Raw genomic sequence first — 57,671 nt, forward strand, 5'->3', positions numbered from 1 at the left:
ATCCTGACGGCTGCTTACTTTGTTCTCTGGGAAAAAACACCTTACTTATTAAGTAGCCAGAACAAGGCAATTGAAGAACAACGAAGATTAAAAAGAATACAACGGTTAGAAAGACAATTAGCAGATTTAAAAAGCGTCTATCGAAATTAAAAGGTCGTGGGTTTTTTGGTGATTAAATCCCGTAGAAAAAACTGACATCAGACGCTAAGAACCAACAGTTGTTGCCATTGTGAGCACGTAGAAAAAATTATAATTCTTTTATAACCGAACTATATTTTGGTGAGTGACTTTCAGAAAAAAGTCATCCCGAACTCGTTCCGGAATCTGCGACCTGAAAGGAACAGATCCCGGAATAAATTCGGGATGACGGTATCGAACGGGTAATAGCCTATTTGAATTTCTTCAGAATATCTTTTACAGCGTCTTTATGGATGGTGAAGCCCATCATTTTCAACTTCACATAGTCGTGGCTAAAGAAATAGTAGCCAAACTCGGGGGCTTCAGGATCGTTATTGCGCGAGCCCGAGCTGGAGTCCTTAATCAGGTACCAGTCTTTGCCGTCGTTGTTATAGTTCTCCAGGTAGCCAACCAGGTGCATGCCGTGGTCGTCGGTTGTGGTTTCGTTATCGAAACGGAATGCCCGCGCATCTTCGTTAATGTAGGCTGCGGGAATGTCGAAATCGGGGATCATGGCACATTGCGTATCGCGCAGGAAGCCGGCTTCCGACACATCGCCGCCAATGCTCATGGTATAACCCTCGCGGATAGCCTTACGGATGATATCCATATAAACATCCAGCGGAACATTGTAATAGTCGGCATTGTGCCACCAGTTGTCGGGCACGGTGTATTCAACCTGTTGCCAATAGGGCTTCTGCTTGTACGAAAGAATTTCAACAAAATCGTTCGGATCCAGTTTCAGGTAATCGGTCATGTAGCTCATGGGCGTATATTCGTTGCCGTCCACCGTAAACGAAGTCGGAGGAACACCCATATAATGGTTCATAATCGAAGCAATGGTTTCGAGCGCCTGATCGGTATTCCAGGCATTCGATGTCTTCAGTGAATTTAAGTAGCCGCTCATTTCTGCCATCATCTGGCTGTGGTCGTGGTATTTTCGGCCGTCGATCAGACCGGTGTATTCGCTTGCGGGCACAAGTCCGCAGGCCAGGGCCACGCGGGCTACCGCATTTCCCTCCGAGCCTTCGTCGAACAGCGAATTGCCGCGTTGGTCGATAAAGCGTTTTGCTTTGGCCAGGTATTCGTTGTAGGCGATGTACATTTCCGACAGTTTCACCTTCTTCCCCGTTGTGCGGAAAATTTCCGATTCGTAGAAGGAGAGGGTTGAAAAGTCCCAGCAGGTACCGGTGTTTCCCTGCGAGAGAACCGGGTTGGCCCATTGCCGCGTATAAAGATTGACTTTGTTCGGCAACTCATAGGTCGATTGGTCCATGGTTAAGCGAGATGCCGGAGCCTCGGCTTGCAACGAGTCGGTTACATGACTGATGTCCTTCAGAATGGTTTCGTAATAAAAACCTTTTCCCTTGGGGTAGCTTTCAATTTTGGCTTCGTCCTTATTTTGAGCAAACAGGTTAACTGTCAGCAAAAGGGCGATAAGGCCTGCCAATGTTTGTCTCATAATTTCAATTTATTGTTATAATATAGAATGCTTTTTGTCCGGCGCACTTGCACATAGCCCCAACGAATGAAATTCAGCATCGCGGACTGTTTGTGTGCCGGTTGGCCGCATCAATTACTTTCGATAACCTGTCCTTGCTCGCGGTACAGATCTACTTTTCCTTTCAGTAAAACAGCAATTACGGTTACTTCCGGATCGAGCACCGTTTCGGGCACATCGATATAAACAATTCCGGGAACAGCACTCCAGTATTGTTTACCAACCACTTGCCAGTTTAGCTTGGTACCTTCGCCAACAACCCAGATGCGGTTAATCTCATTTTTCAACCCTTTAATCATTAGCGGGCCGTTGGGTTTATAGGGAAGGTACAGATACAGAATGCTGCTGTCCTTGCTCAAGGCAGTAGGGCCGTAGAAGTGCTCATGAGGGATGCCGGCGCGTGTTCCGCAGATGGCCTCTTCGTGTTTGTTGGTCCAGCGTCCCAATTCTTTCAAAATGTTGACTTGCTGATCCGGGATCGATCCGTCGGCTTTGGGGCCAATGTCGAGCAAGAGGTTGCCGCCCATGCTGATGCAGTCGACCAGGATGCGGATGATTTGGTTGGGCGTTTTGTAGGCATGGTCGTTGTGCTGGTATCCCCACGAGTTGTTCATGGTCATACACAGTTCCCACCAGCGCGAGTTGGGGCGGGTAACCGGCAATCCTTGCTCGGGTGTTTCGTAATCGCCATAGCCCTGGATGCGCGAATTGAGGATGATGCCCTTATTCCATTTGTGCAGGCTTTCGCTCAGTTCGCGGGCATGCCATGCTTCGGCCGACTGCTCCCAGTCGCCGTCGAACCAATACAGGTCGGGTTTAAATGTTTTGGACAGCTCTTCGAGTTGGCAAAAGTTAAATTTCACAAAGCGATTCCAGCGCTCCGGATCGTCGGTGTAGCGCTTTTCAGTTCGGGTTTTGTTCGGGTAGTCGGGGTTCGACCAGTCGAGCAAGGAATAATAGAGGCCTACTTTTATTTTTTCGCGTTGCAATTCTTTCACAAACGGGGCAATGACGTCTTTGCCGGCGGGCGATTTTTGGGGAATGCTCAGGTCTGAACAGTGGGTATCCCAAAGTGCCACACCATCGTGATGCTTGGTGGTGATGACCGCATAGCGTGCTCCGGCACCTTTAATTAGATTAACCCATTGTTGGGGATCGTAATTTTTAGCCGTGAACCCGTTAAGTTGGTTCATGTAATCGTCGTAGGAGATGTAATTGTTGAAAAACGACCAGCTTTCGTCGATACCGTTTACCGAGTAAATTCCCCAGTGGATGAAAATTCCCAGTTTCGCATCTTCGAACCATTGCATACGATCAATTTTTTGCTGCTCAGTCTCTTGTGCATTTAGTCGGATGCCAACGCACAGCATCAGAATCAGATAGAAATATTTAAAATTCATAGATAAAATGATTTAGGATGCCCAAAGATAAAATTTATCCATCAGTCAGCCTATTTCTGTTGTTGCTTTGCGTGCTTATTCGACTAGGTAGCTGGCATTATCCTTCACGGCCTCGGTGGCGGGAAAGATATCCCTGGCCTGTCGCAGGATTTCGGCGGGAGTTTTGTAACGGGCCGAAAAATGACCGATCAAGAGTTTTTTCGCTTCGGCAGCCTTGGCAATTTGAGCCGCCTGCACGCCGGTTGAATGGAAGGTGGCAGCAGCCAAGGCCGTATCTTGCTGCGCAAAAGTTGCTTCGTGGTACAGCAGATCAACTCCACGAATGGTATCTATCATGGCCTCGTTGTAGGCCGTGTCCGAGCAGTAGGCATAAGAGCGGGGCTTCGGAGCCGGAATGGTTAGCTCGGCATTGGGAATAACTTGCCCGTTTTCAGTAATGAACTCGGCTCCTGCCTTTATGTTTTTGATTTCGCGGATGGGAATATTATACTGTGCTATTTTTTCTTTGATGATGTTGGCTTCGCGCGGAAGTTCTTCAAAGAGAAAACCACAGCAGGCAATGCGGTGCTTTAACGGGAACGAGCTCACCCGTAGTTTCTTGTTTTCGACAATAACCTGTGGCCTTTTAAAGTTCAGCGGGTGAAAAATAAGGGGAAAAGCTGTTTGGTCGAGCTGCAAAAAATCGAGTTGAAACTTGATGTAGCGTTGCAGTTCCGAATGGGCATAGATATGTAGTGCGCTACGTCGTCCCTGTAAAATGAAGGTCGAAATCAATCCGATCAATCCAAAAAAATGATCACCGTGAAGGTGGGAGATACAGATATGATCAATTTTACTGTAATTAATCCGGTTACGGCGTAATTGCTGCTGAGTGCCTTCGCCGCAATCAATTAAAAAAAACCGCCCAAGTACATTGAGCACTTGAGCGGTTGGGTATCTTTCGGAAGTAGGCGTTGCCGAACTACTTCCCAGAATTGTTAATTTGAATGGAACCTGCATGAAAGAGAAACCTTAAAGTTTTTCTTTTTTAGCCAGCAACTCTTCAGCTTCTTCTACTGTTTTTGTAATCAGCAGAACGGTATGAAGCATTGACAGGCGAATCAGATGTTCCACATCAGGTTGCAATCCGCAGAGGATAAATGTACCAATTGCATCTTCGCATAAGCGGTTGGCAACTAAAATGGAACTTAATCCCGATGAGTCGATGTAGGAACAAGCGCTGACATCGAGGATTATATTTTTCACATTTTCGTTACCCAATACCACCAATTCCGATTTCAAATCAGGAGCATTGTTGGTATCCAGCTTAGAGCTCAGTACTTTAATGACTGACAGATTGTCCTTGTTTATTACTTGAAATTCCATGAATGGAAATTTACGAAATTCTGTAGAACAATGTGTAAGTAATTCTTACTTTTCTTTGTTTTCTTCAGCTTCCATTTGAGATTTCAAGGCAGCCAACTCGCTGATGTCACCCAAAGTTGTTTTCTCCAGGTTATCTTTTACAGTTTTCACTGCTTTTTTAGTTTGCTTAGCTGCAGCTTTCTTCTCTGCTGTATCAGTCGATTTTTTCTCATCTTCGAATACACGAGAGTGAGACAAAATGATGCGTTTTGCAGATTTCGAGAACTCGATTACTTTGAAGTCCAGTTTTTCTTCCAAAGCAGCTTGAGAACCGTCTTCTTTTACCAGGTGGCGAGGAGTTGCGAATCCTTCAACACCGTAAGGAAGAGCGATTGTAGCACCTTTGTCGAACAACTCAACAACAGTACCTTCATGGATAGAATCTACGGAGAAGATTGTTTCGAATACATCCCATGGGTTTTCTTCCAATTGTTTGTGGCCTAAGCTCAAACGACGGTTTTCTTTGTCGATGTCCAGAACAACAACTTCGATATCAGCACCGATTGAAGTGAATTCAGAAGGGTGTTTGATTTTCTTGGTCCAGCTCAGGTCAGAGATGTGGATTAAGCCGTCAACACCTTCTTCGATTTCAACAAATACACCGAAGTTGGTGAAGTTGCGAACTGTTGCCGTGTGTTGAGATCCTACGCCGAAACGAGTGTCGATATCTTGCCAAGGGTCTTGACGCAGTTGTTTGATACCCAATGACATTTTGCGCTCGTCGCGGTCCAGAGTCAGGATTTGAGCTTCGATTTCGTCGCCTACTTTCAGGAAGTCTTGTGCTGAACGCAAGTGTTGTGACCAGCTCATTTCTGAAACGTGGATCAAACCTTCTACGCCCGGAGCGATTTCAACGAATGCACCGTAGTCAGCCATAACAACAACTTTACCTTTCACCGTGTCGCCAACTTTCAATTCAGCGTCTAGGTTATCCCATGGGTGAGGAGTCAATTGTTTCAGACCAAGAGCGATCCGTTTTTTGTCATCGTCGAAGTCCAGGATTACAACGTTCAGTTTCTGATCCAATTCAACGATTTCGTTCGGGTGCGAGATACGACCCCAGCTCAAGTCAGTGATGTGGATCAAGCCGTCAACGCCACCCAAGTCGATGAATACACCGTAAGAAGTGATGTTTTTAACGGTTCCTTCCAGAACTTGACCTTTTTCCAGTTTCGAGATGATCTCTTTTTTCTGTTGTTCAAGTTCTGCTTCGATCAATGCTTTATGTGATACAACTACGTTACGGAATTCCTGGTTGATTTTAACCACTTTGAATTCCATTGTTTTACCAACGTACATATCGTAGTCGCGGATTGGTTTCACGTCAATTTGTGAACCTGGCAAGAATGCTTCGATGCCGAATACGTCAACGATCATACCACCTTTTGTGCGGCATTTGATGTAACCTTTAATGATTTCGTCGTTGTCCAAAGCAGCGTTAACACGATCCCAAGAGCGCATTGCACGAGCTTTTTTGTGCGATAAAATCATCTGGCCTTTTTTGTCTTCCAGGCTTTCAATGTAAACTTCTACTGAGTCGCCTACTTTCAGATCCGGATTGTAACGGAATTCGTTTAACGAAACGATACCGTCTGATTTGTAACCGATGTCAACAACAACTTCGCGTTTGTTCATCGAGATTACAGTACCTTCCAACACTTCTTTTTCCTGAACAGTGTTCAGTGTGTTGTCGTACATTTTTTCAAATTCGTTTTCACCACGTTGACCGGCAAAACCTTCGTCTTCCGACTCCAGTGCAGCCCAATCAAAGTCTTCGTTGCTAGCAGCTGTAGCTACCTGCGCAACTTCTTCCTTGATCTCAAGGTTCTCTTTGTTTTCTACCATTTTAAATTTCAATTAATTAATAAGTTAGACATTATATTTTGCTAACGCGCGGCAAAAGTATGATTATTCCGACTGACTGCAAAGTGTTGGCAGCTTTTTTTTACCAATTTTACGGAAAAGCGGCCGAATGTTTTCTTTTATGCCGATTTTTGCGGGAAATACAGCCGTGTCACCCGAAAAGAGTTTAGTTTTGTGTAAGGTCTTCGCTGAAGGCAGTTACCGTACCTAAATTTATATATTGCATGAAAGGAATTATTCTGGCCGGAGGATCCGGAACCCGCTTATACCCGATAACACAAACCATTTCGAAACAACTTATTCCGGTTTACGACAAACCCATGATTTATTATCCGCTGTCGGTGCTCATGCTGGCTGGCATTCGCGAGATCCTGATTATTTCGACTCCGGAAGATTTGCCCAACTTCGAACGTCTGTTGGGCGACGGATCACAACTAGGGCTCGACTTACATTACAAAGTACAAGCTTCGCCCGACGGGCTGGCCCAAGCCTTTATAATAGGTGAGGAGTTTATTGGCAACGACCATGTGGCCATGATTTTGGGTGACAACATCTTTTATGGATATAATTTTAGTGCCTTGCTCGCCCAGGCTGCCTCGGTTGACGATGGTGCCGTTGTGTTTGGCTACTACGTGAACGACCCTGAACGCTATGGGGTTGTTGAGTTTGATGCTGATGGTAAAGTGCTGGGAATTGAGGAAAAGCCGGAACATCCCAAGTCGAATTACGCCGTTACCGGTTTGTACTTTTATTCGAATGATGTGGTGCAAAAAGCCAAATCGTTAAAGCCATCGAAGCGGGGCGAGCTGGAAATAACCGATCTGAACCGGCTGTACCTGGATGAAAACCGATTGCGTGTAAAACTGTTGGGGCGTGGTTTTGCCTGGTTGGATACCGGCACGCACGAAAGCCTGCTGCAGGCATCCAATTTTATTGCCACCATTGAGCAACGACAAGGCTTGAAAGTGTCGTGCGTTGAAGAGATTGCCTTCAAAAAGGGCTATATCACTGCCGATCAACTGCGCCAACTCGCCGAGCCACTTAAAAAGAATAAGTACGGGCAATATTTAATTCGGTTGGCCAATAACGAAGTTTCTTCATTTTAAATACCGATATTTAGACTATGCAGGTTGAAACAAGCCCCTTGGAGGGATTAGTGATTTTAACTCCTCGCGTTTTTGAAGATGAGCGAGGCTATTTTTTTGAAAGCTTTCATGCCCTGAAATACAAACAAGCAGGGATTGAAGCAGATTTTGTGCAGGATAACGAATCGCGTTCGTCGCAGGGGGTAATCCGTGGTTTGCACTATCAAACCGGCACGTCGGCACAGGCCAAGCTGGTGCGCGTTACCGAGGGGGTCGTTTGGGATGTTGCCGTTGATTTGCGGCCGCAATCGACTACATTCGGGCAGTGGTACGGGGTAGAGCTCAGTGCAGCCAACAAGAAGCAACTGTTTATTCCGCGTGGCTTTGCTCATGGTTTTGCGGTGTTAAGCCCTAAAGCAACATTGACTTACAAATGCGATAACTTTTATAATCCGCAGGCCGAGGGCGGTATCCGCTATGATGATCCGGACCTGAAGATTGACTGGCCAATAGACTGCCGCGAAGCGCTTTTGTCTGAAAAAGATATGAAAAATGGTTCGTTTCGCGAGCTTCAGCCAAATTGGTAGTGCATCTTTGTTAAATATCTGTTGGATTTTTATTTCTTTGAAAGATCACTGATAAATTACAGCTATTTTTGAAGTTCGGGGTAGGACGAAATCCCATCATCACATAAAACTGTTTGAATGAAAGTATTAATTACCGGTGCAAACGGACAATTGGGCTCTGAAATAAAAGCCAGATCGGAACAATTTCCCGGTATCGATTTTTTGTTGACCGACGTCGATGAACTGGATCTGACCGATTTTGAAGCCGTTCGTGCTTTTATTGAGGAACACAAACCTTCTTTTATTATTAATTGTGCTGCGTATACTGCTGTTGATGTGGCTGAAACAGATGTTGAACTAGCCAGCTTGATCAACACCAAAGTGCCGGCATTTTTAGGAAAGCTGGCCACAGCCATCGATGCCAAGGTTGTTCATGTTTCCACCGACTATGTGTTCGACGGCACAGCCTGTACGCCCTACGAGGAGGCCGACCTGGTTGATCCGGATTCGGTTTACGGAAAAACAAAGCTGAATGGCGAAATTGCCCTGGTGAAAGAGAACCCGAAGGCTATCATTATCCGTACATCCTGGTTGTATTCCAGCTATGGCAAAAATTTCGCTAAAACGATGATTAAGCTGGGCATTGAGCGGGATGAACTGAAGGTTGTAGTCGACCAGGTGGGCACACCCACTTATGCCGGCGATTTGGCCGATGCCATACTGATGATTATTGATAAGGCACTGGCAGATGCGGCCAGCTGGAAGGGCGGCATCTATCATTTTTCAAACGAAGGGGTTTGCAGTTGGTACGATTTTGCAAAAGCAATTCACGAGATTTACGGCATCGACTGTAATGTGCGCCCAATCAGCACCGACGAGTACCCAACACCGGCCAAACGACCGGCATACAGCGTACTATGTAAGAAAAAAATAAAGCGCAACTACGGAATTACAATTCCATATTGGCGCGATAGTCTGAAAGACTGCATTGCGCAGTTGAAAGCGCAACACTGAGCAATGTCACTGACGTGTGCCCTTAGATTATGAACAACATGAATACCAAACAAATCAAATAGAGTAGAGTATGACAACGAACAATGAAGTTTTGAGCGAAGTAGTAGCCAGAGCAAAGAACTGGCTAAGCGAAGTTTACGATGCGGAGACGAGAAAAGAGGTTCAGCGTATGTTGGATCAGGAAGATAAAACTGAATTAATTGATTCATTTTATAAAGATCTGGAATTTGGAACCGGAGGCCTTCGCGGGATCATGGGGGCCGGATCGAACCGGATGAATATTTACACGGTAGGTGCAGCAACTCAGGGTTTGAGTAACTACCTGAAGAAGGAGTTTGCCAACCAGGAGATTAAGGTGGCCATAGGTTACGATTGCCGAAATAACAGTCGCTTGTTCGCCGAAAAAAGTGCTGATATTTTCTCGGCAAACGGCATCAAGGTGTATCTATTCGAAGATTTGCGCCCAACGCCGGAGTTGTCGTTTGCGATTCGCGAGTTAGGTTGCCAGAGTGGTATTATCCTTACGGCCTCGCACAACCCCAAAGAATACAATGGCTATAAAGCATACTGGACCGATGGCTCACAAATCGTAGGTCCGCACGATAAAAACATCATTGGCGAAGTGCAAAAAGTCAAAGCCGAGGACATCAACTTCAACAAAAACGAAGCACTGATTGAGATTTTGGGTGAAGAGATGGACAACAAATTTTTAGCACAAGTAAAGACCGTTTCGTTAGCTCCTGAGCTTGTGGCTAAATACAAAGACTTGAAAATCGTTTACACGCCGATTCACGGAACGGGCGTAAAACTGATTCCTGCTGCGTTGGAAGCTTTTGGCTTCGAAAACGTTATTCATGTGCCTGAGCAGGACGTGGTGAGTGGCGATTTCCCAACCGTGGTATCTCCAAATCCCGAAGAAACAGCAGCTATGGAAATGGCCATGAAAAAAGGTGCCGAAGTGGATGCCGATGTGGTTTTGGCTTCCGACCCGGATGCTGACCGTCTTGGGGTAGCTGTTAAAAACGACAAAGGTGAGTTTATCATTATTAATGGTAACCAAACTGCTTTGCTCTTCATTTATTACATCATTACACGAATGAAAGAGAGCAATGCCCTGAAAGGGAATGAATATGTGGTGAAAACAATCGTGTCGACGGAGAAGATTGCAGAAATAGCAGCCAAAAACGGAATTGAGTTCTTCGATGTTTATACCGGCTTTAAATACATCGCTGAAGTGATTCGCGAAAACGAAGGCGTGAAACGATTCATTGGTGGTGGCGAGGAAAGCTTCGGGTTTATGCCGGCTGACTTTGTGCGCGATAAAGATGCTGTTTCGGCTTGTGCGTTGATGGGCGAGATTGCAGCCTGGGCTAAAGACCAAGGCAAAAGCTTGTACGAATTGATTCAGGATATTTACCTGGAGTACGGCTTCTCGAAAGAGAAAATGAAATACATCGTTCGTCAGGGGAAAACAGGGGCTGACGAGATTAAACAGATGATGGTGAATTTCCGCACAAATCCTCCTAAAGCGTTGGGCGGAAGTAAAATGAAAATTGTGAAAGATTATGCCGATCTGAGCGAGAAAAACCTGTTGACAGGCGAAGTGAACAAACTTGACAAGAAGATTACCGCCGATGTGATGCAGTTCTTCACCGAAGACGGAACAAAGATTTCTGTTCGTCCGTCGGGAACCGAACCCAAAATCAAATTCTATTTTGAAGTGGCCGGCGAGTTGAAATCGCGCGCTGATTTCGACGCGGTTGATAAAGCTGCCGAAGCAAAAATTGAAGCGATTATGGCTGAGTTGGATTTATAATTCAGACAAATACACAAAAAAAGGCGAGCCTCATACGAAGCTCGCCTTTTCTGTTTAATTCGTTGTGATTACCAGATCACGACACGTTCATCTTCCGGTAAGTACATATAATCCCCCGCTTTAATATCGAAGGCTGCGTAAAACTCAGGCGTGTTGCGCAGTGGTCCCAGCACACGGTAACGGCCCAGCGAGTGCACATCAACTTTCGTTAAGCGAAGTTTCTCTTCGTCGCGAATATTTTGCGCCCAAATGTGTGCGTACGATAAAAAGAAACGTTGATCAGGTGTGAAGCCATCAATTTGGGGCTCGTCGCCTTTAAGCGCCATCTGCATGGCTGTATACGAGATATTTAAGCCACCCAGGTCGGCAATGTTTTCACCCAGGGTAAGTTTACCATCGGCTTTTACGGTGTCCAGAACCGTGAATTGGCTGAACTGATTGGCTAAACGTTTCGTTTTTTCGTTGAAACGTTCCGCATCGTCGGCTTGCCACCAGTCGTTCAGGTTGCCGATCTTATCGTACTGCCGGCCCTGATCGTCAAATCCGTGCGACATCTCGTGGCCGATGACAACTCCGATAGCGCCGTAATTAATGGCATCGTCAGCGTCCATATAAAAGAAAGGAGGCTGTAGAATTGCTGCCGGGAATACAATTTCGTTAGCCGACGGGTTGTAGTAGGCATTGACTGTTTGCGGCGTCATTCCCCATTCGGTTTTATCAACCGGTTTATTGACCTTGCTGAGCATATCAGCGAAGTAGAAGTTATTGGCATTTACCACGTTTTGGAAATAAGAATCCGGAGTAATTTCCAACGAACTGTAATCTTTCCATTTGTCGGGGTAGCCGATTTTAACCGTAATGGCGTTCAGCTTTTCAATTGCTTTTTCTTTGGTGGTGTCGCTCATCCAGCTTAGGTTACCGATGCGAACGGCCAAGGCTTTGCGCAGGTTTTCAACCAATTTCAACATCCGTTCTTTGGCTTCCGGCGGGAAGTATTCTTTCACGTATAACTGGCCTACCGCTTCACCCAAAGCACCGGCTGTTGCTTCCTGAACACGTTTCCAGCGCGGACGTTGAACCAGACTTCCACTTAAGGTTTTACCATAAAATTCGAAGCTCAGGTCACCCACAGCGTGAGGTAATTCGCTCGAGAAATTGGAAATGGTGTGATATTTCAGGTATTGTTTCCAGTCGGCAAGCGGTTTTGCTTCCACCATTTGGGCCATTGCCTTCATAAAATCGGGCTGGCAAACAATGAAGTCGCCCGGATTGCTCAGCTTTACACCATCGAAATAGGCTTTCCAGTTATATTCCGGAGCGGTGGCGATCAACTGATCCAGATTCATCTTATTGTACACCTTGTACGGATCGCGCTGGTCGAGCATGCTCATCGAAAATTCGGCAATTTCCTTTTCCATGGCATAGATGGTTTCAGCATCTTGCTGAGCACTTTCGGGCTCTTGACCCAAAATCTGCAGCAGCCCGGCAATGTAAGCGCGGTATTTTTGCTGAATATCTAACGAATGATCATCCTTATTTAAGTAATAATCGCGGTTAGGCATGCCCAGGCCACTTTGATAGAGGTAGGCCACTTTCATCGCCGAGTTTTTCTGATCGGCGTCGGCATAAATGCCGAACAAGGGGTTCAGACCATACGATTGCCAGGCTGCCAGCAATTGTTGTAAATCTGCTTTGGACTTCAGCTCGTCGATTTGGCTGAGGTAAGGTTGCAGTGGCGCCAGGTTCCGGGCTTCAATGGCTGTAGTGTCCATGCCGCTGGCATAGAAGTTTGCAATTTTCTGTTCAATGCTGCCCTGTTTAAAGTTGTTTGAGCTGATAGCCGCAAACAGTTCTTTTACCTGCTTTTCAGCTTCGTCGCCCAACACATCGAAGGCGCCGTAGCGGCTTTTCTCGTCGGGCAGGGGATGGCGTTTTTTCCATCCTCCGTTGGCGTATTGATCAAAATCGGCTCCCGGAGCAATGGTTGTGTCCATATCGGCGGGGTCGAGCCCTTTGCCGGCCATTGTTTGAGGACCGTGGCTACACGAAACGGCGGCCATAGCCATCAGGCCAAGTCCTAATGTTTTGAAATAATTCATCTGCTTATTCGAATTAATTGTTTGGATATTGGGTATGCGAAAGGGCCGATAAATTACAGTTTGCAGGCTGCTTTTTTTTATTTTCGCGAGCAAATGAGCTCGTGACGGCTTCAACTGTTGTAGCGGAAATTTTCCTGTTTCATTCATTTCGGAATCAATTTGAAGGCCGATAAAATTTTAACTTCCTATCTGTAGACTATTTTTTTATCTTTGCGCTTTCAATAAAAATCAGATTCATGCAAGAGAAAATTCTTATTCTTGATTTTGGTTCCCAGTACACGCAATTGATCGGTCGACGTGTGCGCGAGCTGAATATCTATTGTGAAATTCACCCGTTTAACCATTTTCCGGCAATCGACGAAACCGTCAAAGGGGTCATCCTGAGTGGTAGCCCTTCATCGGTTCGCGACGAAAATGCACCAATCCCTGATCTTTCGGCCATTAAAGGGAAAATGCCTTTGCTGGGCGTTTGCTATGGTGCGCAATACCTGGCGCATCATTACGGAGGCGAAGTGTTGCCTTCGGATTCACGTGAGTATGGTCGTGCTAACCTGGGGTATATCGATCAGGAAAACGAATTGTTCAAGCATCTGACTTTAAACACACAGGTGTGGATGTCGCACGGCGATACCATCGAGCGCTTGCCTGAAAACTACCAGGTGATTGCGTCGACTGCCGATGTGAAAAACGCCGCCTACAAAATCGGAGGTGAAGATACCTGGGCTATCCAGTTCCACCCCGAAGTGTACCACACAACCGAAGGAACCCAGTTGCTGAAGAACTTCGCTGTGGGTATTTGCGGTTGCAAACAAGACTGGACACCTGCTTCGTTCATTGAAACGACCGTGGCGCAACTGAAAGAGAAGATTGGTGACGACAAAGTTGTTCTCGGTCTTTCAGGTGGTGTTGACTCGACGGTAGCCGGGGTGTTGCTGAACAAAGCAATCGGCGATAAGTTGACTTGTATCTTTGTTGACAACGGTTTGTTGCGCAAGAATGAGTTCGAAGCTGTTTTGGATTCCTATAAAGGAATGGGCTTGAACGTGATCGGCGTTAACTCGAAAGATCGTTTCTACAAGGACCTGGCCGGCATTACCGATCCGGAACAAAAACGGAAGATTATTGGCCGCGACTTCATCGAAGTATTCGACGAGGAAGCACACAAAATACAAGATGTAAAATGGTTGGGGCAAGGTACCATTTACCCCGACGTGATTGAGTCGGTATCGGTAAACGGACCATCGGCAACCATTAAATCGCACCACAACGTTGGTGGTTTGCCCGAGAAGATGAACCTGAAAGTGGTTGAACCGTTGAACCTGCTGTTTAAAGACGAAGTTCGCCGCGTAGGTAAAGCGCTGGGCATTAAAGACGAATTGCTGGGCCGTCACCCCTTCCCGGGACCAGGCTTGGGTATTCGGATCCTGAGCGATATTACACCCGAGAAAGTGCGCATCCTGCAAGAAGCCGACTACATTTTCATCAACGGATTGAAAGAGTGGGGGCTTTACGACGACGTATGGCAAGCTGGCGTGATGTTGTTGCCGGTACAGTCGGTAGGTGTGATGGGCGATGAGCGTACGTACGAAAATGTTGTTGCGCTGCGTGCTGTCATGTCAACCGATGGTATGACGGCCGACTGGGTGCACCTGCCTTACGAGTTCCTGGCCAAAATGTCGAACGAGATCATCAACAAAGTGCGTGGCATCAACCGCGTAGTTTACGATATCAGCTCGAAACCGCCGGCAACAATCGAATGGGAATAATTCCCGAACAAATGATATAGCAAGAAGGGAGCCGGATGGTTCCCTTTTTTTATTGAAGCTCCCGTCGGGTGAAGCGCCTGCCTGCGGTAGGCCGGGTTTCAAACCGCATCGGGGATGCCTTAGGGACGGCCCCCGTCGCCCCCACTCTGTATGCAGAGAGGGGACAGAATTGAATTAATCCGCCAGGATTGGTTCAATTCAGGGGAGAGTTACCGAGGGCTGCTGGTATATGCTTTGAAAGTTCCTTTCACGGCGTTTCAGAGGCTGCTTCTTCTGGTTCTACTTTTGATTAAAGAGGATCTTTGTTCTACCGGACGGGTTTTCATTTTTGTAGTGACACAAAAACGAAACAAAAAGGTCATGGCTGATTTTTATCTGCAACCTCCATCTGCCGAAAAGCTAAGTTCATCCGGGTGATCTCCGACTCACGTCGGAGCTTCCCGGGTTCACTAAGCTTTTCGTTTGATTTCGGCATTGATAAAAATAGGCCAACCGGGTTCCAATTTTTTGGCATTGATCAAACCTCATTCTTATGCGTGGATGCGTTTTTTGCAATCTACCTGTAGCTTCGGGGTTCCCCGCTCTGCCCGCAGAGAGGGGACAGAATTGAATTAATCCGTTCGGATTAATTCAGTTCAGGGGAGAGTTACAGCGAACTGCAGGTATGCGCTTTGAAAGTCTCTTCCGCGGCATTTCAGAACCTACTCTTGCTCTATCAGGATCTTTGTCCTACCGGACGGGTTTTCATTTTTGTAGTGACACAAAAACGAAACAAAAAGGTCATGGCTGATTTTTATCTGCAACCTCCATCTGCCGAAAAGCTAAGTTCATCCGGGTGATCTCCGACTCACGTCGGAGCTTCCCGGGTTCACTAAGCTTTTCGTTTGATTTCGACATTGATAAAAATAGGCCAACCGGGTTCCAACTTTTTGGCATTGATCAAACCTCATTCTTATGCGTGGATGCGTTTTTTGCAATCTACCTGTAGCTTCGGGGTTCCCCGCTCTGTATGCAGAGAGGGGACAGAATTGAATTAATCCGCTCGGATTAATTCAATTCAGGGGAGAGTTACAGCGAACTGCAGGTATGCGCTTTGAAAGTCTCTTCCGCGGCATTTCAGAACCTACTCTTGCTCTATCAGGATCTTTGTTCTACCGGACGGGTTTTCATTTTTGTAGTGACACAAAAACGAAACAAAAAGGTCATGGCTGATTTTTATCTGCAACCGCCATCTGCCGAAAAGCTAAGTTCATCCGGGTGATCTCCTTCTGTCGGCGGAGCTTCCCGGGTTCACTAAGCTTTTCGTTTGATCTCGACATTGATAAAAATAGGCCAACCGGGTTCCAACTTTTTGGCATTGATCAAACCTCATTCTTATGCGTGGATGCGTTTTTTGCAATCTACCTGTAGCTTCGGGGTTCCCCGCTCTGTATGCAGAGAGGGGACAGAATTGAATTAATCCGCTCGGATTAATTCAATTCAGGGGAGAGTTACAGCGAACTGCTGGTATATGCTTTGAAAGTTCCTTTCACGGCGTTTCAGAGGCTGCTTCTTCTGGTTCTACTTTTGATTAAAGAGGAACCTTGTCCTACCGGACGGGTTTTCATTTTTGTAGTGACACAAAAACGAAACAAAAAGGTCATGGCTGTTTTGGACAACAACCCGACAACCCGACAACATGAGACAACCACGACAACGAGATATCAGTTAAGCTACCCCAATAGCATCCCTCCGGGATTGCGCTGAGCCTATCGGTTCGCTTTTCACCTTTCAGCATTCACGTGGAAAAACAATTGGTATCGTAGGCGGTGCTCATGGCGTGGGGACGCAATTCGGAAGTCTTTTTTTCGTGCTCATGGCATGGGGAAGCAATTCGGAAGTCTTTTTTGCATGCTCATAGCATGGGGAAGCAATTCGGAAGTCTTTTTTGCGTGCTCATAGCGTGGGGACGCAATTCGGAACTCTTTTTTGCGTGCTCATAGCATGGGGAAGCAATTCGGAAGTCTTTTTTGCATGCTCATGGCGTGGGGAAGCAATTCGGAAGTCTTTTTTTCGTGCTCATAGCATGGGGAAGCAATTTAGAAGTCTTTTTTGAGTGCTCATGGCGTGAGCAGTTAATTGTTGAGCAACATTTTCGTGCTCATGGCGTGAGCGGCCAATTGTTGGGCAACATTTTCGTCCTCATGGCGTGGGCAGCCAATTGTTGAGCAACATTTTCGTCCTCATGGCGTGGGCGGCCAATTGTTGGGCAACATTTTCGTCCTCATGGCGTGGGCAGCCAATTGTTGAGCAACATTTTCGTCCTCATGGCGTGAGCAGCCAATTGTTGTGTAACATTTTCGTCGTCATGGCGTGGGCGGCCAATTGTTGGGCAACATTTTCGTCCTCATGGCGTGAGCAGCGATAAAATGAACCCGGATGGGGTCTTGTCTTCAACTTTCATCGTCCGAAAACGAACTTCGCGGCTACTGCCGGTCGCCAATTGTAATTTCAGCATTCGGTCTAAGACACCGTCTGTAAAACGGTATAAAACGAAGCTGCCAGGACATTTGCGATGCCTGGCAGCTTTTTGAAATATGTAATCTAACTCGTTTAAGTTGAATGGCGATCAACAGCGAAGGAGCTCGTTTTGCCGACTTCCTTCGCTGTTGATCGCCTCTCTGTTTTGTTCAGAAAGTCTCTTTTTCGACGCTTTAGAGCCTATTCCTTCACTTCAACTTTTGATCAAAAATGAATCTTTTGTCCTACCGGACGGGTTTTCATTTTTGTAGTGACACAAAAACGAAACAAAAAGGTCATGGCTGATTTTTATCAAGACCTCCATCAAACGAAAAGCTTAGAGAAACCGGGAAGCTCCGTCGTGAGACGGAGATCACCCGGTTGAACTTAGCTTTTCGGCAGATGGCGGTTGCAGATAAAAATAGGCCAACCGGTTCCCAACTTTTTCTCATTGATCGAAACGCCTTCTTTCTTGTTGATGGCGTTTTAGACCGACAACCCGACAACTTTTGAGAACAACGACAACAGCATCGTTGAAAAAATCCGAAACTTTCATCCCTGTTGGTGATTACCCGGAATCATGCAGGTTTTTCTTTATTGAATGATGATTTTCTTCCGATACGGATTGACCTCGTTACCTACCCGCAGAATATAAATTCCTTTGGGCAGATGCCACAGCGAGAGTGTAACTGACTTGTTCCCATTGGTGGACTGTTCGAGTACCCGAGCGCCGTTTAAATTTTCAATCGTTATTGTTGACGCTGAACGCTGCTGGGGCAGATCAACCTTCAACAGGTCGGTTGTGGGGTTCGGATAAACGCGGATCCCGGGGCTGTCATTCAGGTCGTCGATGGCCGTAGCCACACTGCTTATTTTTACAATGCCGTTGGTGGTCAATTCCGAAAGGTCCCATTCGAGTCCTGCGCCCGGGCTGGCGGGTTCAACCGAACTAAAACTTCCCTGAATGGCTTCAGCGTCGAATACCTGGAAGCTTTGTCCGGCTTGGTATGTGCCTCCCAGCAACGAAAGATCCAGGGTGCCGGCCAGGGTAACAGTTCCGCTGACCGTTGTTTTGTCGCAGCTTTGGTCCGAGGCATCCGTTTCGACCAGGTAATAGGAACCGCTCTCAAACGTCAGGCTGTTGTTAACCGTCAGGTTGCCGATTTGTGCGGCCGATCCGGGGCTCAGCGAAGCACCGCTTGCAATGGTCACTGCTCCGTCGGTTGCTCCCAGCCCCGCCAGGATTGCGCCCGATTGTACCAAAACTGTTCCGTTTCCGGTAGCACTACCGGTTTGGTTGTTCAGCACGAGGGTGCCGTTTTCCACCGTTGTGCCCCCGGTGTAGCTGTTGGCATTGGTCAGGGTCCAGCTGCCCGCGCCGGTTTTGATGATGGCGGCCTGTGCTCCGCTTCCCTTAAACTGGTTGTTGTTAATTGTTCCGGCAAATGTTGTGGATGTGCCCAGGACGCCGACTTTCCAGCTTGTTGTGCTGCTCAGCTCACCTCCCGAGCCCAGTATCGCGCCTTCGCTGCCACTTAACTCGCCGATTTCGATGGTGGCATCGCGGCTTCCCCGGTAAACACAGAAAACCTGATCGTTTAGTTGGATTGAACTTGCCGCATAGCCGGCGGCGTTGCCCAAAATAAGCCAACCATCGTTGTTGGTACTTACGTTAATGGAGCCCGAAAAGGCAGACCAGTCGCCCATCAATTCGGAACGCACATAATCGGTGCTGAGGTTGAGCGTACCCGATCCGGTAAGTGCGCCGTATAGCACACAGCGCCCATCGAGCTCGATGGTGGCCTCCGAAGCGGCAGGAACAGCAATATCCCAGTACACATTATTATAGGACATGATGTCTCGATACATTTGCAGCCGGGCATTCTCCAGTGTTACCGTCGATCCGAGTCCGTTCATGCTGGCGTCGTCGTTGGCTAAAATCACCGAGCCGTTTCTGATTGTTGTTGCTGCGTGGCTCGAGGCCTGATTGAGCACGGTGGTGAAGTTCCCGTCGAGCGTTAGTTCCCCGGCTCCGGTGAAGGCTCCGTTCATGGTTATCGTGGCCCCCTCGGCAGCGCTAATGGTAGCTCCGGCTTCCCCGATGGTCATCGACCGGTCGGTGGTGCTATTGGCCGCTGTTAATTGAAGGGTGGCGTCGTTCAGGTACATCTTTTCAGCCTCGCCCGAAGCTGCTCCCAGGGCAGAGGCCTCGCCGGCGTTGCTTAATTCGGCAACCTCGGTTGTGCCGCCAACCAGCGATACTCCTCCGGTAAAATCATTGCTGGTCGAAATTGTTAAAGTCGATTCTCCGGATTTCTTCAGAGCTCCCCATCCGGTAATTTTGCCGCTTCCGCTGAAGCTGTAATCGTTGGCACCTTCAACGAGCATTTCGCCGATGGTAACGTCGCTGGTCAGGTTGACCGATGTTTGGCCGGCCCCGCTTTCGTTAAAGGTGACATAGTCGCCGTTCAGGAAGCGGTCCGATTGATCTTCCTGGAGCCAGTTGTAGGTGGTTTCAACATCCCAGTCGCTGCTGTCGCTTCCGGCCCACACAATGCTGCGGCTCACCTGCAAAACCAGTTTGCCATCCTGAAGACTCAGGTGACAAGGAATTCCCTGGGTACCTTCAAGCTTAATTTCGGATACATCGCCGCTGAAGTCCCCCTTATAGCTGATTAGGACGTATTCGCCGGCCTCCAGTTTATCGCCGGTTAAATTTAAAATGAAACGGCAGTCGTCGGTGATTGCAACATCACCTTCAACAACAAGCTGATCGTTATCGCTTGCCGGTGACGGCGAGAGGTCCAGATGCAGACGAGCACCTTCGTCGAGCGTCAGGTTGTTTTCAATACTTAGCGAGCTTGCCAGTCCGCTTGAAGCCCCCAGGTGCAGCTGCCCGCGGTTCAGTACGCTAACACTTCCGCCGATGGTGGCATTCAAAAATGCTTCCCCGTAGATGCCTACTTCTACTGAGCTGGCAGTCAGGGGGCGGTTCACGATCAGGGAGCCTTGGTATACTTTGGTCACACCGGTGTAGTCGTTTTCCACGTCGAGCGTTAAGCTACCGGTCCCTGATTTCAACAGCTCCATGCTTCCCGATAGTTTCCCGCTTCCCGAAAAAATGTAGTCGGTATGTGAGAAAACAGTGAGGCTGCGCGGTTGTAGTGTCGCTGTCAGGTTCACCGGAGAGCTGTTGTCGCCGGTAAAGTCGAATAGTACGTTTGTGCCGTCGGCATAAGTTGCCGATTGACCATCTTCGTCAACCCACGAAGCACTGCCGTCTCCCCAGTCGTTTCCCAGCACCCATCCAATTTTCTCGTTGATGTAGGGGTAGGGTACAGCTTCTTTGGTCTCGGCACCCAAATAAATGGCCGGGTGGGGCGGTTGGTTATACGAGTTGTTTTGCCAGGCCACAGCTATTCGGTACTGCGGATCGTGCATCAGCGTGGGAAGGCGGAAGTCGGTAAGGTCCGTGGTTGTGTAGATGCGCAGAAATGAATTATCGGAGCTGCGCACGACGAACTCTTCACGCCAGTCGCCAAACAGGTCAGCCTGCAGGCCGGGGTTTCCTTTTGTCCAGTTGTTAGAGGCCATACCGGTTGCCTCGAGCAGACTGTACACGCTTTTGGTGTTGGGGTCGTATTTGGAGACGCTTGGTGTGCCATAGCCAATATTGGTGTCGAAGTTAGAGTGGTCTAAGAACTCGCGAAGCAGGTCGCCATCCCACCAGATCATTTGACTCATCGGTACATTGTTCGAGCCAACCACTTCGCCGTTCACATTGTACATCGGACATTCGGTGGCCGCCCATAGCTCCCATCCCGGATAGTTTGGGTCGATATCGCCGGCTGTTGCGCGCCCGCAGTCTCTGTTCGAACTGTAGCGGATGCGCAGCTCCCCGTCCTTGGAGTTGCGAAGGGTGGCCCCCCAATAAGCTTCGTTCTCCAGGCATTGCCAGGTTTCCAGGCCCGGGGTATCGGGATCCATATCGGCGACATGCAGGGCATCGCCGTGTCCAAAACCGGTGGTATAAAGTCCTGTGCCATCGTTATCGATAATGTCGTTGGCATAGACAATTTCATCGCAGCCATCGCCGTCAACATCGGCACAGCTCAGGTTGTGGTTTCCCTGGCCGTGATAGGCGCTCTTTACGCCGTTGGGAGAGCTGTCCCAGGCCCATCGTTTATGCAGGCTGGTGCCGTCCCAATCCCAGGCTTCCATCTTAATACGTTCATAAATTCCGCGGCCAATCACGAACGATGGTTTGCGCCCATCGAGATAAGCAACGGTCCACATACATTTGGTCGAGCGGTGCGACAATTGTCCGATGTTATGGCCCGGAAGTCCCCACTGGCTAATGGGATCGCGGCTAATGTAGTTGTCCCAGGCCATCTCTTTCCCGGTTTCGCCGTTGAAAACAGAGATATAATCGGGGCCTTCGGAGCGATATCCCGAGGCAATCGAGCTCCGGTAGTTGGTTTTCCCATCGCCATCGCGGTCGCCGATATTAACGCCTGTTCCGTCAATCATACCATCGGAAGTGCGGGTGAGTACTTCAGCTTTCCCATCGCCGTCGAAGTCGTAAACCAGGACGTTCATTTCCACACCGTCGTAAATGTTCGGCCCCATGTTAACTTGCCACATGAAGGTACCGTCAAGCTCATAAGCTTCCAGCAAGTTGTAATCTGTCGACTCAATTTCTTTATTTACCGCCAGACGCTTCACCAGAATTTCGTATTGTCCGTCGCCGTCTAAATCTCCCACGGTACAGTCGTTTAGCGTGTAGGTCAGGTAACTGCCGTTTACCATCTGCATGGGAATATCCAGGTAGGGCTTAGCCCAGACCGGTACTTCCGCCGATGCGGCCTGCTCTACACCATCAACAATGGCGGATATGGCATAATGTGAACTGGCAGTGCCGCTGTCGTCGCGGTAATTGGAAGCTCCCGTGATGGGATCGCTGTTAATTTTAACACCGTCGCGGTAGATATTGTAAGAAACTTGCCTTAATTCGGTGGCCGGAATGCGCCACCCCACATAAACCGAGTTGTCGGTTGTTACGGCCAGCACGCCACGGTCGAGTTGCTCCATTTTGCGCTGGGCCGACACTTGTTTACTCATACTGCAGCATAGAATGCCAAGCAGAAATGAGAAAACGATTTTCGTCGTTCTCATACTGATTAGTAGTTAATGTAGTTAGTAGTAGTCTTTCTGTTTCTCGCAAAAATTTTTGAGAAAACGTTTCGAATATAATAAATAAATTTTTTGGTGTAAAAATATTTCGGGTTGAAGTGATCGTTGATTTGTTCTTGTATGGCAAAAAAGAGCCCTCGGACGGATGGAATGATTGTCTGTTTCAACGATGACTGTTTGGCGCCTTTGTCAATGGGTGTTTCGTCGGATTTTTCAGGAGAAAGGCCAGCTGGGTTTCAACACAATCGGAAAGATCGTCATTCGTGTGTGCCAATACCAGGCTCGATGGTCGGGTTCGTTCTGTGGATTATCCCTGAACGAAAAAAGGCAACCCGCAGGCTGCCTTTTCCATATTTGTTTTTTCGAAGCTTATACTAAACCGCTAAAGCCCATAAAAGCCATGGCCAGAATTCCGGCAACGATCAGGGCAATTGGTGTTCCTTTTAAGCCTTTGGGCACTTCAATTAAGTCGAGGTGCTCGCGGATACCGGCAAACAACACCAGTGCTAAACCAAAACCAATGGCATTGGCAATGGCGAAAACAACACTCTCCATCAGGTTATATTCCTTTTGGATGGTCAGGATGGCCACACCAAGGATGGCACAGTTGGTGGTAATCAAAGGCAAGAATACGCCCAGTGCCTGGTAAAGAGCAGGACTAACTTTTTTCAGGATGATCTCAACCAATTGCACCAAGGCTGCAATTACCAAAATGAAGGAAATGGTTTGCAGGTACCCGATATTAAACGGATCGAGGATATTCTTTTGAATTAAGTAGGTTACGATGGTTGCCAAAACCATCACGAACATAACCGCTCCCGACATACCAACCGCTGTTGAAATACGCTTGGATACCCCCAGGAACGGACAAATTCCGAGGAATTGCGCAAGAACAATGTTCTGTACGAATACGGCTGATATGATAATCAATATATATTCCATCTGTTAGTCTCCTATGCTTTTCTAAGTTTATTGATGAGGGCAATCAGGTAGCCCAATGCGATGAATGCTCCGGGAGCCAATACAAATAACAGCATGCCGTAATCTTCCGGGAAGATGCGAATGCCAAACATGGTACCTGCACCGAGGAACTCACGAATAGCGCCCAGAATTGTCAAGGCCATGGAGAATCCCAAGCCCATGCTTGCTCCGTCGACGGCTGATGAAAGCACATCGTTTTTCGAGGCGAAGGCTTCGGCACGTCCCAGAACAATACAGTTTACAACGATCAAGGGGATGAACAAACCTAAGCTTTTGAACAATGCCGGAAGGTAAGCCTGCATTAACAGCTCAACAACGGTTACGAAGGCCGCAATGATAACGATGAAACTTGGAATGCGCACTTTTTCGGGGATTACATTTTTCACCAGCGATACCACCATGTTGGCCATGATCAGTACAAATGCTGTTGCCAGCCCCATCCCCAGACCATTGATGGCTGATGAGGTTACCCCCAAGGTAGGACACATCCCCAACAACAGTACAAACGTCGGGTTTTCTCTGAAAAATCCTTTTGTGAAATTATCCATCTGTTTCATAATTCACCTCCTTCTGATACTTGTTCGGTGGTAGCAGCCGGTTGCTCTTGTTTGGCCTGAGCAGCTGCCTTAAATGTGTCGTAAGCGCGGCGCACCGATTCTAAAAAGGCCCGCGATGTGATGGTTGATGCTGTAATTGCGTCAACAGCACCGCCATCTTTGCTCACGTGCATGTCGGTTGTTGCCGGATTTTTCCCGATAATGTTTTGCCCGGGTTTGTCAGCATTGCTGAACCACGCCTGAGCTTTGGAGCCCAATCCCGGCGTCTCTTTGTGTTCCAGTACCTGGTAACCGCTGATCTCTCCATCGGGTTTGAAGCCGATCATGACATCAATTAAACCGCCAAAGCCATTTTTAGTGTACGATTTGATGGCCATACCCACCAGTTGTTGCTGAGCATCGTAAGCCGGGAAAACAACCAGGCTGTCGTTTGTGCCTTCAGCAGCAATTTTAACGGATTCGCCCAGCGCTGTAAAAGCAGGCAAAATTGATTTTATCGCTTCGTTTTGTGCTTTCACTTTAGCGGCCTCAATGGCGTCTTTGGTCAGGCTATGAACAAAGCCCAGAATGGTCGCCGACACAAAGGTGACCACAAAAAGGGTCAGCACCATATTTAAAAAACTTGATTTTATCGTAGCCATTACTTGTTCCCTCCAAAACGTTTAGGTTTCACATAAGCGTTGATCAGCGGAGTGAAGCCGTTCATAATTAAGATGGCAAAAGAAATACCTTCGGGATAGGCTCCGAAATTACGGATGAGTACGGTAATCAGCCCGATCCCCAAAGCATAGATGAATTGTCCTTTGTGCGTCATCGGCGAAGTAACCATGTCGGTTGCCATATAAATTGCACCAAGCATGGCACCACCGGTCAGCAGGTGAAATAATGGTTCGATAAATTTATCCGGGCTGATCAGGTGCATAGCTCCCTGGAACACGAAGATGGTTCCTAAGATGAATACCGGAATATGCCAGCTGATTACTTTTTTCCAAAGCATGTAGCCAAAACCCAGCAGCAACAGGGCTGCTGATATTTCACCCATGGAACCGGACATGTTACCGTACAACAGATCGAGGCTTGATGGTAAGTTGTGCATCAGATCTGATACAGGCTGACCGTTTTTGATCCCTTCTTTTAAGATTGCCAAAGGAGTAGCGGTTGTAACCGCATCGGTTTGCACGTGGATGTTAACCGGCCAGCTGGTCATTTGTACCGGGAAGGAGATCAACAGGAATACACGACCGACCAAGGCCGGGTTGAACGGGTTGTTTCCTAAACCTCCGAACGACAATTTACCAACGCCAATAGCAATCAATGCACCGATGATGATAATCCAACTTGGTATTGATGCCGGTACGTTAAAGGCTAGCAGAATACCTGTTAGGGCAGCTGATCCGTCGGTAATTTTCGGTTCTTCTTTTGTTATAAAACGTTGAATCAGGTATTCAAAGGCCATACAGGCGATTACAGCCAGTAGGGTAACGCGAATTGCTTCGACGCCAAACATGAATACCGACCAAACCAAAGCGGGTACCAGAGCCAAAATTACCCGGTACATGATCTTATTCACCGAGTCGCTGGTATGCACATGCGGTGAGGGTGATATGGTAAGCAGTTTACTCATTTTTATTTATTCTGAATAATTCGTTGATTTTCTATTGGTTTATTTTTTACGACTGCGGATGATTTGTCCGACTTTGCCTTTTCCTAAACGGATATAGTCGAGCAAAGGACGGTCGGCAGGGCAGGTGAAACTACATGAACCACACTCGATGCAGTCCATGATGCAGTCTTTTTCGGCCCGGTCCCAAATTTGTTTTTCAGAAATGGTCATCAACAGGAAAGGCTCCAGTCCCATGGGGCAAACGGTAACACAACGGCCGCAACGGATACAGTTTTGGCTGGTTTTACGTTTGGCATCCGTGTCGGGCATGATTAAGATTCCCGAAGTTCCTTTGGTCACCGGAACGTCCAGCGAGGCAATTGCTTTACCCATCATTGGGCCACCACTGATAATTTTGCCGGTATCTTCAGGAAGGCCTCCAGCGGCTTCAATCAAATCGTTGACCGGCGTTCCTACACGAACCATAAAGTTCGATGGATTTTTTACCGACTTTCCGGTTACCGTAACAACTCGCTCAATAAGCGGTTTATTCTTTTGCACAGCTTCGTAAACAGCATAGGCAGTACCAACGTTGCTGACCACTGCTCCAACAGCGATAGGCAGTGCTCCCGAAGGAACTTCGCGACCGGTCACCGCTTTGATTAACTGTTTCTCTCCACCTTGCGGATATTTTACTTTTAACGGTACAATTTCGATTGATGAATCGGAGGCAGTCAGTTGTTGCAGACTGGCGATTGCATCTTTCTTATTGTTTTCAATGCCGATATAAGCTTTGTTTACACCCAGTGCACACATCAGTATGCGAATGCCAACCAAAAGTTCGGCACCTTTTTCCAACATCAAGCGATGGTCGGCAGTCAGGTAAGGCTCACATTCCACTCCATTAATGATCAGCATTTCAGCTTTCGATCCCGGAGGTGGCATCAACTTGACATGAGTCGGGAAGGTAGCCCCTCCTAAACCGACAATACCGGCAGCATTAATCTTATCGATAATGGCTTTACTGTCGGTGTCGAATTTTTCGATCAGCTTGTCATCGGTTATGATCCCTTCAGCCCATTCATCGCCTTCAACATCGATGAAGATACCCTGTTTGGGATAGCCGGAAGCATCGGTTGCTAAATCAACTTTTTTAACTGTTCCGGAAACGGATGAATGGATGTTTGCTGAAACAAATCCGCCGGCTTTGGCGATGATTTGTCCTACTTTTACTTGATCTCCTTTTTTAACCAGCGCTTGTGCCGGTGCTCCAATATGTTGGGCTACGGGGATAAAAACACTTTTAGGTAAAGCCAGTTTCTCAATGGCTTTGTGCGCCGAAAATTTATTCTCAGCAGGATGAACCCCTCCAAGTTTGAACGTTTTTAGCACGATTGGCCTCCTTATTTAGTTTCGTTGTTTTTGGTTTTTTCGTCGCCGGCAGGCTTCTCTGTTGCTGCCGGTTTTTCTGCCTTAGGGGTAGCTTTTTTTTCAGCAGCCGTTTTGGGTGGCAGGTCTGTTTTGGGCTTGCGTGGCGGGAAGTTTACTTCGACAATGGCATTTGTCGGGCATTCCACCACACACTTGCGGCACAGTTTACACTTGTCCGGATCAATGTAAGCCAGGTTGTTGCTCACCGTGATTGCATCGAACGGACATACTTTAGCACATTTGCCACAGCCGATACAGGCAACAGAGCACGATTTGCGGGCCACACCACCTTTATCTTCGTTGCGGCACGAAACGTAGACCTTACGATCCTTCGGTGCTTTTTTGCGCAACTCAATCAAATTTTTCGGACAAGCGTCAACACAGGCACCACAAGCAACACATTTCTCGTCAATCACTTCGGGTAACCCAGTCTCGGGGTTCATGTGGATGGCATCGAAATCACAGGCTGCAACACAGTCGCCGTGGCTCAAACAGCCAAACTGGCATCCTGTTTCTCCGCTGTACAGCGATGCTGCAACGGCACAGGACGAGGCTCCGTCGAACTGGTTCACCTTCGGACGGTGGTCGCAACTGCCGCTGCAACGTACAACGGCTACTTTCGGTGTTTGCACCACTGCTTCCATACCCAGGATATCGGCAACTCCGGTCATGCAGTCATTGCCGCCCACCGGACAAAACAGCCCTGATAGCTCGTTGGCGTTAACGCAAGCTTCGGCGAAAGCCCGACAACCTGCAAACCCGCACCCACCACAGTTCGCTCCGGGGAGTGCTTTTTCTACATCATCGATCCGTGGATCTTCGTATACTTTAAATTTTTGAGCTACAAAATACAGAATCACTGCTGCCAGTGTTCCGATAGCGCTCAAACTAACAATCGTATAAACAATAGTCATGTTCATTTTTGGTAATTATTGTAAAGGCTTGATTTGAAATTCGAAACTTTTCTTCAGCTTATTCCGGAAGAGATATAGTATGAAATAGTAGGGAACAAGCGAACTTAAGGCGAGTATGCCGCCTGTGCTTTCGTTGGTTCCCAGTGCTGTTGCGATAATAAGAATGGTTAGTACCAGGATGAAAGGCAATAAATAGCCCAGAAAAAGCGCTTTGAAACCCTGTGTGGTTTTCCCGATGATGGTTACTTGTTGACCAACAGTGTAATTTCCTTCGAACGAGTGGATTTCGACTTCTTTGTCTTTCATGTCCGCTGCCGAGCAAGCTCCCTTAGCGTGACAGGACGCACAAGCCGATTGATTAATAATACCTACGATTATTGTTTGGTTTGAAAGCTTTTTTACGATCCCTGTATGTGTAATTTGTTCTGACATCCTCTTTGTTTGATTTGCTCTACAGCTTAATCGCACGCAAAACTATACCTATTTGTATAACTTGTTTATGCTGTAAAATCTTTTTTGGAACATCTTTTCTTATTTATATCCTTTTTAAATAATCAAGAATATTTAAGTGATGTATCAGCTTTAATTATAAGGCATTGCGACCGTTCCTGACAAAAATCATTGTTTAGGCGCAAAGGCAATGCAATCGATTGCTCAGCAAAAATAAGGAGTTTCTTTTTAAATCAAAAATTTGCAGTGAAAATGCGCCTAGCTAATCACGCTCCAGTCAAATTCAGTGGTATGCATCCGTTGTAAGTGATAGGCTAAAAGTTGATTGTCTTTGGCTTGTAGGCCGGGGTCGGCATCCAAAATGTCGGCGGCTGTATCGCGGGCAACCCGCAAAATTTCGCCGTCCTTTCCGAGGTTGGCAATATTCAGATCGAAGCCAAGGCCGCTTTGCTGAGTCCCTTCGAGGTCTCCCGGGCCGCGGAGCTGTAAATCAACTTCGGCAATTTCAAATCCATCGTTGGTGCGGACCATCGTTTCCAGCCGCTTGCGGCTTTCATTGCTGATTTTGTAGGACGACATCAGCAGGCAGTACGATTGCTCGGCACCCCGGCCAACGCGTCCCCGCAATTGGTGGAGTTGCGATAGCCCAAAGCGTTCGGCACTCTCAATAATCATGATGGATGCATTGGGCACATCAACGCCAACTTCGATAACGGTGGTAGCCACCATAATTTGTGTTTGTCCTTCCTTAAAAAGCTTCATCTCTGCATCTTTCTCTGCCGGCTTCAGTTTGCCATGAACAATACTGAGTTTGAAACGCGGGAAAACTTTCTTGAGAAGTTCGTATCCCTGCTCCAGGTTGGCCAAATCGAGTTTTTCCGACTCGCTGATTAGTGGATACACAATATAAGCTTGCCGGCCTTTGGTTACCTGTTCGCGGATGAAATCGTACACTTGTTGCCGACGATTCTCCAGATAGTGGCGTGTTTCAATTGGCTTTCGTCCCGGAGGAAGTTCATCAATTACCGAAACATCCAAGTCGCCATACAAGGTCATGGCCAGGGTGCGTGGGATGGGAGTTGCCGTCATCACCAGCACGTGGGGTGGGATGCCGGCGTTCTTTTTCCACAGTTTTGCACGCTGAGCAACGCCAAACCGGTGCTGCTCGTCGATAATTACCAGGCCAAGCTTCGAGAAATTCACCGAATCCTCGATAAGCGCATGGGTCCCAATCAGCAGTTGAATTTCGCCACTCCCGATGCCTGCGTAAATTTGCTCGCGTTTCTTCTTACGGGTCGAGCCGGTCAGCAGAGCCACCGTGACACCAATACCTTCCAACATCCGCGAAATGGTGTTGAAGTGCTGGGTTGCCAATATCTCGGTGGGCGCCATCAGGCTAGCCTGAAAACCATTGTCGAAGGCTAACAGAGCCACCATTAAGGCCACCAGTGTTTTGCCGCTGCCCACGTCGCCCTGTACCAAACGGTTCATTTGCTTGCCACTCCCCAAGTCGCGACGAATCTCTTTGATCACTTTTTTCTGAGCTCCGGTAAGTTCGAAGGGGAGGTTGTTCTGAAAAAAGCTGTTAAAGTTATAGCCCACATGCTCGAACACAAATCCTTTGAAGACTTCTTGCCGCCGGTGTTTTAAACTCAAAATTTTGAGTTGGATGTAAAATAATTCTTCAAACTTCAGGCGGAATGTTGCTTTTTGCAGCAGCTTAGTGTCTTCAGGGAAATGTATCTGCTTAAGTGCTTCTTTTAAGGGCATCAAACGTAGAGGCTCGCGAACTGTCGGCGGAAGTGTTTCGTAAATTTTTCCTTCAATAGCCTGTGCCAGATTGTACTGTATCTTGTTAATTGCCCGAGTGGTCAGGAATCGTTTTTTCAGCGTTTCGGTTGTGTTGTAGAATGCATGCAGTACCCCTGTATTGATCTGCTGGCTGGCAGCGGTTTCAATTTCGGGGTGAATGATGTTCATTCGGCCGTTAAATACCGAAGGCTTCCCAAAGACGACATATTCCTGCCGGGGTTTTAAATTCTCGCGAATATATTTAATGCCGGCAAACCAAATTAAGTCCAGACTGCCGGTGTCGTCGTGAAAAGAGGCCAGCAGTCGTTGCTTGCGTCCTTCGCCAATCAACTCGAAATTGCCCAGGGTTCCTTTTACCTGAATGTAAGCTTGGTGGGCATCGAGTTCGCGGATCTTATGAAACTTGGTGCGGTCGATGTATTTGTACGGAAAATAATAAAGCAGATCGCGGAAACTGGAAATTCCCAGTTCCTTTTTCAGCAACTCGGCTCGATTGGGGCCTACGCCCGGTAAAAATTTGATATTTTGATCTAAAAAATCAGGCATGAAGCAAAGATAAAAATTATCAGTTTGCTGCTTTGGCTCGGCACAAAGATATGTTTGTTGCATTCGTTGATAAAAGGAAAATCGACGAGAGGCTATTCCTTGTTATCGGGATGCTTTATTTTTGTATGTATTTAATATATTTACAAGACGATTTGCGGGTGGCTGTAAAAAGTCCTCAGCAAAAAGAGGAGCCGGAAATGAAAAAAGATGAGGAATACACGATGCGCTTGTTTTTTCCGGGTTCTAAACAACGAAACAGCTTGCTTGTTGTTACTCACGAAAAATGCAGGATGCATGCCCATCGTACTATTCGCTTAAAGGACGGACAGGTAGAGTCGGGTATGATCAATTAAAATCCTGTTTATTAAAAGAATAACCAGTTACTGAATATGGCTTATCTACCGATGTGATGAGCCTTTATATAATTAAAAGAATGGCTAAGGAATTTAGAATTTATACCAAAACCGGCGACGATGGAACTACCGGTCTGATTGGCGGAAGTCGCGTTAAAAAGTACGATAGTCGCTTGGAAGCTTATGGCACTGTTGATGAGCTGAACAGTTTTGTCGGCTTGGTTTTGTCGGGTGTTGAAGACGAGCGCGTGCGAAAATTGCTTACCGATGTGCAAGCAAAATTGTTTGTGATTGGCGCACATCTGGCAATGGACGAAAATGCCGGCGACCTGAAACAGCAATTGCCTTGTAGTGAGGTAGACATTGAAGCCTTGGAAAAAGAGATGGATCGCATGTTTGAAGAGTTGCCCAGGTTGAATCATTTTATTCTGCCAACTGGATGCCAAACGGCGGCTTACGCTCATGTTGCCCGCACTGTTTGCAGGCGTGCTGAACGGCGAATTGTGGAGCTGGCCGACAAAATAAGCGTGGATGAAAACCTGGTCAAGTACATTAATCGGCTTTCCGACTACCTTTTTGTGTTGTCGCGCAAGCTGAATCAGGATAAAAAGATTCCGGAGACCCCTTGGATTCCGGGCTGATGCAGATAAAATATTTTTTTGTTGTGGATGTACTATTTTTTTCTATATTCGCAAAATCATAAAATGTTAAGCTAAATAAAAACTAAAAATACCCACGAATATGTACTGGACACTAGAACTCGCATCGAAATTGGAAGATGCACCATGGCCAGCCTCGAAGGATGAATTGATTGACTACGCAATTCGTTCGGGCGCTCCTCTTGAAGTAATTGAAAACTTACAGGAAATAGAGGATGAAGGCGAAGTTTATGAGAGCATTGAAGACATTTGGCCGGATTATCCGAGCAAAGACGACTTTTTCTTCAATGAAGATGAGTATTGATTAAGCTTACCAATAGAAAGAAAAATAGCAGGATAATCTCCTGCTATTTTTCTTTTATAAAGATATCATTGAAGCTTTTTGGCCTGATGTCTTCCCGCCAGTTGAATCCGGGAAGTAATTTGTCCAGTTCCGAAATGTCGGCCAGGGGAACCAGCTGACCATCGGGAGTGGTGAAAAATGAAATTCGTGTGACCTTGCTTTCCTGCAGCCGGATTTGAATGGTGCTGGCCTGTGCCTTGTTCAAGCCGATCAAGCCCTTGTCGTCTTTGGCATAATACACACTTTGTCCGTTTCCGTCAACATCAATCCGGTATAAATCGTTTCGTGTGATGTAGCCCTTCATATTTCGCCCTTTAATTTGGTTGTAACGAACCGTATCTTCGCGGGCGATGATAAAAGCATTTTGCTTCATCTCAAATTCCTGATTGATGGAGTCCTTGCGAACCATTTCCATATAATCCGAAGTCATTTGGTTGTCGCCCGACCACAAAACAGGGTCGTTGAACAGGCAAAGGGTTGAGTCTTTGGTGTAATAAACCAGGGAGTCGCATTTCCCTTGCAGATCGTTTCTGAAGAATTTCACATTAAAATAGGCCTGCACAATATTTTCGTTGGGGATGGTATCGGCAACTGTTTTCAAGGTGTCGGCATGCATAAACAGCGTGTCTTTGGCTGTATAGAACAAGGCCAAAGCCGAATCATTGACCAACGATTCCTTTTTAATGTCATTATAGGCTATCCGGTTTCCTTTAATGATTACTTGGTTGGCCACATCGTGGATGCTGGCCTGACCAATAGCGAGGCCGTCGCCCGACTGCTTGTTGTAATAAATTGATGATGCCGTGATGTTGCGCCCCTCGGTTTTGATGACGGGGAACTGGTGCAGCTCGGCATCGCCGCTTTGCGTATTGTAAAAGCCGGCTGTCGCAATTAAGGTATCTTTCTCATTGAAGATGGTTGTAGGGCCAACGATTGACGTGATCCCTGTTTTCGGTTGGTATACCAGCGTGTCGGAAATCATTTGATAGCTGTCGGTCGTTACATCCACCTCAGTTTTAAAATAAACCCTATCCAGGCGGGTGTAGTATTCGCCGATCCGGCTATGCAGGGTATTGGTGCTGTCCTGAACGGTTCCGTAATCGTCGTAATAACCAATTCCCTGATTCATGTCGTAGTTCAGGGTATCAGTTGTCAACGTCACTGTTTTATTAACGAGTTTAACATTACCGGTTGCCAGCGCCCATTTTGTATCGCCGTTATAGCGAATATAACGGGCGTACATGTTCAGGGTATCAGCTTTAAGGATGTGAACATGGCCAAAGGCATCAACGATGTTGGTGTCGCTGTACATGTACGCGCTGTCGCACCACATCCGGATGTCGGCGTGATCGATGATCACATCGCCCAGCAGGCGGTTGGCATTTTTAATGATATTTTGATTGTTCTTCCAGCTGTCGGCCTGGACGATTTTTACCTCGGCTTTGTTTTGCGCTATGAGCGCCAACGGTAAAACCAACAAGACAAGCAGGGAAATGGGAACTTTATGACCAGTATGAAACATGAATCAGTTGAATTACAGCAATTTTTCGATAAGTTGATCAACAGAAATATTTTCAGCCTCCGCTTTGTAATTTTTGATGATCCGGTGGCGAAGGATGTTTTTGGCAACAGCCTGTACATCTTCAATATCGGGTGAATATTTTCCGCTGAATGCAGCGTGGGTTTTGGCTCCTAAAATCAGATATTGCGAGGCCCGCGGCCCGGCGCCCCATTTCAGGTATTTGTCGGTCAGCGGATCTGCCAGCTCGGTTGCCGGCCGTGTTCTTGCAGCCAGACTAACAGCATAACGCAGCACATTGTCGTTGACCGGTATTTTCAGAATAAGATCCTGAAAGTACCGGATTTCCTCGGCCGAGATAATCGCTTTGAGCGGAGTGGACTGTGTTGATGTTGTATTCTGAACAATCGTCAGTTCGTCTTCAAATTTCGGATAATCCAGCCAAATTGAAAACATGAAACGGTCGAGCTGTGCTTCGGGAAGGGGGTAGGTTCCTTCCTGCTCAATCGGGTTTTGGGTGGCCAGTACAAAAAACGGCTTGTCAAGCCGGAAGCGTTGTCCGGCAGCAGTAACCGCCCGTTCCTGCATGGCCTCCAGCAGTGCAGCCTGGGTCTTCGGCGGGGTACGGTTAATTTCGTCGGCCAAAATGATATTGGCAAACAACGGCCCCTGAATGAACTTAAACTGCCGTTCTTTATCCAAAATCTCGGTTCCGATGATATCCGAAGGCATCAGGTCGGGGGTGAACTGAATACGATTATATTTTAGACTGAAAACTTCGGCTATGGTGTTCACCAATAAGGTTTTTGCAAGTCCGGGTACACCAATAAGCAAGCAGTGTCCACGACTAAACATGGAGATGAGTACTTGCTTAACAATCTCGTCTTGTCCGTAGATTCGCTTTTTAATTTCAACTTGCAGCTCCTGCATCTTGGAGCATAACGAATCAACCGCTTCAACCTCATTTTTGAAGTTTACCATAGCCCGTGGTTTATTTAATCCAGTTGTCAAATTTGAAGTTACAGTTCACATAAGAATCGTCGATGCGGATGTAGGTTTTAGCCTGACGTTCCGAAATCCATTTATTCAGTGCTTCCTCCTGCTTTTGTTGCAGGTACATATCGCTTAGCAACTGGTAGTCGTCCTGAATATTTGCGCGGTGTTCTTTACTGCGGCTAATGAGTTTGACTACTTTGAAAACAGTGCGTTGCTTGTCGTCGATGGTTTGGAATGGATCCGAGATCTCATTTTCGTTCAGTTGATCCAAAATTTTACTTACATCGGGATCGAGTTCCTGCTTTTTCCATTTGGATGACATGGTGTATGGATTGATGGCCACACCTCCGCCGTTACGCGAGTTTTTGTCGGCCGAATAATGCAGGGCTGCATCTTCGAACGAGATTTTATTCTGACGAATTGCCGATGCCAAACTGTCAAGTCTGGTTGATGCGTCTTCCAATGCTTCAGTCGATGGCTTGGGTTTCAGGATGATGTGGCGTGTGTTCACTTGTTCACCACGGCGGTCAACCAACTGGATGATGTGATAACCAAAGTCACTTTTTACCACATTGGATACCCGGTCGCCGCGCAGGTTAAAGGCAACGGCCGCATACGAGGGATCCAGCTGAGCCCGTCCCATATAGCCCAGTTCTCCACCGTTTGGTGCCGAGGGGCCTTCTGAGTAAAGAACTGCAAGGGTTGCAAAATTTTCACCATCCTCAATCCGTTTCTTAAATTCGCGAAGACGTGCTTTGATGCGATTTTCTTCCTCGATGGAGATGGGAGGGTAGAAACTGATTTGTGCATATTCGACCTGCGGTTCAACGATGGGCAGCTCTTCGGTTTTTGCATTCTTTACTTTATAGCGCACTTCGGCCGGCGTAATGCTCACTTCACCGGTAATTGTTCCGCGCATTTGATTAGTAAGTAGTTGGTTTTTAATTACCTCCTGCAAACTTGCTTTGATTTCAACAATCGATTTTTGGAAATAAGCTTCAACAGCTTGTTCCGATCCCAGGTTTTTAGTGAAATATTGCATGCGCTGATCGAGCTGTTGGTTGATTTGGCTGTCGGTAACTACAATGTTGGTATCCAGCTGGGCTTCTGCGACCAACAGCTTTTCAACTAATAAATCTTCCAGAATTTCGCATTTCATATCACCATCCGAGCTAATGCCCTGTGCCTGGTTGTTGCGGTACATCTCTTCAATGTCTGATTTTAAGATGATATTGCTCCCAACGACAGCAACAATCTGGTCAATAATTTTGTCTTGCGCAGATACTAAATAACTGCCAGACAAACAGGCAATCATCATAAAAACAGCCAAAGCTTTCTTGAACATATCTATACTATTTTTTGATATTATAAATTTTAAATTTATTCGATGCCAGTCCTTCCTTATAGACATCTTCGTCAATATTCTTCAGAAATTGAATTTTTCTTTCGTTCAGAAGAATATTCCGAATTTCGTTTTCGACGTATTCAACGGGAGCGTTTTCGTTCTTTTGCCGAAAATCGCGGATACAAATAAAGTAATAATAATCTGTATCGCTGCTTTCAATAAACTTGTTTCTTCTTAAAATTTGTTGATCGATGTTAATTTCTTCGGGTATTTGGTCTTTTAGTGTCGACCAATCGACCCAGTGATCGTCAAAGCGATCGAAGACTTTGGCGTACTGAATTCCATATTCGTTGAGCTGGTTCAAATTGTCGGAATCATCGGTGGTGATGAGTGTTTTCAGCAATTCAGGGTTGGCCACTTCCAGTGGAATTTTAAAATAAACTGCTTTTACAATATCATCATTCAGTTTATATCGCCCCAGGTTTTTGCTATAATAAGCCGATATCTCTGACGTGGTGATCACTGTGTCCATTTTCTGTTCCATCAACTCTTTTTTGTAACGGAAGGTTAATAGCGAGTTCCGGTATTCATCCAATTCCGCCTGAACATCTTTTTGTTTATCGCTAAGGTTTTGTTCGGCATTTAATATCAAAAGTTCATTTTGGATCCACTTTCGGATAAAGTCATCCACCCAAAGTGTGCTGTCGGCACCCTTTAAGGATTGGGGTACAACCTCAGACAAATCTTCGAGGTAGAGGTAGGTTTCGCCGACCTTGGCAACCGGTGTCTTGTCGGGGGTTTTGGGGGTACAACCAGGCATTGTCAGGCCTGCCAGCAAAAGGGCCACCAAATAGTTTTTCATTTTAAGCTTTCTATTGTTTTTAATAGTTTCTTGTTCACTTTCACCTTGTATTCTCTTCGTAGCTCTGCGATCCATTTCTGTTCCTGTTCGTTTTGGTAGGCATCTACATATTGCCCCCGGGCTTCATCAAGTGTTTTGGGAGTTGGTGGAGTTAAGTCTCCCCGAACAAAATCAAGTCCATCGTGGTAAGTTTCCGGCCTGCTTTTGTTCCAAACCAGATAGTCGATCAATTCGTTTTGTCCGCCTGCAAAGATACCTTTTTGAATGGATGCCTGGTCCTTAAAATTCAAATTAAGCAGATCGGTTAATTCTTCTTTCGAAATTTCAGGGGCTTGCTCAAAAATCAGATCAATAAAGTCCTTAACCTCTTGGTTGTCGCATTTGATTGCCCAGCCTTTAAAGCGATTACCCCATCTGAATAGTTCAGGATTTTGCTCGTAAAAATCCTCCAGCCCAACCGAGTCGAGCCGGGCTTTGCGCCAGATTTCATCTTCCATGAGGTTGAAAAGCAGAATTCCATCGTGGTATTCCTGAAGCAAACTACGAAAGTCCGGATTTAGGACTTCGAGCTGCTGTTGCTCTGTCTCAATAAGCTTTTCTTCGAGGTAATTATTGTAAAAGTCGTTGACGTTGGCTGTGTGTTGACGCGCTGAACGATGCTTGTTCCAGGCTGTAGTGAAGTCGGTTGCCGGGAAACTAATGCTGTCGATTTTAAACAGCCATTCATCGTTGCCGCTTACTGTTTTTTCAAACAGCTTCTGCCTGATGTTCGTATTCTCGGTAATGGAATGCTCCTTCTTCAACCGGGCGATAAACAGCTCGCGTTTTTGTTGGCTAAAAGCTGTATTTCTTCGCAATTTTTCGGCAATCAAGTCTTTTACTTCCGGATACGGAGGTACTGGCTTGAGGTGGATGCGCTTGATCAGATGCACCCCGTAGCGGGTTTGTATTGGTTCGGAAACATCGCCATCCTTCATTAGTGCATAGCTGGCTGCTGCAAATGCCGGATCAATTTGCGACGAGGAAAAATAGGGCAGGAGGCCTCCCCGGGAAGCCGATTTTTCATCGTCCGAGTACCGCTGCGCCAGTGTTGCAAAATCATCACCGGCTTCTGCGCGTTGTTTCAGACTATCCAGCAAATTGGTCGCTTTGGTTATTTCGTGTGGCGATGTGGCGCGTTTCATGATGTGGGCAACCTGTATCTGCCCCGGATTTGGTCGCTTATCGATTAAGTAAATCAGATGATAGCCAAACTTTGTGCGCACCGGCATTGAAAGTTCGCCGGGGTTGAGTTTGAAAGCTGCATCTTCGAATTCCGGAACCATCTGTCCACCCGAGAAATAGCCCAGATGGCCGTGATTGCTCGAAGCGGACGGGTCGTCGCTGTATTGGTTGGCCAAATCTTCGAAATTTGCGCCGTTTACGATTTCCTGCCTCAGTTGCATACACCTCCGGTAGCTTGCAGAATCTTGTTCGCGACTGGCATGCGGTGGCATCCCAAGTAGAATGTGTGCGGCATTAAGCTCGGTGCACATCCGGCGGTAAGCTTCCTGCATATCGTCTTCGGTAACTTCCGAGAAGTTCATAAACTGCCTGGCCAGCTGCTCCCGGTATTGGTTAAATTCATTTCGGAACGAAGCCAGCGTGTCCATGCCTCGTTTTTCTGCTTCAATTACTTTCAACTTATAGTTGATGAATAAATCGAGGTACTCCCGGGGACTGGTCTTTAACGAATCGTCAACGAAGCCTTGATTACTTTTTTTATAAAGGCTTACAAATTCTTCTTTGAAAACAGGAATTCCGCCGATGGTTAACAGCGGTTCCTGTTGTGCCGAGGCTGTAAGTGCTAAGGCGACGAACAGTTGGCAGCTTGCGATGATTTGTAGGAAAGCTTTCAAAAGATTCTGGTTGATTTTAGATTCTATAAGCGGGAACTGTAGTTGGGCGATTCGCGGGTGATGGCCACATCGTGCGGATGACTTTCCTGAACGCCATTGTTTGTGATCCGGGTAAATCGGGCATTTTTCAACGCTTCCAGGTTCTTGGCTCCGCAATAGCCCATGCCCGAGCGAAGTCCGCCAATCAGTTGATAAAGCACTTCGAAAAGCGACCCTTTATAGGGAACCCGTGCGGTGATTCCTTCGGGAACCAGCTTTCGAACATCGTCCTCACCATCCTGAAAATAGCGGTCTTTGGAGCCGGCCTGCATGGCTTCTACAGAGCCCATGCCGCGGTAGGTTTTAAATTTACGCCCCTGAAAGATGATCGTTTCGCCGGGTGATTCGTCGACGCCGGCAAACAGCGATCCGGCCATCACCGAGCTGGCTCCGGCAGCCAGCGCTTTAACAATATCGCCCGAATAGCGCAGTCCGCCGTCGGCAATAATGGGAACTTTGCTGCTTTTTAGCGCTTTGGCAACGCTGTATATGGCCGACAGTTGCGGAATGCCAACGCCCGAAATAACCCGGGTGGTGCAGATCGATCCGGGGCCAATTCCCACTTTCACCGCATCAGCTCCCGCCAAAACAAGATCGGTAGCTGCCTCGGCCGTGGCTATATTGCCGGCTACAAAATCTTTATCGGGGTATTTGCTTTTTGCTTTGCGCAAAAGGTCTAAAACACCTTTCGAATGGCCATGTGCCGTGTCGATAACAATGGCATCAACCTGCGCTTTTACCAGCTCGTCTATCCGGTCCATGGTGTTTGTTCCGGGGCCCACGGCGGCAGCAACCCGCAGCCGGCCTTTTTCATCCTTGCAGGCTAGTGGTTTGTCCTTGGCTTTGGTGATGTCCTTATAGGTTACCAAGCCGATGAGTTTGTTGTTTTTATCAACTACCGGCAGCTTCTCAATTTTATGTTTTTGCAGAATTTCGGCGGCGCGCATCAAATCGGTCGACTCGGTGGTGTATACCAGATTTTCGGAAGTCATCACTTCCGAAATGGGTTTATTCAGATCGTTTTCGAAGCGAAGATCCCGGTTTGTGACAATGCCGACAAGCGTGCCGTCGGTTTTGACAACCGGTATGCCGCCAATTCGGAAGTTCCGCATCAGGTTCATTGCGTCAATCACTTTTTTTTCCTTTTCGATGGTGATGGGGTCGAAGATCATTCCGTTTTCGGCTCTTTTCACCGAAATCACCTGCCGGGCTTGCTCCTCGATGCTCATATTTTTATGGATAACACCAATTCCACCTTCGCGGGCCATGGCGATGGCCATAGGGGCTTCGGTTACCGTATCCATGGCTGCCGATACAACGGGAGTGTTCAGCTTAATGGATCGCGAAAACCAGGATGTTAGAAGGACATCTCTCGGCAGAACTTCGGAATAGGCCGGGACTAACAATACATCATCGAATGTTAAGCCTTCAGAAATGACTTTGTCGGAATAGAATGGCATGGTTAAGTTTTTAAGATGAACAGTATTCAAATCTACAAAAAATATACAGATATTAGCTTTACTTTGCAATTTGCAAAGGCAGGCTGAAATACATAACTTTCGCTACGGAAAGTCTGCCCAACATCGCAATAAAAACAGAAGCTAACGTGACGGTATACCGAGAAATACTTCAGAAATATTGGGGATATGCGAACTTTCGTGCGCTGCAGGAAGAGATTATCGAGTCGGTTGCATCGGGGAAGGATACCCTTGGTTTGATGCCCACGGGAGGTGGTAAATCGATTACGTTCCAGGTGGCCAGTTTGGCAAAACCGGGCATTTGTTTGGTGATTACGCCATTGATCTCGCTGATGAAGGATCAGGTTGAAAACTTGCAGAAGAAGGGGATTCGTGCTTTGGCGATTCATTCGGGGATGAGTGCACAAGAGGTGAAAATGACTTTCGATTCGGCAGCCTGGGGAGATTATAAATTTTTGTATTTGTCGCCTGAGCGAATTGCGACCGAGCGCTTTCGGGAACGTCTGCCGCAGATGGAAATCAACCTGATTGCGGTGGACGAGGCGCATTGTATATCGCAGTGGGGCTACGATTTTCGACCTTCCTATTTGCGCATCAAGGAACTGCGCAAACTGTTGCCCGGAATTCCGGTGTTGGCCCTTACTGCCACCGCCACGCCCAAGGTGGTGCAGGATATTCAGCAGCAGCTGGAGTTTAAGCAGAATAATGTATTGCAAAAGAGTTTCTTTCGCGATAATCTGACTTACCTGGTTCGCCATCGGGAGGATAAACTGCATTATCTACTGCAATCGGTACAGCGTGCAAAAGGAACCGGAATCGTCTATGTTCGCAGCCGTAAGCAGACCCGGGAGCTGGCTGACTATCTGCTACAAAATGAGGTCTCGGCTGATTATTATCATGCGGGGTTGACGGCTCTGAGCAGGGCTCAAAAGCAGGAAAACTGGAAAAGTGGCAAAACCCGGGTGATTGTCGCAACCAATGCCTTTGGGATGGGAATTGATAAGTCGGATGTGCGTTTTGTGATTCATCTGGGGCCGCCGGATTCGCCGGAAGCTTATTTTCAGGAAGCCGGACGCGCGGGGCGCGACGAAAAACGGGCTTTTGCTGTGCTCATTGCCGCTAAATCGGACGAGCGGGCACTTAAAAAGCAAGTTGAAAAAGCATTTCCCCCGGTCGAGATTATTCGACGTGTTTACCAGGCACTGGGAAATTACTTCCAGCTGGCTATCGGTTACGGACATGATCAAATTATGGATTTCAAAATCGGTGATTTTTGCAGTCGTTACAATATGCAAATTCAGACAGTGCTGAGTTGTTTAAAAATCCTTCAGCGAGAGGGCTATCTGGAATTGACTGAGGAGTTGGACAATCCGAGTAAGGTGCATTTTCGGGTTGGTCGCGACGAGCTGTATCGATTTCAGGTTGCCAATGCGCAATACGATGGCTTCATCAAGTTGCTGCTGCGCTCGTACTCGGCTTTATTTACAAACTACGTGAGTATCGATGAGGATTTGCTGGCTAAACGGGCGAATGTAACAGTCGATGTCATCAAGCGCTTTTTGAGCTTGCTGGGATCCAATAAAATCATTCATTATATCCCGCGAAAGAAAACACCTTTTGTGATTTTTACCCGTGATCGGGTTGAACCGGAGCGACTGAGAATTTCCAAAGAAAATTATGCCGACCGGAAAGCTGATTATCAGCATCGAATTGATGCGATGTTGAATTATTCGTTTGGCAAGTTACGGTGCCGGAGTCAGATTTTGTTGGCCTATTTCGGAGAAGAAAGCTCGGCAAGCTGCGGCAAATGCGATATTTGCATGGAGCGCAAAAGCGAGGGGTTAAGCCAGGCAATTCTCGATAAGCTCAGCCTACAATTGGAAGAACTGACGCAAGAACCGACTTCGTTCGAAGAATTACGAACTCATGTACAGATGCCCGAAGAAGAATTGATTGATGCAATTCGCTGGATGATAGATAATCAAAAACTTGTGTATCGCCCCGATAATCGGCTCGAATGGGTGAAAAACTAATGGCGTCCGGGCTGTGCGAAACGTGTGTTTTTTTCGCGCAGCAAAAATGCGGACATCAGATCCGCATTCCCGACTGGTAAACTTCAGCGTTGTTTTTAGTTGAATATTTTTTTGAGCAGGGAAGAGCCTTGTTCCAGCGGGTTTGCACGGATTGCTTTTTCCTGTTCTGCAATTTTAACGAATAAGCCGTCAATGGCTTTTTCGGTTACATAGGCACCCAAGTCGGGATTCATTTTTTTGACAAATGGTAATTTGTTGTAAGCAGTCATCACATCGTCCCAGTATTTGGTGGCGTTAACCGTTTGCAGCGAGTTGTTGATGATGGGGCTAAACTCCCGGGTAAGCTCCCCGGTGGTATTTACTTTTAAATAGTGCGTAGCTGCCGTGTCGCTTCCCAATACCAATGTGGTGGCGTCGCTGATGGTCATGTTGCTGATGGCAGCTATAAATATATCCGTCGCTGTTGACGCTGCGTCTTCAGCAGCCCTGTTCATCGAAAGAACGGCTTTGTCGACAAGATCGCCTAAACCCACGGCTCTCAGTTTGCTTTCTATGCTTTGAACATCCTCCGGAAAGGGGATTTTTATCAATTGATCACCGAAGTAGCCATCCTGCTTCGCCACCAGGGCCACTCCTTGGCGAACTCCCTTAATTAGTGCTTCTTTTATGCCCGAATTAGCTTCGTCTTCGGTGTAGTTCACGGTTTTATTGCTGCTTTCCTGTTGCGTCTGTGCGCTGTCACCAGCGGCTTCGGCATTGGTCGTTGTTTGTATGCTATCTTTCGCCGTGGCCTGGTCGACTACGGTTTTTAGTTTTTCGAAGAACTGAGCATGTGCTTGTGTCGTGCTAAATGCCAGTAAGGCAATTACGGCAATGGTGCTTTTTTTCATTTACTGTATTTTTCTAGTCCGTATTTTTGGGGTTGAACTTGTATTTTCCCGATGCAAATCTGAATTGCCTAATGTAGACATTTTTGGCGGGATATTGTTTAGCCTGATTCGGGGAGTTCGCTTTCGGTCAAAAAAAAAACTTCATGATTTCGGGGAATCACCAACTGGGATGAAAGTCTACTATTTTCGACGACGCTGTTGTCATTGTTCTCACAAGTTGTCGGGTTGTCTTGTTTTCCCGTTGTCGTGGTTGTCACAAGTTATCGGGTTGTCGGGTTGTCGTCCAAAACAGCCATGAAAAGCACGTTTAAGTGAATGCAAAACAAGCTTGCTTGATTTTTGCTGAGCGTAGTGCTTTCTGCAATTTTTTGTTTCGTTTTTGTGTCCCCGTCAGACCGGCCGGGCAGGACTACAAAAATGAAAACCCGTCCGGTAGGATAAAGTTCTTTTTTTTGATCAAAAGTCGAAATGGAAAAGGATAGGTTCTGAAAAGACTTTCTGATAACCTATTGGCAAAAGTTGTCGGGTTGTCGTTCCACCTCTAATCAAAACCAGTTAATGGCATTGCGACCTAACACCTTTGCTTGCATCGATTTTTACCGAAAAATAGTTAGGCAACTCCCATCGGTCAGTTTGCTACAAGGTGAGTCGTGGCTACTGATTCAAGCTCAATCGCAATTCAAGGCTGAAAAGATCACATTTTTGAGCTTTTGCGAAAGTCCATAAAAAAACCCTTCAATTTAATGAAGGGTTTCCATTTCAGGTTCTGGTTATTGTGAGATGTGAGAAAAGGTTCTGTAGTTAACGATCTTATTCGTAGTCGTGCATTTCTTTCATGAAGCCTACGAAATCATCTTTGCGTTCCGAGTCCATCCAGGCCATGGCACTTCTGGGATGTTCGTTTAGCGCTCCGGTTACCAGGTAGGGAACATGATAGCCCCAGTCAATTTTTTGCTGCCAGGGCAACACTTCCTCCTGGATGGCCTTGAGCAAGGGAAGTAACCGGTATTTCGGGTTTTTCAGAAAAGCGGTTAAAATTTCAATCGGGCAGTTTCCGGCACCACGCCCCATACCTAACAGCGTGGCATCCAAATAGGTTACGCCGCCCATTAAGGCTGTGATGGTGTTGCTCATCGCCAATTGCATATTGTTGTGCGCATGAATACCAATTTCTTTGTCGGGCAGTGCTGCTTTGTATTTTTTCAACAGATGTTCGGTTGTTTCGCAGTACATACTCCCAAAGCTATCAACCAGATAGAAAACAGGCACGCGCGACTGAGCAATATCCGATAAAGCCTCATCCAAATCGCGCTCATTTACTTTTGATACCGCCATCAGGTTGATGGTCGTTTCGTAGCCTTTGTCCATGCAGTGGTGCGCCAGCTCAATAGCCTTGTCGGTTTGGTGGGCGTAGCAGGCTACCCGCATCATGTCAATCAGGCTGTCGCTGGCTGGTGGAATATCGTCAAAATCGATACGCCCGATATCAGCCATCGCCGAAATTTTCAAGTTGGTGTCGTTGTTGCCCATAATTCGGCGAAGATCGCTGTCAGCGCAGAATTTCCACGGGCCAACTTCGTTTCTGTTAAATGCTTTTTCGCTACTGATGTAGCCAATTTCCATATAATCGACACCTGCTTCAACGCAGGCATTATACACGCCTTTTACAAATTTGTCGTCGAATTGCCACTTATTCATCAAGCCGCCGTCGCGCACAGTGCAATCCACAACTTTTATATCTGCTTTATACATCGAATCTAATTAACTAATTTTTGCCTGTTTATGAAGTTCTATTTCTTTTTGGATGTTGTGACGAACCATCGTCCGGAACACTTCGTCGACCATGGCTGGCGATAAGTCCAATTCGTCGGCCCATCGTTGCCGTTGTTCGTAAAGCTGGCTCTGCCGATCTTGCGCCACAATAGCTTCAACATCATTCTTGAAACGAATAATCTCGTGCACGTATTCCTGACGTTTTGCCAACAGCTCCATAATCTCGCGGTCAATCTTGTCAATTGCCGAACGAACTTCTTCTATCGTTGTGCAGGATTTTGCCTCTTTCATTATTGTTTGAATTTTGGAACAAAAATAATAAAATGAAATTGACATGAAAGAAAAACTTACGATTTCGCATTTTTGAAAAATCATCCCGCTTGCCGGGAAATAGAATGAAAAGTGATTTTTTTTATAATTTTCACATCGAAGTTTGTCGAAATGTTGAATTAAGTTCTATATTTGCAAAATAGATCACAAACGGAGCTCTTTATCTGAATTTACAAAGAGTCCCAATTTGAAACCATAAAAGAAAAGATTCGGAATACCGAAATATAAATTTAAAACGATGAATTTCACCACTTCTGTAAATATGACTACTTGTAGCACAAACATGATGATGTGTATGTGTTGTGGTTCTTTTTTGCAGAAGGAAAGGAGTTGATATTGGTATAGCATAACGCGAAAAATAAAAACTGAAGCCCTTCTGCAAATGCAGAGGGGCTTTTTTTATGCCCTTATCCCAACTTGAAATTAAGAACAAAAAAGATATAACACATCATGAGAGAAAAACCTTATCGCAGCGTAGTGAAGTCGATATCCTGGAGAACAGTCGGGACGATTGATACCATGGTGATCGCCTGGTTGGTTACCGGGCAGCTGGATTTTGCTGTAACCATCGGTGGAGTCGAATTATTCACCAAAATGTTTCTGTACTACTTGCACGAACGAACCTGGAACCGAATCCGATTCGGACGGATTGACCCTTCTAATATCGAGTATCATATTTAGCATTTCTTACTAATCAGATAATTACATAAACAGCATAACAGATGAGTATTAAATTAAATCCTTTAACCCCAAAGCAAGCCGAAGCGCTTGAGCAACTATTGCAAGGAGCCGTTCCGGAGCAAATAATCTGGTTGAATGGCTATTTTCAGGGCTTAACAACGGCCTACGGGCAGCCTTTGGCTTCGGTGGTCAGTGCCTCGCAAGCAGCTGTTGCTGCCCCTCCTGCGTCAGCCGCCGCATTGAAACTGACAATTTTGTACGGTTCGCATACCGGTCGTAGCGAAGGTATTGCCCAAAAATTAGCGGGCGTCCTCGAGCAGAAATCTATTTCGGCAACCGTGGCGGCTATGGACGACTATAATCCCAAGCAACTTGAAAAAGAAGAAAATGTACTGATTGTGGTAAGTACCCATGGTGAAGGCGAACCACCGGAGATGGCCGAGGATTTTCACCGATTTGTTACCGGCAAGCGTGCGCCAAAACTGCCCAACCTGAAATTCTCGGTGCTTGCTTTAGGCGACCGCAGTTACAAGCTTTTCTGCAAAACCGGTCTCGACATTGATCACGCGTTGAAAAAAGCAGGCGCCACTGAGCTGTTCCCAATTGTTACTTGTGATGTTGATTACGAGGACGACGCGAATACCTGGATTGAGGCTGTTCTGGAAAAACTCGCAACAAGCCAGCCCGGAACTGCGGCACTGGCCCCGGCAGCAACTTCGGAGAACCAAGCGGTGATCTACAATCAGAAAAATCCCTTCCGCGCAGCGGTAATTGATAAAGTGAAAATTACCGGCCGCGATTCCGATAAGGAAGTTTACCATGTTGAGTTGGACCTGGCCGGATCGGGTATTGCCTATCAACCCGGTGACTCACTGGGCGTGTTGGCGGATAATCCCCCGGCACTGGTCGATCAGATTATTGAAACTTTAAAGTTGAATCCGGAGCAGAATGTAGCCATTAAAAAGACGGAGTTTCCGCTTAGAGTTGCCCTGCGTCACCAGGTTGAAATTACCCTGATTACCCGAGATGTTATTCAGAAATATGCCGAAAAAACAGCGAATGCGAAAGTTGCTGAAATTGTCGAAAACGACGCCCTGCTGGATCAATATCTGTGGGGACACGATATCCTGGACTTGTTGGTTGAGTTTCCGGCAGAGTTGACTGCACAGGAACTAATCGATTTGCTGCGACCTCTGCCGCCCCGTTTGTATAGTATTTCGTCAAGCCAGGAAGCTGTTGGCGACGAAGTACACATTACGGTTGCCACGGTGCGCTATCAAAACAAAGGGCGAGACCGCGAAGGGGCCGCTTCAACCTATTTGGCCGACCGCATTGAAATTGATGGCGAAGTACCGGTTTATATTGAAAGGAATCCAAGCTTCCGGTTGCCCGAAAATGAGGAGACTCCGATCATCATGGTTGGGGCCGGAACCGGAATTGCGCCATTTCGTGCATTTGTACAGCATAGCGAACAGCAGAAACGCAGCGGCAAAAGCTGGCTGTTTTTTGGAGAACGGACTTTCCATTCCGATTTCCTCTATCAAATTGAATGGCAAAAATTCCTGAAAAAGGGTGTACTCAACAAAATCGATCTGGCATTTTCGCGCGATCAGGAACAAAAGATCTATGTGCAGCACCGACTGGCCGAACAGCAAAAGGAGATTTTCGAGTGGCTGCAGAATGGAGCCAGTTTTTACCTCTGCGGCGACATGAAGCAGATGGCCAAAGATGTGCAAAAAACCTTGCTGGAGATCATTCAAACACAGGGTGGGCTAACCGAAGAGCAAGCCCGCGATTATTTCAAAAAGCTCAAAAAAGAGAAGCGTTTTCAGGCCGATGTTTATTAACAACTCGCCCGAACAGCAATAAATAGCAGAAAAGGAGCTTTTAGTCGGAAATAAATATTTAATAATTGTCAATAAACTTGACTTGGTGAGTGTTAAAGCTTATATTGTAAGTATAAATACTTATCGTCTTAATAAATCAGAATCATGAGTAAACAGATTGATTGGAGTAAACTGTCAGAGGTTGAAAAACTGAAATACGATAGCAATTATCTAAGAGGCACTTTGGAGCAAAGCCTGGCCGATCCGGTAACCGGCGCCATTGCTGACGGAGATACCCAAATTTCGAAGTTCCATGGGATTTACCAGCAGCACGACCGCGACCTGGAGAAAGAACGCAAGCAGCAGAAATTAGAGCCGGCATGGTCGTTCCTGATCCGGGTGCGTTTACCGGGTGGTATTGCCAGCCGCGAGCAATGGCTGCAGATGGATCGACTGGCCGACACACATGCCAATGGCACGCTGAAGTTAACGACACGGCAGGCCTTTCAGCTGCATGGTGTCATCAAACGAAAGCTAAAGGCGACCATCCAGGGCATTAATGCCGCACTGATGGACACCATTGCCGCTTGTGGCGATGTAAATCGCAATGTCATGTCGTTTGCCAACCCCGAGGAGTCGGAAGTGCATGCGCAAGCTTATCAGCTGGCCGGTGATATTTCAGCCCACTTAACGCCACAGACGACGGCTTATCACGAGATTTGGCTGGACGAAAAACTGTTGGTTGACGGCAAGAAAGACTACGAGCCTATATACGGAGACCGCTATTTGCCCCGCAAGTTTAAAATTGGTGTGGCCGTTCCTCCCTATAACGATGTGGATGTTTTCTCGCAGGATTTGGGCTATATCGCAATTCAGGAAAAAGGTAAATTGGTCGGTTATAATATTGTTGTTGGCGGTGGATTTGGGTCAACCTTCGGTGTGCCCGAAACTTACCCGCGCCTGGGCGATGTGATTGGCTTTGTAAGGCCGGACAAAGCGGTTGATGTCGCTGAAAAAATTGTTTTGGTACAGAAAGATAACGGTAATCGTCAAAACCGGAAACAAGCCCGTCTGAAATATACCATCGACCGACTTGGCCTCGACTGGTTTAAGGCCGAGCTGAACAAGTATTTAGGCTATGATCTGGAGCCTGCCCGGGACTATCATTTCTCGCGAAATGGCGACCGCTACGGCTGGGTGAAAGGCCGCAATGGCAAATGGAGTTTAAACCTGTTTGTTGAAGGCGGCCGGGTGAAAGATACCGATTCGCTGAAACTGAAAACAGCCTTGAGAGAGGTTGCTGAAACGGTTGATGCACAGTTTATTTTAACCGGAAATCAGAACCTCATTATCGCCAATACGGATGAAAAAGAGAAGGTGTCGACTATTTTGCGCAAATACGGCGTTTGGCCAATTCAACTCTCTGGCTTGCGCCAGAATTCAATTGCCTGCGTAGCCCTGAACACCTGTAGTTTGGCTTTTGCTGAGGCCGAACGTTACCTGCCCGACTTGATGACTAAAATTGAGGCAATACTGGACGAATACGGTTTGCTGAAAGAGGAAATTGTGATCCGGATGACTGGTTGCCCGAATGGTTGCGGACGCCCGTACCTGGCCGAAATCGGCTTTATCGGCAAGGCACCGGGGCGTTATAATCTCTATCTGGGAGGAAATAGAAACGGAACCCGCTTAAATGCGCTCTACAAGGAAACGCTTTCCGAGGAAGAAATTTTAAAGGAGCTGCGGCAGCTCATTGCCGGCTATGCCAAGGAACGCAACGCAGGCGAAGGCTTTGGTGATTTTGTCGTTCGGAAAGGATATGTGAAAGAAATTACCCATGGAAAAGAATTTAAACATTGATGTTATGGAATTACCTTCAGTATTTATCGGAAGAAGTTTGTCAGAAAAAACACGCCAGTGGTTGAAAAATCAGCCCATCCGCTTTATTGAGCAGCCCTTGTTTCGGATTCAGTTTCGTAAGCCGAAGTTGGAAATTCTGAAAACCATCAAGGACAAGCCACTAAGCATTGTGGTTACCAGCAGTGCTGCCGCACATTGGTTGGTGCGTTTTCGCGAGCATTTTGGCATGCTTGTGAATCATGAAGTTTATTGTTTAAGTTTGAAACAGGAGAATATCCTGAAGGAGGGCTGGGGAAACGTTTTTCGCTCACCGGAACCAAATATTTTCTCGCTGAGTGAGCTTCTGGCTAAGCAACATAAGGGCCGACAGGTCGTTTATCTTCGAGGTGACAAGCCCCTAAATGATCTGTATCAGCAGCTGTTCAGTGCCGGTATTCATCCGCTCGAGATGGAGGTATATAAAAATACGCCCATCGAAAAATGGTTGAATCAAAGCTTTGATGCTTATTTGTTTTTCAATCCCAAATCGATTGAAACCTATAAGGCTTCCGGAAACTTTCCATCGCCAAACGGGCAGATTATGGCGGTTGGCGATCAAACAGCGATGATGGCCTGGAAGGTATTTCCGAACGAGGTGAATGTGTCGCGTGAGCAGGAAGAGCTGTCGTTTGTTCAGTATTCCATCAGTCGGCTACAGCAAAAGTTGAGCGAGCCCGAGTTTAAGGGAATGGTAACCGATTGATCGGTGACCAGGTGAGGATTTTCCGGGTAAAATCAGCACCGCTTCAGGCGGGCAGGCGCAACCAGTTGACCAAAGTATTGTTATAAATTCAAAAAGAAATGATGGAAACAGTTTCCATATTGGGAGTCGGCTGGTTGGGCCTGCCTTTAGCCAAAAGGTTAATCAGTGACGGGTATCAGGTGAAAGGCTCGGTAACAACCGCAGAAAAGATGGAGCTGCTGCAGCAGGCGGCAATATGGCCCTATCAGCTTATTGCGAGCCCGGAGAACCTTTGGGTGAACGATGCCTCCTTCTTCAACGCGGATGTTTTGATCATCTCGATTCCTCCCAGGCGTATTCCGGATATCGAATCGATCTTTCCGAGGCAAATCGGGTATTTAATTAATGAGCTGGAGAAAACAGATCTGAAAAAGGTGATTTTTATTTCTTCAACATCAGTTTATCCCGATGAAGGACAGCAAGCTGTGGAGACAGATACCTTATCGCCCCAGAAAGCATCAGGCAGAGCATTGGTGGAAGCGGAGAATTTATTTCGGCAGAACAGTCAATTCAAAACGACCATTATCCGCTTTGGAGGCTTAATCGGGGCCGATCGGAATCCTGCGCGCTTTTTGGCGCGACGTAAAACTGCTGTTGATGGTCGCAAACCGGTGAACCTGATCCATCAGGACGATTGTATTGCGATTATTCGGGAGATTATTCGCCAAAATATATGGGGCGAAACTTTTAATGCTTGTTGTCCGGAGCATCCTACCCGCAGGGAATTTTACCTAAGGGCATCGCTGTTGTCGGGAATCCCTGCGCCGGATTTTGAGGATGGAAACGAAGCTTTCAAAATTGTAAACAGTCAAAAGTTAGTTCGTTATCTCGATTACGAATTCAAATTTCCGAGTCCGCTCGATTATTTGAATCGCACAACAATTTAGCTTTCATTTTCAGTCAGAGCACGCGTAATCGGCTCTATATATACGAATACCATGTTTAAAAATCATTTGATATCTATTGTCGGTGCCGGGCCGGGCGACCCGGATTTGCTGACTGTAAAAGCTTTGCGCCGCATTCAGGAGGCTGATGTTATTTTATATGATGCGCTGCACGGAGACGAGGTGCTACAGCTGGCATCTACGCAGGCCGTAAAAATATATGCGGGTAAGCACTATCAGGATGGGCAGCACCAAACGGAGCGGCAGGACAAAATTCACGAACAGCTAAAAGAATATGCTCTGCAGGGCTTGCGGGTGGTGCGTCTTAAAGCCGGCGACCCGTTTATTTTTGGCCGGGGAGCCGAGGAGCTCGAGTTCTGCTTTCGCGAACAACTGACCGTGGAAGTGGTGCCCGGCATAACAGCGGGCTTGGCCGCTGCTTCGGCATTTCATATTCCGGTGACCTTGCGCGGTGAAAACAGTATGGCGCTGTTTTATACCGGCCACAAGCGTAACGGCGGGTTCAGCGATATCGACACCGTGGCATCTGTGTTGAAATCAAACGGCCCCGTAATTGTTTATATGGGATTGAAAAATTTACAGCTGCTGGTAACTGCCTTGCTCGAGCGAGGAGTAGACCGGCACACACCGCTGCAAATATCGAGCAGGGTAGGACATGCCGATCAGCAAAATTATTCAACTAGCCTGGAAGAACTTGACGGTTTTCTGCGTAAAAATGAACCACCAATGCCGGCCGTTATTTTAATCGGGACGCACGCAAAACCGGTTTTGCCTGAAAAATAGGCAGATAATAATTTGTGCAATCGATTGAATACCAGTATTCGTGTCTTCCGTTGCTTTCCTTTCTTTGCAGCTAAACCTTATTTTTACTAATTATAAATAGCAAGCAGACCTGTATTTTGACATCTCCGGATTGCAGAAAATTTATTTTTCTGTCTACTTTTGTTTGCACTAAATGCAGCAATAGATGGAAAACCTGCTTCAGATACACCAATCATTAACGGATACACCTCAGGAGTATTTGCGAAGAGGACTGATGGATGAGATCGATTGGTCTGATCGTTTAATCTGTATCAAAGGTTTTCGTGGTGTTGGTAAAACAACATTTCTTTTAGACATTGTAAAAGAGCGTTTTAATAACGATAAATCCTGCCTGTACGTCAATCTGAATAATTTCTATTTTACCAAGCGGAAAATCTACAATTTCGCAGACGAATTTTATAAAAAGGGCGGAAAAGTTCTGATCCTGGATCAAATACACAAATATCCGGATTGGCATGTCGAGTTGCGGGATTGTTATTACAACCTACCTGATCTTCAGATTATCTTTTCATCTTCGCCGGTATTGCGGGTCATCGAGGGGCATGATGAGCTAAAAGGCATCGTGCGTGTTTATCACCTGGTGGGCTTGTCGTATCGCGAATATTTGAATTATAAAGGCAATTTTAATTTTTCAGCCTATAAACTGGACGATATCCTGAAGAACCATCGTGAAATTGCGGCCGAAATTACTCGCGTGGTAAAGCCCCTGGCTTATTTTAATGAATATCTCGAAACCGGCTATTACCCGTATTTCCTGAACAGCAAGTCGTTCTACCGCGAGTCGCTGCTCAAACACGTGAACTTGGCTCTGGAGATTGATGTGACGTATTTGAATCAGATTGAATTGAAATATTTGCCCAAGTTGCGCAAACTATTGCAAATTATCTGTAGTCAGGTGCCTTTTTCGCCCAATGTGAGCAAGCTGAGCGTGGATGTGGAAACATCGCGCGCAACGATTATGAATTATTTGCGTTATCTGAAAAATGCCCGCTTAATCAACTTGCTGTATTCAAACGGCGACGAAGATCAGTTGAAGAAGCCGGATCTGATCTATGCGCATAATACCAATATTTTATATGCCGTTGATTCGGATAACATCACGAATCGGAATCTGCGGACGACCTTCTTTTATAATCAGTTGAATATTCACCATGAGGTAAAAAGCTCGGAAAAAGCCGATTTTAAGATTGACGGCACACACGAGTTTGTGATTGGTGGTAAATACACCACGGCAGTTGATGCAGCAAGTTATGCCGCTGCCGATATGATCGAGGAGGGCAGCGATAACATCATTCCGCTGTGGCTCTTTGGCTTTTTGTATTGAGAATATTTGAGAATTAAAATAAATAAGTTGTAAAAATTAACTTGAATAAAAATGGCAAAACAAAAGAAGTATGTTACATGTGACGGTAACTACGCAGCAGCGTATATGAGTTACATGTTCAGTGAAGTAGCCTGTATTTATCCAATTACTCCGTCGTCAACAATGGCCGAGTATGTGGACGAATGGGCTGCAAAAGGAATGAAAAACTTGTTTGGACGTCCGGTACGTTTGGCTGAGATGCAATCAGAGGCTGGTGCTGCCGGTGCTGTTCACGGTGCATTGCAGTCAGGTGCCTTAACGTCAACCTACACTGCTTCTCAGGGATTGTTGCTGATGATCCCGAACATGTATAAAATTGCAGGTGAATTGTTGCCTACAGTTTTCCACGTAAGTGCCCGTGCATTGGCATCTCACGCGTTGTCGATCTTCGGTGACCACTCTGACGTGTACGCTGCCCGTCAAACTGGTTTCGCTATGTTGGCTGCCGGTTCGGTACAAGAAGAAATGGACTTGGCTGGTGTTTCTCACTTAGCAACTTTGAAATCTCGCGTACCTTTCTTGTCGTTCTTCGACGGATTCCGTACTTCTCACGAGATTCAAAAAATCGAGTATTTGGATGCTGAAGACATTCGTCCTTTGGTTGACATGGATTTGATCCAGGCTTTCCGCGATCGTGCGTTGAACCCTGAATCTCCGGTAACTCGCGGTACCGCTCAAAACCCGGATATTTTCTTCCAGGCTCGCGAAGCTTCAAACCCATTCTACGATGCGGTTCCTGATATCGTTGAAGGTTACATGGCTGAGATCAGCAAACTGACCGGTCGCGAATATCACCCATTCACTTACTATGGTGCTAAAGATGCTGAAAACATCATCATCGCTATGGGGTCGGTAACTGAAACAATCAAAGAAACCATCGATTACCTGGCTAGCCAAGGTAAAAAAGTTGGTTTGATGTCAGTACACCTGTATCGTCCGTTCAGCGCTAAATATTTCATGGACGCACTGCCTAAATCAGTGAAACGTATCGCTGTTTTGGATCGCAGTAAAGAGCCTGGAGCTAATGGCGAACCATTGTACCTGGATGTAAAAGACTTGTTCTACGGAAAAGAAAATGCTCCGGTAATCGTTGGTGGTCGTTACGGTTTAGGTTCAAAAGACACGACTCCGTCTCAAATCCTGGCTGTATACGAAAACCTGGAAATGGCTGAACCTAAAAACGGTTTCACCCTGGGTATCGTTGACGACGTGACTTTCAAATCACTTCCGTTGAAAGCTGAAATTAAAATTTCTCCTGAAAATATCTACGAAGCTAAATTCTATGGTTTAGGTTCTGACGGTACGGTAGGTGCGAACAAAAACTCAATCAAAATCATCGGTGGATCTACCGACAAATCTTGTCAGGGGTACTTCGAGTACGACTCGAAAAAATCAGGTGGTTTCACTTGTTCTCACTTGCGTTTCGGCGACAGCCCAATCCGTTCAACTTATTTGGTAACTACTCCCGACTTCGTAGCTTGCCACGTTCCGGCTTACATTCACCTTTACGACGTATTGAAAGGTTTGAAAAAAGGCGGTTCATTCCTGTTGAACTCAATCTGGGACGAAGAAGAAACGAAGAAACGTTTACCGAATAACATGAAACGTTATTTGGCTGAAAACGAAATTAAATTCTATATCATCAACGGTACTAAACTGGGTGAAGAACTTGGTTTGGGAACGCGTACAAACACCATCATGCAGTCTGCATTCTTCAAAATTACCGGCGTAATTCCTTACGAACAAGCCGTTGAAGAAATGAAGAAAGCGATTGTAAAATCGTATGGTAAAAAAGGTGAGAAAATCGTTAACATGAACTACGCTGCTGTTGACGCAGGTGGTGTTAACGTTGTTGAAGTAGCTGTTCCGGCTGAATGGAAAGACATCAAACTGGAAGAAGAAGTTGCTGCAACTGACCGCCCTGAGTATATCAGCAAATTTGTTGATGTAATCAATGCTCAAGAAGGTAACAGCTTGCCTGTCTCAACTTTCGTCGGATACGAAGATGGTACTTTCGAACAAGGAACTTCAGCCTTCGAAAAACGTGGTGTTGCGGTTAATGTACCTGAATGGCAAGCCGACAACTGTATCCAATGTAACCAATGTGCTTACGTTTGTCCTCACGCTGCTATTCGTCCGTTCCTGATGACAAAAGACGAAGTTGAAGCTGCTCCTGCCGGTACTGAAACCCGTGTTGCAACTCCAACAAAACAGTTCGACGGATTAAGCTTCCGTATCCAGGTGTCAGTTCAAGACTGTACTGGTTGTGGTAACTGTGCCGATGTTTGTCCTGCAAAAACAAAAGCTTTGGAGATGAAACCTCTGGGTACTCAGGAAGCTGAAGTTTCTCGCTGGGAATACATGTCGAAAAATGTGACTTACAAAGAAACTGTTGTTGACAAAAACAAATCAGTTAAAAACTCTCAGTTCGCTCAACCATTGTTCGAGTTCTCTGGTGCTTGTGCCGGTTGTGGTGAAACTCCTTATGTGAAATTGATCACTCAATTGTACGGTGAGCGCATGATGATTGCCAACGCTACAGGTTGTTCTTCAATCTATGGTGGTTCGGCTCCTGCAACTCCTTACTGTAAACACAACCAAAGTGGTCACGGTCCGGCTTGGGCTAACTCACTGTTCGAAGACAACGCAGAATATGGTTTCGGTATGGCTGAAGGTGTGAGCGCTCAACGCGACCGCATCGAAGTTGTGATGAAAGATGCTATTGCTGCCGGTGTTAGCGAAGAAGTTGCTGCTGCTTTCAACGCCTGGATCGAAGCGAAACAAGATGGCGACAAAACAACTGAAGTATCCAAAGCTGTTGTTGCCGTATTGGAAGGTAACGATGCAGAATACGCCAAAACAATTTTGAGCCTGAAAAAATACCTGGCTAAAAAATCAGTTTGGGTATTCGGTGGCGACGGTTGGGCTTACGACATCGGTTACGGTGGTGTTGACCATGTATTGGCTTCAGGTGAAGATGTGAACGTATTGGTAATGGATACCGAAGTTTACTCAAACACTGGTGGTCAGGCATCTAAATCAACTCCGGTTGGAGCTGTTGCTAAATTCGCCGCTTCGGGTAAGAAAATCCGTAAGAAAGATTTGGGTATGATGGCTATGTCTTACGGTTACGTTTATGTAGCTCAGGTTGCCATGGGCGCTAACCAGGCTCAATACCTGAAAGCGTTGCGTGAAGCTGAAGCTTATCCAGGACCTTCATTGATCATTGCTTATTCTCCTTGTATCAACCACGGCTTGCGTGCAAGCATGGGTAAATCGCAGGATGAAGAGAAAAAAGCTGTTGAAGCTGGTTACTGGTCAATGTACCGCTACAACCCCATGTTGGAAGCTGAAGGTAAAAACCCATTCGTTTTGGATTCTAAGGAACCGGATTGGAGCAAGTTCCAGGACTTCCTGAAAGGTGAGGTTCGTTACACTTCATTGATGAAATCATTCCCGGAACAAGCTGCTGAATTGTTCGCGGCTGCCGAGGAAAATGCAAAATGGCGTTTGGCTGGTTACAAACGTTTGGCTGCTATGGATTTCTCAGCTGCTAAAGAAGAAGCTTCTGCAGAATAAAAAAAAGACCGTTTATTATACAGCAAAAGCCACTGTCCGAAAGGATGGTGGCTTTTTTCGTCAGAAGGTCTTACCACGCAGAGGCGCTAAGTCGCAATGCCAAAACAAACAGTTTTTGATTAGATGAGGAACGACAACCCGACAACTTTTGCCAACAGGCTATCAGAAAGTCCTTTCAGAACCTATCCTTTTCCATTTCGACTTTTGATCAAAAAAGGAACTTTGTCCTACCGGACGGGTTTTCATTTTTGTAGTGACACAAAAACGAAACAAAAAATTGCAGAAAGCACTACGCTCAGCAAAAATCAAGCAAGCTTGTTTTGCATTCACTTAAACGTGCTTTTCATGGCTGATTTTTACCTGCAACCTCCATCTGCCGAAAAGCTAAGTTCAGCCGGGTGATCTCCGTCTCTCGACGGAGCTTCCCGGTTTCTCTAAGCTTTTCGTTTGATGGAGGTCTTGATAAAAATAGGCCACTCGGTTCCAACTCTTCCCCATTAATCAAACCACCTCCTTGCTCGGTGATGCTGCTTTGGACAACAACCCGACAACTTTTTGAAAACAACGACAACAGCATTGTCGAAAAATAGTAAACTTTCATCCCTGTTGGTGATTCCCCGGACAGCACCGAAATACCAACGGATCGAAGCGAAATACCT

Annotated in this window: 42 protein-coding genes (1 of these 42 running past the window's edge); 17 read left to right on the forward strand and 25 right to left on the reverse strand. The window is 46.6% G+C overall.

The genetic code is table 11. The annotated features are described in order from the left end of the window. Nucleotides 1-388: 388 nt before the first annotated feature. The 5 genes from C8N47_RS15795 to rpsA form a co-directional block, all read right to left on the reverse strand. Entirely contained in the window at nt 389-1,639 is a 1,251-nt protein-coding gene (locus C8N47_RS15795; RefSeq protein ID WP_107823542.1) for a C1 family peptidase, read from the reverse strand. Nucleotides 1,640-1,749: 110 nt separating this feature from the next. Beyond that, nucleotides 1,750-3,078 carry an alpha-L-fucosidase gene (locus tag C8N47_RS15800; protein ID WP_107823543.1) on the reverse strand — a complete coding sequence of 443 codons (1,329 nt, stop codon included), beginning with the start codon at nt 3,076-3,078 and terminating at the stop codon, nt 1,750-1,752. A gap of 75 nt (nt 3,079-3,153) precedes the next feature. Further along, entirely contained in the window at nt 3,154-4,077 is a 924-nt protein-coding gene (locus C8N47_RS15805; protein WP_107823544.1) for a ribonuclease Z, read from the reverse strand. 12 nt (nt 4,078-4,089) lie between these two features. Next, nucleotides 4,090-4,443, reverse strand: coding sequence for an STAS domain-containing protein (locus C8N47_RS15810; protein ID WP_107823545.1), 354 nt, complete (start codon nt 4,441-4,443; stop codon nt 4,090-4,092). A gap of 45 nt (nt 4,444-4,488) precedes the next feature. After that, nucleotides 4,489-6,327 carry a 30S ribosomal protein S1 gene (gene rpsA, locus C8N47_RS15815; RefSeq protein WP_107823546.1) on the reverse strand — a complete coding sequence of 613 codons (1,839 nt, stop codon included), beginning with the start codon at nt 6,325-6,327 and terminating at the stop codon, nt 4,489-4,491. 242 nt (nt 6,328-6,569) lie between these two features. On the opposite strand from rpsA, the gene rfbA reads away from it, so the two are divergent. The 4 genes from rfbA to C8N47_RS15835 all read left to right on the forward strand — a co-directional run bounded on the left by rfbA (nt 6,570) and on the right by C8N47_RS15835 (nt 10,826). Then, the gene (gene rfbA, locus C8N47_RS15820) at nt 6,570-7,451 is read left to right on the forward strand and encodes a glucose-1-phosphate thymidylyltransferase RfbA (RefSeq protein WP_211316175.1); all 882 of its coding nucleotides are present in this window, start codon (nt 6,570-6,572) and stop codon (nt 7,449-7,451) included. Nucleotides 7,452-7,468: 17 nt separating this feature from the next. Further along, nucleotides 7,469-8,017, forward strand: a complete 549-nt coding sequence (gene rfbC / locus C8N47_RS15825; RefSeq protein WP_107823548.1) for a dTDP-4-dehydrorhamnose 3,5-epimerase — start codon at nt 7,469-7,471, stop codon at nt 8,015-8,017. A 117-nt stretch (nt 8,018-8,134) separates the two neighbouring features. Further along, nucleotides 8,135-9,010, forward strand: a complete 876-nt coding sequence (gene rfbD / locus C8N47_RS15830; RefSeq protein ID WP_107823549.1) for a dTDP-4-dehydrorhamnose reductase — start codon at nt 8,135-8,137, stop codon at nt 9,008-9,010. Nucleotides 9,011-9,080: 70 nt separating this feature from the next. Beyond that, nucleotides 9,081-10,826, forward strand: a complete 1,746-nt coding sequence (locus C8N47_RS15835; protein WP_107823550.1) for a phospho-sugar mutase — start codon at nt 9,081-9,083, stop codon at nt 10,824-10,826. 68 nt (nt 10,827-10,894) lie between these two features. Here C8N47_RS15835 and C8N47_RS15840 read toward each other — a convergent pair whose 3' ends face one another. After that, nucleotides 10,895-12,925, reverse strand: a complete 2,031-nt coding sequence (locus C8N47_RS15840; RefSeq protein WP_107823584.1) for a M13 family metallopeptidase — start codon at nt 12,923-12,925, stop codon at nt 10,895-10,897. 236 nt (nt 12,926-13,161) lie between these two features. Here C8N47_RS15840 and guaA point away from each other — a divergent pair, with 236 nt between their 5' ends. Next, nucleotides 13,162-14,691, forward strand: a complete 1,530-nt coding sequence (gene guaA / locus C8N47_RS15845) for a glutamine-hydrolyzing GMP synthase (protein ID WP_107823551.1) — start codon at nt 13,162-13,164, stop codon at nt 14,689-14,691. A 3,093-nt stretch (nt 14,692-17,784) separates the two neighbouring features. Here the strand turns inward: guaA and C8N47_RS15855 are convergent. From C8N47_RS15855 to recG, 9 genes are all read right to left on the reverse strand, one after another. After that, nucleotides 17,785-22,365, reverse strand: coding sequence for a rhamnogalacturonan lyase family protein (locus tag C8N47_RS15855; RefSeq protein ID WP_107823553.1), 4,581 nt, complete (start codon nt 22,363-22,365; stop codon nt 17,785-17,787). Between the two features lie 387 nt (nt 22,366-22,752). Beyond that, nucleotides 22,753-23,325 carry an electron transport complex subunit RsxA gene (rsxA, locus tag C8N47_RS15860; RefSeq protein ID WP_107823554.1) on the reverse strand — a complete coding sequence of 191 codons (573 nt, stop codon included), beginning with the start codon at nt 23,323-23,325 and terminating at the stop codon, nt 22,753-22,755. Nucleotides 23,326-23,336: 11 nt separating this feature from the next. Beyond that, entirely contained in the window at nt 23,337-23,912 is a 576-nt protein-coding gene (locus C8N47_RS15865) for an RnfABCDGE type electron transport complex subunit E (RefSeq protein WP_245915732.1), read from the reverse strand. Between the two features lie 5 nt (nt 23,913-23,917). Continuing rightward, the gene (locus C8N47_RS15870) at nt 23,918-24,532 is read right to left on the reverse strand and encodes an RnfABCDGE type electron transport complex subunit G (RefSeq protein WP_107823556.1); all 615 of its coding nucleotides are present in this window, start codon (nt 24,530-24,532) and stop codon (nt 23,918-23,920) included. A 29-nt stretch (nt 24,533-24,561) separates the two neighbouring features. After that, nucleotides 24,562-25,545, reverse strand: a complete 984-nt coding sequence (locus tag C8N47_RS15875) for an RnfABCDGE type electron transport complex subunit D (RefSeq protein ID WP_107823557.1) — start codon at nt 25,543-25,545, stop codon at nt 24,562-24,564. A gap of 39 nt (nt 25,546-25,584) precedes the next feature. After that, complete coding sequence (rsxC, locus tag C8N47_RS15880; RefSeq protein ID WP_107823558.1) at nt 25,585-26,916, reverse strand: electron transport complex subunit RsxC; 1,332 nt, start codon at nt 26,914-26,916, stop codon at nt 25,585-25,587. Nucleotides 26,917-26,927: 11 nt separating this feature from the next. Then, a complete protein-coding gene (locus C8N47_RS15885; protein WP_170111423.1) occupies nt 26,928-27,869 on the reverse strand; it encodes a Fe-S cluster domain-containing protein in 942 nt (313 codons plus the stop codon). Between the two features lie 15 nt (nt 27,870-27,884). Then, nucleotides 27,885-28,301, reverse strand: coding sequence for a SoxR reducing system RseC family protein (locus tag C8N47_RS15890; protein WP_107823560.1), 417 nt, complete (start codon nt 28,299-28,301; stop codon nt 27,885-27,887). Between the two features lie 276 nt (nt 28,302-28,577). Continuing rightward, complete coding sequence (gene recG, locus C8N47_RS15895) at nt 28,578-30,677, reverse strand: ATP-dependent DNA helicase RecG (protein WP_107823585.1); 2,100 nt, start codon at nt 30,675-30,677, stop codon at nt 28,578-28,580. A gap of 50 nt (nt 30,678-30,727) precedes the next feature. Between recG and C8N47_RS15900 the strand changes: the two genes are divergently transcribed. The 3 genes from C8N47_RS15900 to C8N47_RS15910 all read left to right on the forward strand — a co-directional run bounded on the left by C8N47_RS15900 (nt 30,728) and on the right by C8N47_RS15910 (nt 31,993). Continuing rightward, entirely contained in the window at nt 30,728-31,030 is a 303-nt protein-coding gene (locus C8N47_RS15900) for a hypothetical protein (RefSeq protein ID WP_107823561.1), read from the forward strand. An 80-nt stretch (nt 31,031-31,110) separates the two neighbouring features. Further along, nucleotides 31,111-31,671, forward strand: coding sequence for a cob(I)yrinic acid a,c-diamide adenosyltransferase (locus C8N47_RS15905; protein WP_107823562.1), 561 nt, complete (start codon nt 31,111-31,113; stop codon nt 31,669-31,671). Nucleotides 31,672-31,771: 100 nt separating this feature from the next. Further along, nucleotides 31,772-31,993, forward strand: coding sequence for a DUF2795 domain-containing protein (locus C8N47_RS15910; RefSeq protein WP_073170646.1), 222 nt, complete (start codon nt 31,772-31,774; stop codon nt 31,991-31,993). 43 nt (nt 31,994-32,036) lie between these two features. Here the strand turns inward: C8N47_RS15910 and C8N47_RS15915 are convergent, their stop codons facing one another. From C8N47_RS15915 to guaB, 6 genes are read right to left on the reverse strand one after another with little or no spacing between them, the layout of a single operon-like run. After that, nucleotides 32,037-33,554, reverse strand: coding sequence for an OstA-like protein (locus tag C8N47_RS15915; RefSeq protein ID WP_107823563.1), 1,518 nt, complete (start codon nt 33,552-33,554; stop codon nt 32,037-32,039). A 12-nt stretch (nt 33,555-33,566) separates the two neighbouring features. Beyond that, nucleotides 33,567-34,532 carry an AAA family ATPase gene (locus C8N47_RS15920; RefSeq protein ID WP_107823564.1) on the reverse strand — a complete coding sequence of 322 codons (966 nt, stop codon included), beginning with the start codon at nt 34,530-34,532 and terminating at the stop codon, nt 33,567-33,569. A 10-nt stretch (nt 34,533-34,542) separates the two neighbouring features. Beyond that, the gene (locus tag C8N47_RS15925; RefSeq protein WP_170111424.1) at nt 34,543-35,892 is read right to left on the reverse strand and encodes a peptidylprolyl isomerase; all 1,350 of its coding nucleotides are present in this window, start codon (nt 35,890-35,892) and stop codon (nt 34,543-34,545) included. A gap of 7 nt (nt 35,893-35,899) precedes the next feature. Next, nucleotides 35,900-36,754 (reverse strand): hypothetical protein, encoded by an 855-nt coding sequence (locus tag C8N47_RS15930; protein ID WP_107823566.1) that lies wholly within the window; start codon nt 36,752-36,754, stop codon nt 35,900-35,902. Further along, nucleotides 36,751-38,652: a peptidylprolyl isomerase gene (locus C8N47_RS15935; RefSeq protein WP_107823567.1), complete on the reverse strand. Its 1,902-nt coding sequence runs from the start codon at nt 38,650-38,652 to the stop codon at nt 36,751-36,753. The genes C8N47_RS15930 and C8N47_RS15935 overlap by 4 nt, the downstream gene beginning before the upstream one ends. Before the next feature lie 23 nt (nt 38,653-38,675). Next, on the reverse strand, nt 38,676-40,151 hold the full coding sequence (gene guaB, locus C8N47_RS15940; RefSeq protein ID WP_107823568.1) for an IMP dehydrogenase: 1,476 nt from the start codon (nt 40,149-40,151) through the stop codon (nt 38,676-38,678). A gap of 146 nt (nt 40,152-40,297) precedes the next feature. Here guaB and C8N47_RS15945 point away from each other — a divergent pair, with 146 nt between their 5' ends. Further along, on the forward strand, nt 40,298-42,202 hold the full coding sequence (locus C8N47_RS15945; protein WP_107823569.1) for a RecQ family ATP-dependent DNA helicase: 1,905 nt from the start codon (nt 40,298-40,300) through the stop codon (nt 42,200-42,202). A 95-nt stretch (nt 42,203-42,297) separates the two neighbouring features. On the opposite strand, the gene C8N47_RS15950 is transcribed toward C8N47_RS15945, so the two are convergent. The 3 genes from C8N47_RS15950 to C8N47_RS15960 all read right to left on the reverse strand — a co-directional run bounded on the left by C8N47_RS15950 (nt 42,298) and on the right by C8N47_RS15960 (nt 45,156). Next, nucleotides 42,298-43,092: a DUF4197 domain-containing protein gene (locus tag C8N47_RS15950; RefSeq protein ID WP_107823570.1), complete on the reverse strand. Its 795-nt coding sequence runs from the start codon at nt 43,090-43,092 to the stop codon at nt 42,298-42,300. An 810-nt stretch (nt 43,093-43,902) separates the two neighbouring features. After that, the gene (locus C8N47_RS15955) at nt 43,903-44,844 is read right to left on the reverse strand and encodes an aldolase catalytic domain-containing protein (protein ID WP_107823571.1); all 942 of its coding nucleotides are present in this window, start codon (nt 44,842-44,844) and stop codon (nt 43,903-43,905) included. 9 nt (nt 44,845-44,853) lie between these two features. Continuing rightward, nucleotides 44,854-45,156 carry a chorismate mutase gene (locus C8N47_RS15960; RefSeq protein WP_170111425.1) on the reverse strand — a complete coding sequence of 101 codons (303 nt, stop codon included), beginning with the start codon at nt 45,154-45,156 and terminating at the stop codon, nt 44,854-44,856. Nucleotides 45,157-45,645: 489 nt separating this feature from the next. Here C8N47_RS15960 and C8N47_RS15970 point away from each other — a divergent pair, with 489 nt between their 5' ends. From C8N47_RS15970 to nifJ, 8 genes are all read left to right on the forward strand, one after another. Beyond that, nucleotides 45,646-45,876 carry a DUF2061 domain-containing protein gene (locus C8N47_RS15970; protein WP_107823574.1) on the forward strand — a complete coding sequence of 77 codons (231 nt, stop codon included), beginning with the start codon at nt 45,646-45,648 and terminating at the stop codon, nt 45,874-45,876. 41 nt (nt 45,877-45,917) lie between these two features. After that, complete coding sequence (locus tag C8N47_RS15975; protein WP_107823575.1) at nt 45,918-47,723, forward strand: assimilatory sulfite reductase (NADPH) flavoprotein subunit; 1,806 nt, start codon at nt 45,918-45,920, stop codon at nt 47,721-47,723. Nucleotides 47,724-47,867: 144 nt separating this feature from the next. After that, complete coding sequence (locus C8N47_RS15980; protein WP_107823576.1) at nt 47,868-49,562, forward strand: NADPH-dependent assimilatory sulfite reductase hemoprotein subunit; 1,695 nt, start codon at nt 47,868-47,870, stop codon at nt 49,560-49,562. Then, on the forward strand, nt 49,540-50,304 hold the full coding sequence (locus tag C8N47_RS15985) for a uroporphyrinogen-III synthase (protein ID WP_107823577.1): 765 nt from the start codon (nt 49,540-49,542) through the stop codon (nt 50,302-50,304). The genes C8N47_RS15980 and C8N47_RS15985 overlap by 23 nt, the downstream gene beginning before the upstream one ends. Before the next feature lie 98 nt (nt 50,305-50,402). Beyond that, the gene (locus tag C8N47_RS15990) at nt 50,403-51,230 is read left to right on the forward strand and encodes an SDR family oxidoreductase (protein ID WP_107823578.1); all 828 of its coding nucleotides are present in this window, start codon (nt 50,403-50,405) and stop codon (nt 51,228-51,230) included. Nucleotides 51,231-51,281: 51 nt separating this feature from the next. Next, entirely contained in the window at nt 51,282-52,031 is a 750-nt protein-coding gene (gene cobA, locus C8N47_RS15995) for a uroporphyrinogen-III C-methyltransferase (protein WP_107823579.1), read from the forward strand. Nucleotides 52,032-52,215: 184 nt separating this feature from the next. After that, nucleotides 52,216-53,394, forward strand: a complete 1,179-nt coding sequence (locus tag C8N47_RS16000) for an AAA family ATPase (RefSeq protein WP_107823580.1) — start codon at nt 52,216-52,218, stop codon at nt 53,392-53,394. Nucleotides 53,395-53,445: 51 nt separating this feature from the next. Then, on the forward strand, nt 53,446-57,012 hold the full coding sequence (gene nifJ / locus C8N47_RS16005; RefSeq protein WP_107823581.1) for a pyruvate:ferredoxin (flavodoxin) oxidoreductase: 3,567 nt from the start codon (nt 53,446-53,448) through the stop codon (nt 57,010-57,012). Between the two features lie 343 nt (nt 57,013-57,355). Here nifJ and C8N47_RS16010 read toward each other — a convergent pair whose 3' ends face one another. Next, nucleotides 57,356-57,671, reverse strand: the 3' portion of a protein-coding gene (locus tag C8N47_RS16010; protein WP_107823582.1) for a hypothetical protein. Its footprint extends 137 nt past the window's final position; the window shows 316 of its 453 coding nt (coding positions 138-453); its start codon lies off the right edge, out of view; its stop codon occupies nt 57,356-57,358.

It is taken from the genome of Mangrovibacterium marinum, from assembly GCF_003046625.1.
Classification (GTDB): Bacteria; Bacteroidota; Bacteroidia; order Bacteroidales; family Prolixibacteraceae; genus Mangrovibacterium; species Mangrovibacterium marinum.

What these genes read in the sequence shown, in the direction of transcription:
- C8N47_RS15795 (WP_107823542.1), bottom strand. Translation starts at nt 1,639, where the DNA reads ATGAGACAAACATTGGCAGGCCTTATCGCCCTTTTGCTGACAGTTAAC.
- C8N47_RS15800 (WP_107823543.1), bottom strand. Translation starts at nt 3,078, where the DNA reads ATGAATTTTAAATATTTCTATCTGATTCTGATGCTGTGCGTTGGCATC.
- C8N47_RS15805 (WP_107823544.1), bottom strand. Translation starts at nt 4,077, where the DNA reads ATGCAGGTTCCATTCAAATTAACAATTCTGGGAAGTAGTTCGGCAACG.
- C8N47_RS15810 (WP_107823545.1), bottom strand. Translation starts at nt 4,443, where the DNA reads ATGGAATTTCAAGTAATAAACAAGGACAATCTGTCAGTCATTAAAGTA.
- rpsA (WP_107823546.1), bottom strand. Translation starts at nt 6,327, where the DNA reads ATGGTAGAAAACAAAGAGAACCTTGAGATCAAGGAAGAAGTTGCGCAG.
- rfbA (WP_211316175.1), top strand. Translation starts at nt 6,570, where the DNA reads ATGAAAGGAATTATTCTGGCCGGAGGATCCGGAACCCGCTTATACCCG.
- rfbC (WP_107823548.1), top strand. Translation starts at nt 7,469, where the DNA reads ATGCAGGTTGAAACAAGCCCCTTGGAGGGATTAGTGATTTTAACTCCT.
- rfbD (WP_107823549.1), top strand. Translation starts at nt 8,135, where the DNA reads ATGAAAGTATTAATTACCGGTGCAAACGGACAATTGGGCTCTGAAATA.
- C8N47_RS15835 (WP_107823550.1), top strand. Translation starts at nt 9,081, where the DNA reads ATGACAACGAACAATGAAGTTTTGAGCGAAGTAGTAGCCAGAGCAAAG.
- C8N47_RS15840 (WP_107823584.1), bottom strand. Translation starts at nt 12,925, where the DNA reads ATGAATTATTTCAAAACATTAGGACTTGGCCTGATGGCTATGGCCGCC.
- guaA (WP_107823551.1), top strand. Translation starts at nt 13,162, where the DNA reads ATGCAAGAGAAAATTCTTATTCTTGATTTTGGTTCCCAGTACACGCAA.
- C8N47_RS15855 (WP_107823553.1), bottom strand. Translation starts at nt 22,365, where the DNA reads ATGAGAACGACGAAAATCGTTTTCTCATTTCTGCTTGGCATTCTATGC.
- rsxA (WP_107823554.1), bottom strand. Translation starts at nt 23,325, where the DNA reads ATGGAATATATATTGATTATCATATCAGCCGTATTCGTACAGAACATT.
- C8N47_RS15865 (WP_245915732.1), bottom strand. Translation starts at nt 23,912, where the DNA reads ATGGATAATTTCACAAAAGGATTTTTCAGAGAAAACCCGACGTTTGTA.
- C8N47_RS15870 (WP_107823556.1), bottom strand. Translation starts at nt 24,532, where the DNA reads ATGGTGCTGACCCTTTTTGTGGTCACCTTTGTGTCGGCGACCATTCTG.
- C8N47_RS15875 (WP_107823557.1), bottom strand. Translation starts at nt 25,545, where the DNA reads ATGAGTAAACTGCTTACCATATCACCCTCACCGCATGTGCATACCAGC.
- C8N47_RS15885 (WP_170111423.1), bottom strand. Translation starts at nt 27,869, where the DNA reads ATGACTATTGTTTATACGATTGTTAGTTTGAGCGCTATCGGAACACTG.
- C8N47_RS15890 (WP_107823560.1), bottom strand. Translation starts at nt 28,301, where the DNA reads ATGTCAGAACAAATTACACATACAGGGATCGTAAAAAAGCTTTCAAAC.
- recG (WP_107823585.1), bottom strand. Translation starts at nt 30,677, where the DNA reads ATGCCTGATTTTTTAGATCAAAATATCAAATTTTTACCGGGCGTAGGC.
- C8N47_RS15900 (WP_107823561.1), top strand. Translation starts at nt 30,728, where the DNA reads ATGTTTGTTGCATTCGTTGATAAAAGGAAAATCGACGAGAGGCTATTC.
- C8N47_RS15905 (WP_107823562.1), top strand. Translation starts at nt 31,111, where the DNA reads ATGGCTAAGGAATTTAGAATTTATACCAAAACCGGCGACGATGGAACT.
- C8N47_RS15910 (WP_073170646.1), top strand. Translation starts at nt 31,772, where the DNA reads ATGTACTGGACACTAGAACTCGCATCGAAATTGGAAGATGCACCATGG.
- C8N47_RS15915 (WP_107823563.1), bottom strand. Translation starts at nt 33,554, where the DNA reads ATGTTTCATACTGGTCATAAAGTTCCCATTTCCCTGCTTGTCTTGTTG.
- C8N47_RS15920 (WP_107823564.1), bottom strand. Translation starts at nt 34,532, where the DNA reads ATGGTAAACTTCAAAAATGAGGTTGAAGCGGTTGATTCGTTATGCTCC.
- C8N47_RS15925 (WP_170111424.1), bottom strand. Translation starts at nt 35,892, where the DNA reads ATGTTCAAGAAAGCTTTGGCTGTTTTTATGATGATTGCCTGTTTGTCT.
- C8N47_RS15930 (WP_107823566.1), bottom strand. Translation starts at nt 36,754, where the DNA reads ATGAAAAACTATTTGGTGGCCCTTTTGCTGGCAGGCCTGACAATGCCT.
- guaB (WP_107823568.1), bottom strand. Translation starts at nt 40,151, where the DNA reads ATGCCATTCTATTCCGACAAAGTCATTTCTGAAGGCTTAACATTCGAT.
- C8N47_RS15950 (WP_107823570.1), bottom strand. Translation starts at nt 43,092, where the DNA reads ATGAAAAAAAGCACCATTGCCGTAATTGCCTTACTGGCATTTAGCACG.
- C8N47_RS15955 (WP_107823571.1), bottom strand. Translation starts at nt 44,844, where the DNA reads ATGTATAAAGCAGATATAAAAGTTGTGGATTGCACTGTGCGCGACGGC.
- C8N47_RS15960 (WP_170111425.1), bottom strand. Translation starts at nt 45,156, where the DNA reads ATGAAAGAGGCAAAATCCTGCACAACGATAGAAGAAGTTCGTTCGGCA.
- C8N47_RS15970 (WP_107823574.1), top strand. Translation starts at nt 45,646, where the DNA reads ATGAGAGAAAAACCTTATCGCAGCGTAGTGAAGTCGATATCCTGGAGA.
- C8N47_RS15975 (WP_107823575.1), top strand. Translation starts at nt 45,918, where the DNA reads ATGAGTATTAAATTAAATCCTTTAACCCCAAAGCAAGCCGAAGCGCTT.
- C8N47_RS15980 (WP_107823576.1), top strand. Translation starts at nt 47,868, where the DNA reads ATGAGTAAACAGATTGATTGGAGTAAACTGTCAGAGGTTGAAAAACTG.
- C8N47_RS15985 (WP_107823577.1), top strand. Translation starts at nt 49,540, where the DNA reads ATGGAAAAGAATTTAAACATTGATGTTATGGAATTACCTTCAGTATTT.
- C8N47_RS15990 (WP_107823578.1), top strand. Translation starts at nt 50,403, where the DNA reads ATGATGGAAACAGTTTCCATATTGGGAGTCGGCTGGTTGGGCCTGCCT.
- cobA (WP_107823579.1), top strand. Translation starts at nt 51,282, where the DNA reads ATGTTTAAAAATCATTTGATATCTATTGTCGGTGCCGGGCCGGGCGAC.
- C8N47_RS16000 (WP_107823580.1), top strand. Translation starts at nt 52,216, where the DNA reads ATGGAAAACCTGCTTCAGATACACCAATCATTAACGGATACACCTCAG.
- nifJ (WP_107823581.1), top strand. Translation starts at nt 53,446, where the DNA reads ATGGCAAAACAAAAGAAGTATGTTACATGTGACGGTAACTACGCAGCA.